The following is a 55,558-nucleotide window of genomic DNA, read 5'->3' as shown; positions in this document are numbered from 1 at the left end:
CCGCAGTTCATCAGTCCCGGCAAAGGCCATGTCCTGTCGCAGCTTCTGGTGCTCGGCGCCACGCAGATATCGATCAGCCTCAGCGTCAATGCCATCATCGCGGTGACGGCAGGCTCGATCGCTACCTTCCTCGCCGGACGGCCGCTGTGGCTGGTCATCCAGCGCTGGATGATGGGGACCGTGCTGACGGCGCTGGCGCTGAAGATGGCGACCGACGCGCAACGCTGAGGGCTTCCTGGTTTTCCGAAAAACGGCTCCCATTTTTCGGAATCATGCTCCAGCCTACATTGGCCGCCTTATCTGCTGTGCCCGCTCCGGTTCGACCACCCTGCGGTAGAGGTGCCAGGTGGCATGGCCGAGCACCGGCATGACCACGGCGAGCCCGGCAAACAGCGGGATCGAGCCGACCACCAGAAGCACGGCGACCAACAGCCCCCACAGCGCCATCGGCAGCGGGTTTGCCATCACCACGCGGGCCGAGGTCTCTATGGCCGAGACCGCGCCGACGTCGCGGTCGAGCAGCAACGGAAAGGCAACCACGGTGGTGGCCAGCACGACCACGGCAAAGACGAAGCCGGCGGCGTTGCCGGCTAGGATCAGGGTCCAGCCCTTGCCGGTCGTCAGCACCTCGCGGACAAAGCCGCCTATCGACGCCGGCGGCTGATTGCCGAACAGGCCGGTGTAGATCGACTGCGCGGTGTACAGCCACAACAGGAACAGCGCCACCAGCATGGCGCCGATCACCGCGATCGAGGGAACCGCCGGCGAGCGGCGCACGTCGAGTGCGTGCCGCCAGGAGGTATTCATGCCGAGCTCGCGCCGGCGACTGATCTCATAAAGACCGATCGCGGCAAACGGCCCGACCAGGGCGAAGCCCGACATCAAGGGATAGACAAGTTGGATGGTGTTAGAGCCCGACGTCCACTGCGTCAGGATCAGGCCGACAATCGGATAGATCAGGCACAGGAACACGTAGTGCGACGGTTTTGCCCAGAAGTCCTCGACGCCGAGCTTGAGCGCGTCCCAGAGATCCGTCGTGGTGATGCGACGCACCACGGGTTGCACATGTACCCCACGCGCGTCCGCCATGACATGAAAACCGGCCATAACCTTCCTCCCGTGTGTCGGGGCGGTCACCGCCTGGATGGCCGCCAGCAGCTGCCACTAGTAGATGTGGCACCATAGACGATTTGCCAGGGCTTGTCGCCGAATCGATGGTCTCGGACATGCCTTCACGGGATTGTCATCGCCATGTCGGCGAAAGCCCACGGCACGGATTCTATTGTGGCGCGTTGAAGACGGCCTCGATGCGATGACCATCCGAATCGACGACGAAGGCAGTATTTTCACCGCCTCGCCCGGCAAAAGCCATGATCGCGACTATGTCAGACAGGCATGACAGCTGAAAAAATCGAAATCCGTCAAGCAAGCCTGAACAGGCGCAGATGGCTCAAGATTGCCGGCCTCGCGGCTCTGGCCGGGCTCGCGGCCTGCAGCACCGTTTCGTTGCCAACCGGTGAAGGCGCCGGAGCCTCCTCCTCCGCCACCGGCACGCTGACCAGTATCCGCGCCTCGGCGGGCCTCGCGCCGCTGGCCCCTGATCCACGGCTCGAACAGGCAGCCCTGCAGCAGGCCGGCTACATGGCGCAGCGTGGCCGCATGACCCACACCACCGGCTGGGGCAAGGATTTCGCCTCGCGGGTCAAGGGCAACGGCATTGCGGGTGCGGCCGCCGAGAACATCGCCGAGGGCCGCTTCGACCTGCAGAAGCTGTTCGACATCTGGGTGCATTCACCCGGCCACCGCCGCAACATGCTCGACCCGCGCTTCACCCGCTTTGGCCTTGCCTATGTGCGCGACGGCCGCGACAGCAGCCTCCGCTACTGGAGCCTTGTGCTCGGGAAATAAAAGCAGGCGTGTCGCCGCCGGGTGCGGTCTTCGTCGAGCCGCGCGAGACCGCTTGCTGAGCAGCCCGTCAATCCTCGTGGTTGAGCAATTTCTCGATGTCCCGGGCAGAGACCGGTTTGCTGAAATGGTAGCCCTGCATTTCGTCGCAATTGTTCTTGAGCAAGAAAGCCACCTGATCGTCTGTTTCGACGCCCTCGGCAATGACCCTCATGTTCAGCTTTTGACCCAACGAAATCACGGCGCTGGCAACAGCCTGATCGTTTTCGTCGTCGGCGACGTCGTTGATGAAAGACTTGTCGATTTTCAGCCGCGCAACTGGAAAGGTCTTGAGCGCACTGAGGCTGGAATAGCCGGTTCCGAAATCGTCGATCGATATCTGAACGCCCAGGCCTTGCAGTGCGTTCATTGTTGCGACCGCCAATTCGATATCCTGCATGATAAGGCTTTCGGTCACCTCCAGCTCGAGATATCTGGCCTCCAGACCACTGTCCCTCAGCGCATTGACGACGCGACCGACCAGATTCTTTTCTCTGAACTGCCGTGCCGACACGTTCACACAGACAGTCATCGGCGGCAGACCCGCATCCTGCCAGCTCTTGTTCTGTCGACAGGCTTCATGCAGAACCCAGTCGCCGATCGGCACGATCAGACCTGTCTCCTCGGCCGTCGGGATGAAGTTGGCCGGCGCTATCACGCCCTGTGTCGGATGGTTCCAGCGGATCAACGCTTCCACCGCGAAGACGCGCCCCGAGCGAAGATCGACTTGCGGCTGATAGAGCAGCGCGAATTCTGAACGGGCTAGGGCGTTTCGCAACTCCTCCTGAAGCACGAATTTTTCATGCGCCCTGGTGTTGAATTCGGGAGCGTAGAACTGGAAATTGTCGCGGCCGATTTCTTTCGCGCGATACATGGCTGCATCGGCATTGGCCAAGAGCGTATCGGGGATCGCCCCATCCTTGGGATAGTTCGCGATACCGATGCTGGCTGTCGCCCTCAGCCAATGCTCTCCAAGATGAACTGGCTCGGCAATCGCTGTGCGGACTTTCTGCAAGGTCTCCGAGATGAGATCGACGTTCGTCGGTTGATCAAACAGGACGATGACAAATTCATCGCCGCCAAGTCGGACCACGGTGTCGGTCGCCCTTACGCATTCGACCATGCGGCGGGCGACAATCTTCAGGAGCTCGTCTCCGGCATTGTGACCGAGCGTGTCGTTGACGAGCTTGAAATTGTCCAGATCGATGAACACCACCGTCACCCAGCGATCGTATCGCTGCGCGTACAGGATCGCTTGAGAAAGCCGGTCCTCCAGCAAGGCGCGATTGGGAAGTCCGGTAAGCACATCATGGTTGGCCATGAAGTGGATCTGGTCTTCGGCCAGCTTGCGCTCGATCGCGATTCCGGCAATGCGGGTCGTGAAATCAATCAACCGGGTCTCGGCCTCGGCCGGTTTGCGCACCGTCATCGAATACATCGCGAACACGCCCAGGACGGTGCCCTGATGCGACAGGATCGGGGTCGACCAGCACGAACGATAGCCGAAGGCCGACGCCAGTTCGCGATAATCTTCCCAGAGGGGGTCCTGCATGATGTCGGCGACAATGACCGGCTCCCGCCGGTAGACTGCGGTCCCGCAGGACCCCACCTTCGGACCAATAGCGACCCCGTCTATGGCGTTCGTATAGTCTTTCGCCAGGCTCGGCGCGGCGCCGTGGCGCAAGTGGCTGCCGTCCTTGTCGAGCAGCAAGACGGAACCGAATATGCCCGTCAACTGGGATTCCACGAGGCGCATGAGACGGTCGAGCACATCTTCAAGCGGAGCGCTCATCGCGATCATTTCCAGGATATGCGCTTGCCCGTTCCTAAGGACGTCCGCTTGCTTGCGGGCAGTGATGTCATGGGCAATGCCAACCAGACCGAAGATTTCGTTTTGGGCATTGCGTAACGGCACCTTCGTCGACGAGAGCCATTTGCCGTCGCCTGACGCATCGACAACGAACTCCTCCTCGTCGATCATCGGTTGTCCGCTGTTGAGGACATTCTGCTCGATGAGGCGGAACTTCTGCGCAAGTTCCGGGGCATGGAGATCAAAATCGGTCAAGCCGATCATGTCGCTGGTCTTATCCCGGCCACTGTCGGCCGCAAGGGCGCTGTTGACCACGACAAAGCGGCTTTCCCTGTCCTTGACCCAGAGATAGTCGGGCACCCAGTCGATCAACGTTTGCAGCGAGATGCGCTCGTCGACGATCTGGCGATTGGCAGCGAGTTCCGTGACGTCCTCATGCGTGGCCACCCAACTGCCATCAGGCATCGGCTGATGGCAAATCTGGATAGTTCGACCATCGGCGAGTTTGGCGGTCCAGATTTTCGAAGCAATGCCCGAATTGACCGACCGGGCCAATGCGAGATAGGCGTCGGCTGCCATCGCGGATGTTCCGGCGGCAACGCGGCGTTCGACGATTTCGCTCAATGTCAGGCCCGATTTCAATCGACCGTGCGCGATGCGGTAGATCTCCGCATAGCGGCGGTTGGACAGGATCAGCCGTTCGTCGGCGCCGAAAAAGCAGATGCCTTGCGAGATGTTGTCGATCACGGTCTCGAATCGCAGCGCCTGTGCTTCAAGCGTTGCGATCGTCGCCCGAAGCTCGTGCTCAAGAGTCTCGTACGAGGCAGTCGCCAGCTTTGCCAGCACTGCCAGACTGGCCGACTCGGGCGCTTCGGCGACTTGCCTGGATGATTTCGTGACCAAACAGAGTTCCTCGGATTTTTGGACCTGGGAAAAAAATCGCCCATCGGCAGAATGAAAGTCGGCCCATAGTGTTACTGATGTACTAATGACAGATAAACCGGATCGAAATCGGGGCGTGGGGCTCGGATGCCTGAAACTCAATCGCAGTTCTAAACCACCTTTGAGCTTTCAGGCTCGGTGTTCTTCGACATCGGGATGGATTGGCTGAGCCGCGCTTCAGCCGCGTCGGCCTCGACTATGCGCGAAACGATCGCGACAGCGCCATCCGCCACTGGAGCCTCGCGCTTGGGAATAGGGTGTTCTCCCCTAACTGGTCGTCGCCTTGAACTTGGCCATCAGATAGGGGCCGGACAGCACCGGCTCGTATTTCGGCGCCTCACCGTCGGCGAGGCAGACGTCCAGCACGTTGATCTGCGCGTCCCAGTTCGGCTGGTGAAAGAAGGCCATGGACTGGCGCCGGTCCTTGCCGCCCTCATCGGCCGGCGGATTGACCACGCGATGCAAGGTGGAAACCCAGCGATCGTTGGTCCAGCGCGCCATCAGATCGCCGATGTTGATGACGAAGGCGCCCGGAATTGGCGGAACCGGCGTCCACTCCCCGTCCGGGGTGATGATCTCGAGGCCGCGCGACCCCGCCTGCGGCAGGAGGATGGTCAGGCTGCCATAGTCGGTGTGGGCGCCGGCGCGGATCTGGCCGGGTTTCGGTGCGACATGCTGTTCGGGGTAATTGAGGGCTCGTAGCGCACTGATTGGCGCATCGAGATAGCTGTCGAAATAGCTCTCGGGCAGGCCGAGCGCGGTGGCGAAAACCCGCATGATGCGCACGGCGAGGTCCTCGAGCGCGACGTAGTAGGCCTTCCATGCCTCGATGAAGCCGGCGGGTTCGGCCGGCCAGATCGTCTCGGCGTAACAGAAGGCCAACGCCTCCGGATCACGCATGCCCGACGGTACGCGCAGCGGACCACCGTTGAAGCTTTCCTTCAGGTCAGGCGGCGTGTCGACATTGCGCGATTTGGCAAGCGCTTCGAGTTCGGGGCCGAGGTAGCCGTAAGGATAACCCTTGTAGGGCGCCTTCGAACGCTGCTTTTCCTCCGGAAGGAGGTCGAAGAAAGCTCGCGCCTTCGACCAGGCGGCGTCGATCACCGGTTCCGGAATGCCGTGGTTCTTCACGGCCAGAAAGCCAGTGCCGCGGCAGATGCGGTCGACCTCGGCACCGAGCGCCTTTTTCTCCTCGTGGCCGGAGTTCTCGAACCGCCCGAGATCGAATACTGGGAATGCCGGATATTGCATCGCATCTCCTCCAGGCCGAAGCCAATGCCCGTCGAGCCACCCGCGATGCATGACGGCATCGTCGGGACGGAGGCGATATTTCTCGAGCCAACCTCGGTTGGCTAGTGCATGGGTGGCGGAAAACGCTGGCCAGCCTTCTAGTCCATATGCGCGGCGGGTGCCCCACCGGCCGCCGGCGCCCGCGCCGGCTTGCGCAGCAGGAAGACAAACGGGACCGCGATCAACGTCATCATCATCAGTATTTTGAAGTCATTGACGTAGGAGATCATCATCGCCTGGAGATTGACCATGCGATCCACCTGGGAAAGCGCCATCTGATTTCCGCTCGCCGCCGCCGGTGAGACCGCCCATAGATTGGGGTTGAACGGGTTGATGAAGGCCGAAAGCTCGGCGTGGTTGATCTGCGTGTTGCGCACCATCAAAACCGTCACGACCGACACGCCGATGGACGACCCGAGATTGCGCACCAGGCTGAACAAGGCCGTGGCATCGGTGCGGAAGCGTACGTCAAGCGTGGCGAAGGCCACGGTCGACAGCGGCACGAACACCATCCCCATTCCCAGACCCTGGATGACGCCGGAGCTGATGATCAGCCAGTTGTCCATCTGAGGCGTGAAGCTGGACATGGTGTAGAGCGACTGCGCGGTCAGGAGAAAGCCGATGACGACGAGGATCCTGGCGTCGATCTTGCTCATGAGCCGCCCGACGACGAGCATCGAAATCATCGTGCCGACACCGCGTGGCCCCATGACGATGCCGATGGTGACGGTCGGATAGCCGAAGATGGTCGACAGCATCGGCGGCAGCAGCGACATGGAGGCCAAAATCAGCACACCCATGACGAAGATGAACGCCAGGCCGGTCACGAAATTGCGGTCGAGGAAGATCTTCGGATCGATGAAGGGATGTTGTGACGTCACCGTGTGGATGATGAATACCCAGAACCCCGTGATCGAAAGGCCAAGCTCGATCCAGATCTCGACCGAGGAAAACCAGTCGACCTCGCCGCCGCGATCGAGCAGCAGTTGAAGCGCGCCGACGCCGAGCGATATCATGGCGAAGCCGAAGAAATCGAAGCTGCGCACCCGCCGAGCAACGGCCGGCAAATAGGCAGCCATGCCAAGGAAGGCGACGATGCCGACCGGCAGGTTGATGAAGAACACCCAGCGCCAGTTGAAATTCTCGGTTAGCCAGCCACCCAGGGTCGGGCCCAGAATTGGCCCCAGCATGATGCCCGCGCCCCAGATGGCCATCGCCTGGCCGTGGCGTTCCCTGGGGTTGATGTCGAGCAGGAAAGTCTGCGACAGCGGCACGATCGCGGCGCCGAACACGCCTTGCATCAGCCGGAAGAACACCATGGTCTCCAGGCTCCAGGCGATGCCGCACAGCATCGAAAACACGGTGAAGCCGACCACCGCCGTAAGGAACAGTTCCTTGCGGCCGAAGCGGTCGGCCAACCAGCCGGTTACCGGCGTCATGATCGCAGCGGCAACGATGTAGGAGGTCAGCACCCAGTTGATGTTGTCCGGGGAAGCACCGAGATCGCCGGTCATGGTCGGCAGCGCGACGTTGGCGATCGTCGTGTCGAGCGCCTGCATGATCGTCGCCAGCATCAGCGCGACCGTGATCAGGCCGCGATGCGGCACTTCGCGAAAGGGTTCTGGCGTGCTCATGATGCGGAACTTCCGGCAGGTAACAAAGTCGTGTACAGTAGGTTTCCGGGCGGCAGAGCCTTCCGTAAGGAGAGACTCTCATCGCGGTGGGACGCGAGTATCGATGTGGGGGTTACATCGACCGAGCGTCTCGACATGACGGACACCTGCCGCCCGGAAACCGAAGGACCAAAGGGTCCGGCGTCGAATGGTTCAGGGATCGAGCGAACCGCATCTTCGATGCAGCCCGGCCATCGGCCCCTTCTCCCTTCACACCCTCCCCTCGGACCAATCTTGCCATCTGTTTCACCCCAGCGCAGCGAGCGCCCTATTTGGCCTCGCCCGCAGTGGCGTGGCCGAATATGGCGGGAAACCCGCGCGAAACGCCGGTGTCTACGGTAACGGCGGTGCTCATGCCGGTGCGCAACGCCATCTTGGCGTCGGCATCGGTCAGCTCCAGGCGCACCGGAATACGCTGCGTGACCTTGACCCAGTTGCCCGTGGCATTCTGGGCAGGCAGCAGCGAGAATTCGGCTCCCGTGCCGGCACCGATCGCCTTGACCGTCGCCTCGAAGGTGCGTCCAGGATAGGTATCGACCACGATCTCGGCCTTCTGGCCGGGCTTCATATGGGTCAGCTGGGTTTCCTTGAAATTGGCTTCGATCCAGGTGTCGCCGGTCTCGACAAGCGAAAACAGCGGCGTGCCGGAGCCGACATACTGACCGACCTTGAAAGACGAGGCCTGGCTGATGACGCCATCCGCAGGCGCCTTGACCGTGGTCTGCGCCAGGTCGTAGGCCGCCTTGTCGCGCGCGGCGAGCGCGGCCATCACCGTCGGATGCCTGTCGGTCTCGATGTCGGGATTGCCGGCAAGTGCTGCCTTGGCGCTGATGATGCCCTGCTGGGCAACGGCCAATTGCTGCTTGGCCTTGTCGAGATCGTTTTTTGCCTGATCCAGCGCCGACTTGGTGTTGATGCCCTTCTGGGCGAGGTCGGCGGCGCGGTCATATTGCGACTGCGCATAGTCGACTTCGCTGGTGGCGGACTTTTCCTGCGCCGTCGCCTGGCTGTAGGCGGCGCGCAACTGCTCGATGCCAACCCGTGCGACAGCAACCGCCGCGTCGGCCTGGGCCAATGCGATCCGGTATGGCTCTGGGTCGATGGCAAACAGCACGTCGCCCTGCTTGACCAACTGGTTGTCGGCAATGTCGACCTGAACGATGCGGCCGGCCGTGTCAGAAGCGATCGACACCTTGGCCTGCTGCAGATTGGCGTTTTCCGTTTCCTGATAGCGGCCGCCGGTGACCCAGACATAGCCGCCGCCAACAACCAGTGCCGCAGGCAGCGCAATCATCAGCAAAGAGCGGCCCAGCCGGCGCTTATTCTTCACAGGCACCGAGGCCGGCTGGACCGGAGGTGCAATCGCCACGGGGGCAGCAGCAGGCTGTGCCGGCGCTTCCATTTCCAGCTTGGTCGCGTTCTCATCGATCTTGGCTACCGCGTTCATGCTGCTGCGCCTTCTGTATTCTTCATTTTTTCAATGGACGGCGTCTCGTCGTCCGCCAGGTTCTGGACCATCGCCTCAAGCCCCATGATCAGGACGCGGCGATCTTCCGGCGACACGCCGGTCAGCGATTCTTCGTAGACTTCGCCAGCAAGGCTCTTGATCAGGGCGTAGGCTTCGCTCGCCTTGGGTGTCAGGAAGATCATGCGGACGCGGCGATCGGCGGCGTCGGAACGACGCTCGATCCAGCCCCCCTCCTCCATGCGGTCGACCAGACGAGAAACGCTGATCGGCTCGATTTCGAGAAGTTCGGCCAGTCGCGCCTGCGCGACACCATCTTCCTTGGCAACGCGGACCAGAAGCCGCCATTGCGCCGAGGAAAGTCCCAAACCACTGGCTCTCGCCTCGAAGCGCTTGCGCATCAAGCGCTGCACGTCGTGGATCAAGAAGCCCAATCTGTCTATGCCATCGGAAACCATGAGCGGGATATATAATAAGCGTGCTCACTATTCAAGATGTCGCATTGCGCCAGAAGCCGGCAAATGCGGATGGCAGCCCTGCGATGCAGTCATGGTTAGCGATTGGTGAAAGTCTGGTCGGTGGCCATTCCGGTCGCAATAACCCGCATCCGCCACGTCAGGATCCCGCACCGGGAGGCGCCGTTTCGGCCTCAGCGACCTACTGGTCGCGTCTGACATATTGATGTACAGCCGCTGATCCGGATCGGGGGATCAACGAAATGCCGACGCTTTACGCTCTCAAGCCGGCTTTCCAGGGAAGACTGCGGCCGCTGGTCAATCGGCTGGCGGCAATCGGAGTTACCGCAAACAGCATAACCATCCTGGCGGCGCTGATGTCGATCACGGCCGGGGCTGCCATCGCGATCTGGCATGAATGGCGCTCGCTGCTGCTGCTGATTCCCGCGGTGATGTTCGTGCGCATGGCGCTCAATGCGGTGGATGGCATGCTGGCGCGGGAACACGGGCAAGCCTCGACGCTCGGGATGTACCTGAACGAATTTTGCGACGTCATCTCGGACCTGGCGCTGATCTTGCCGTTCGCCGCCTTTCCACAGTTCAGCCCATGGGGCGTCGTCGCCTTCGCCATGTCAGCCGTGCTGACCGAGTTCGCTGGCGTGCTCGGCATCGCCGCCAAGGTCGGACGAAACTATGCCGGGCCGTTCGGCAAAAGCGACAGGGCGCTGGCGCTGGGCGTGGTCGCCGTGCTGTGCGCCGCCGGGCTCTGGCCGGCATCCATCGCACCGCTTGTGTTTCCGGCCATGGCAACGCTTTCGCTGTTGACCGCCATAAACCGGATACGCGCCGGCCTTATTGGCAGCGCCAGCTGAGCATCGAGGCTCGCCATGCCGCCAGGGGGAAAGACCATGATGCACGAGCCAATCGCAGCCGCGGTTGCGGAAAACCTTGACCGGCAGGCGCAAGAGCGTGTCTTCTGCAGCCACGACGGTACCGAGATCTTCTACCGGTTCTGGCCGGCGGCTTCCGCCGATACCAGAGGCGCGGTGGTGCTCTTCCACCGCGGCCACGAGCATGGCGGTCGCATGGCCCATCTCGTCGACGAATTGCAAATGCCCGACCACGCCTTCTACGCCTGGGACGCTCGCGGCAATGGCCGCTCGTCCGGCGAGCGCGGGTATGCCCCTTCCTTCTCGGCCCTGGTGCGCGACATCGACTACTTCATGCGTGAGATCGCCGTCAAGGATGGCTTCGCCACGCAGGACATTGCGCTGATCGCGCAGTCCTTCGGCGCCGTGCTCGCTGCAGCCTGGGTGCACGACTATGCGCCCAAGCTGCGTGCCATGGTGCTTGCCTCGCCGGCCTTTTCGGTGAAACTCTACGTGCCCTTCGCCAAGGAAGGCATCGCGTTCTGGCAGAAGATCAAGGGGCGCTTCTTCGTCAATTCCTACGTCAAGGCGAAGTTCCTGACCCATGATCCCGTGCGTATCGCCTCTTTCGAGAGCGATCCGCTGATCACACGGCCGATCGCCTCCAACATCCTGGTCGAGCTCTACCAGCATGCGGCGCGCATCGTTGCTGACGCCCGCGCCATCACGGTGCCGACGCAGCTTCTGCTTTCGGGGAGTGACTGGGTGGTGCGCCACGGCCCGCAGCACGAATTCTTCGTCAATCTCGGCAGCCGGACCAAGGAACGCCATGTGTTGCCGGGTTTCTTCCATGACACGCTGGGCGAGCGCGACCGGGCGCAGGCCCTCGACCTGATCCGGCCCTTCCTTGCCAGGCAGTTCGCCACGCCGGACGCGCCGGTCGACCTCAAGCAGGCGGATATCGCCGGCTACACGCGCGACGAGGCCGACAGGCTTGCCTCGCCACTAGATCCGCTGTCGCTCAAGGGCCTTTATTGGGCATTCAGCCGTGCCTCCATCCGCACGGGCGCCTGGTTCTCGTCCGGGATGAAGGCGGGCGTCGCCACCGGCTTCGATTCGGGCTCGACGCTGGATTACGTCTACGAGAACGAAGCGCGGGGTCTTACACCCCTCGGCCGCGTCGTCGACCGCATCTTCCTGGAAGCGATCGGCTGGCGCGGCATCCGCCAGCGCAAGCTGCATCTCGAAGAGCTGATCGGTTCCTGCCTGGCGACACTGAAGGCCGCCGGCCGGCCAGTACACATTCTCGACATCGCCGCCGGTCACGGCCGCTATGTTCTCGATGCCATTGTGAAGTGCCCCGATCAGCCGGCGAGCGTGCGTCTGCAGGATTATTCCGACCTCAACGTCCAGCTTGGCCGCAAGCTGATCGCCGAGCGGCAATTGCCGGCGAGCGTCTCGTTCCAGCGCGCGGACGCTTTCGATGCCGACATGCTCGCTGCCGTCGATCCGGCGCCCGACCTCGCCATCGTGTCGGGTCTTTACGAACTGTTCTCCGACAATGCGATGATCACCCGCTCGCTCGGTGGATTGGCCCGCGCCATGCAGCCGGGAAGCCTGCTGCTCTACACCAACCAGCCCTGGCATCCGCAGTTGGAGATGATCGCGCGCAGCTTGACCTCGCATCGCGGCGGCCAGGCCTGGGTCATGCGCCGGCGCACGCAAGGCGAAATGGACCAGCTCGTCGAAGCCGCCGGTTTCGAGAAAGTCGACCAGCGCATCGACCAATGGGGCATCTTCACCGTCTCGGTCGCACGGCGGCGCTGAACAGGATGGTGTCATCGCATGCATCCACGGAGCGCGCCGAACCTTACGGCCGGGTGGTCTTCAGGGCAGCCCTTTGGCTGGCCTTCCTGACGCCTTTCTTCTACCTGACCTACGGTTTCGCCAACTGGTTGGCTTCACGGCGCGACGATGTCGGCAGCATCGTGTTCTCCTGGGAGCAAAGCATCCCGTTCATCGCCTGGACCATCGTACCCTACTGGTCGATCAACCTTTTCTACGGCCTGTCGCTGTTGCTCAACGACAGCAGGCAAGGGGTCGACCGCCTGGCCGGGCGTTATCTCACCGCGCAGATCGTGGCCGTGGCCTGCTTCGTTCTGTTCCCGCTGACCGCGACTTTCGTGCGACCGGAAACGACCGGAGTGCCGGGTTTCTTGTTTGCCGTGCTTGGCGGTTTCGACAAGCCTTTCAACCAGGCGCCCTCGCTGCACATCGCCCTGCTGGTGATCATCTGGGACCACTGGCGCCACCGGCTCGGCGGCCTTTTCCTGCCGCTCTGGCATGCCTGGTGCTTCCTGATCGGCGTCTCGGTGCTGACGACCTGGCAACATCATTTCATCGACATCCCCACCGGCGCGCTGCTCGGGTTTTTTGCGCTGTGGCTGTTTCCGCGCAGCGGCGACTTGCCGTTTTCGGGCGCCCGACTGACCGGCGATGCGAAAGCGCGTCGGCTGGCGCGGTTCTATGCGCTGGGTGCTGTCCTTGCGCTGGCCGGCGCCGCGTTCGGCGCCTTCTTTTCCGCTGTCGCGCTTTTCCTGCTTTGGCCGGCGCTGGCGCTGGCCATCGTCGCGTTTGTCTATGCCGGGGCCAGCGCCAAGGTGTTCCAGAAGACGGCGGAAGGCCATGTGTCCCTGGGAAGCCGCATCCTGCTTTCGCCCTATCGACTGGGCGCCAGGGTCAATATCGCGATATGGACGCGCAAGCTCCCGCCGCTCGTGGCCGTCACCGATGGCGTCTTTCTCGGCCGCTTTCCAACGGCGAGTGAAGCCAACAGCTTCGGCACGGTCATCGATCTCGCCGCAGAACTTGAAAAGCCGGCGGGAGCAAATTGCCGTTGGATCAGCTTGCCGATGATCGATTTGTTGCCGCCGCCAGTGACGATACAGCAGCAGATCGCCAGCGCGCTGGAGAGCGCGCGCCGCGACGGCACCGTGCTGGTGTGCTGCGCGCTCGGTTTCCAACGCAGCGCCGGCGTCGTCGCCGAATGGCTGGTGGCGACAGGCAGAGCCGGGACGCCGATGCTTGCCCGCGAGATGCTCATGGCGGCCGGCCGGCCGGTTCATCTTGCCAAGGCCGCGGAGCGAGCGGCGTCATGACGGACAATGCCTGCCGGGAACGCGCCAATCGCCTCGCCCGCATGCTGATGCAGCAGGCCGCATGGCCGGCTGCAGTTGTGGTGGCCGCAAATATCCTCACGCCCTTGGCTGCTTCGGCGCGCGGCGCCTTCGAGACCTTGCCCGCAGCCGTCGCCCTTTCGGTCGCCGCTGCGAGCGCTGTCGCCGTGCTGGCGCTTTCGACGCTGCTGGTATTCGATGCGCTGCTGTTCCGGTTGATGGCCAGCCATGACGACGAGGCTTCCAGCGGTGCCGCGGTGGATGACATGCTGGCGCGCATGCGCCTGAAGCCCATCCCGTCCGCCACACGCCAATTCGATGACCGCGTTGCCGGCACGCGTCGGTTGCTCACCCGGCAACGCGCCGCCCTCGGCCTGTTTGTGGTGATGCTTTTCGCGGCGGGATTTTGGGCGCCGCGATGAGCAAGCTTTCGCTCAGGACCTTCACCATGCTGCAGACGGCAACCTCCGTCGGCCTCTCGGCGCTGGCCTGGGTGGTGACCGGCGTGCGTCCGATCTGGAATGGCAGCTTGCCGTCGGACCGGCAGCGAATCTATTTCGCCAATCACACCAGCCATGGTGACTTCATCCTGCTGTCGGCCTGCCTGAGCGAAAAAGAGCGCGCTATCACCCATGCCGTGGCTGCCGGCGAATACTGGGGAAAGTCGCGGCTGCGCCGCTTCATCGCCGAAGACATGCTGTCGTCCGTGCTCATCAACCGGCAATGGACCAGGCCGGAGGAAAACCCGATCGAGATCATGCTGTCGGTTCTCGACCAGGGCCACTCGCTGATCCTGTTTCCCGAAGGCACCCGCAACATGACCGACCAGCCGCTGCTGGCCTTCCGCTCCGGACTGTACAATCTGTCGATGGCGCGGCCGGAGGTCGAACTGATCCCGTGCTGGATCGAGAATATGTCGCGTGTGTTGCCCAAGGGCCAGTTCCTCCCGGTGCCGCTGCTTTGCCGTGTCGTCTTCGGCGCACCCGTGACGGTGGCCCCTGGCGAAGAGCGCCGCGCCTTTCTCGACCGCGCCCACGCCACGCTTCTGGCGCTCAACCCGCGTCCCGAGCGAAACGATTGATGCGCCACGACATCTCCATTCTGATCATCGGCCTGCTCGCGGTGCTGACGACCGCCAGCATCGTCGCCGCCATACTTTGCGCGCGGGCGCCGAAGCCACTCAGTTCGACGCTGGTCAATCTCACCCAGCGCATCAACGCCTGGTGGGTGATGGTGGCGCTGATGACGGTCGCCTTCTTCTTCGGTCGCTACGGCATGACCATCCTGTTCGCGCTGATTTCCTTCGCCGCCCTACGCGAATTCGTGACTCTGACGCATACAAGCCGCAGCGACCATTGGGTGCTGCTTGGCATGTTCGGCATCATCATACCGTTTCAATACTGGCTGGTATGGACCGCCTGGTACGGGCTCTTCGTCATCTTCATTCCGGTCTACTGCTTCCTGCTGATGCCGGCCATCACCGCGCTGCATGGCGACACTGAACGCTTTCTCGAGCGAATCGCCGCGCAGCAATGGGCGGTGATGATCTCGGTCTATTGCGTCAGCCATGTTCCCGCGCTGTTGACGCTCGATGTGCCAGGCTTCGAAGGCCGCAACCTGTTGTTGATCGCGTTCCTGATCATCGTGGTACAAGGCAGCGACGTGCTGCAGTACATCTTCGGAAAGCTTTTCGGAAAACGCCGTTTTTCGCCAACCGTGTCGCCGTCGAAAACCTGGGAGGGCCTGATCGGCGGACTGGTGTCGGCGAGCTTGCTCGGCGCGCTGTTGTCGTTCGTGACGCCCTTCTCGCCACTGCAGGCGGCGTGTGTAGCCTTCGTCGCCTGCTCGATGGGATTTCTGGGGGGGCTGGTAGCCTCCGCCATCAAGCGCGACCAGGGGGTCAAGGATTGGGGCCATCTCATCGAAGGCCATGGCGGCATGATGGACCGTACCGACAGCCTGGTCTTCGCTGCCCCGATCTTCTTTCACATCGTGCGCTATTTCTGGACGGTCTGAGCCGGCGAACTCTTGCCCACCGCGATCAGAGACATTTGCGGATGAGCATGGTAACGCCGAAAATACCATTACGCGCTCAACATGCCGCTCGCTGCTGTCAGGCGAAAACCCGCTGGAACAGCGGCTTGCCATAACTGTCGACGGTGATGGGGAAAACGAAGTTGCCTGCATCTGGATGGTGACAAGCGGCTTTGATACCGGCATGGAACCGTTGTCGGTGGACGATTGCGCAAATGGGGCGAAAAATACTGTGTGCCGGCGTGGTTGACCTGCCGACTTTCATGGGAACACATAGCGGGTTGTTCGAGACCATAAGAAGCACCTGGGTCGAGCTTCATGACGAAAGGCTCGCGCGAAATGACTGATATTTGCGGTTTCCGGAGCTGGTCGGGTCGTTGAAACGGCAGGCGAGCAAGGGGCTGGTTTTCCGCGTCGGGCGTTGGATTGACGCCAGATCGTCATCGTCGGTCGCGCCGGCAGGCAGAGCCGTGTTCACCGCAACGGACATTTCCACCGCGGGTCTCGCGTTCGACCGTCCGCCCGCGCCCTGCGTTTCCATCATCATCAGCGCCTTCGGTGGCCTCGCCCAGACGCTGCACTGCCTGCGATCGATCGCAGCAAATCCTCCTTCGGTTCCAATCGAGATTATTGTCGTCGAGGACGCTTCCGGCGATCCCGAAATGGCAGTGATGGCCGGAATTCCCGGCTTGAGATTTCATGACACCGGAGAAAACCTCGGTTACCTCCGTGCCTGCAATCTCGGTGCGACGCTGGCGAGCGGAGAATTTCTGCATTTTCTCAACAATGATACAGCCGTTTCGCCAGGCTGGCTGGATGCAATGTTGGAGTTGTTCAACCGCTATCCGCAATGCGGTGCTGTCGGATCGAAGCTGCTCAATGCCGATGGCAGCCTGCAGGAAGCCGGGGGCGTCATCTGGCGCGACGGATCCGCCTGGAATTATGGTCGCTCAGACCATGCCATGCTCAGCGACTACAACTATGTTCGCGAGGTCGATTACTGCTCGGCCGCATCGTTGCTGATCCGACGCGGCACGTTTGCCGCGCTTCATGGTTTCGACGAAGTCTTTGCACCTGCCTATTACGAGGACACTGACCTTGCCTTCCGCCTGCGGGAGAAGGGACTGCGAACTTTCTACCAACCACGGTCGATCGTCTATCATCTGGAAGGGTTTTCGCATGGCAAGGATCCCAAGGTCGGCACCAAGTCCTTCCTGCGGGTCAACCAGCGAAAGTTCGTCGAGCGATGGGCGCATGTTCTGTCGCGCGAACATTTCATCGCAGGCGAATTCAGGCTGCTGGCGAGCCAGCAGGCGGCGCTGCGCAAGATTGTTCTTGTCGTCGCCCGGCCAGGAGCCCGCCTGATTGGGGGCTCTGATTCAGACCGGATCCTGCGGATCATCGAGGCTCTCGTCGATCGTGGGCTGGTGGTGAAATTCTGGCTTCAGGGCGCCGGGCTCGAGCAACATGTCGAGACGCTTGAGCAACAAGGTGTTGAAGTCTTCCAGGGCTGGCGCCATCGGACCCACCTTGCGAAGTGGCTACGCGTGAATGGGCGCTGTGTCGATTTCGCCCTGCTCTTCGGCGCGGCAGCGTCGCCATCGCTGGTGGCGACAATCAGGTCGACGAGTCCTGCGCGGATTCTTAGCCTCGGCGAGCAGACGGGCCAGAAATTGCATGGCGAGGGCAGCGGTGCCGAGGTCTTGGCGGCAGCCGACTGCTCGCTGGCGCAGCTTTGGCAGGTGCTCTCGCGCAGCATCAACGACCGACCGCACGGTTCGCTGGCCGAGCGTTTCGGCTCGGAACGGATGGGCAATCTTGGCGCGCAGCGGAATCCGGACATGGTGCATGCGCCGCCAGAGATGCCGGCTGCCATGCGTGGCGACCCGGCCAAATGAGCGAGCCGACGGCGGCAATTTGTATGCTTGCGGTGGGCAAGCCTGGCTATGCGCTGGCGGCACGCGAAGCGCTGACGTCCTTTCTCAAGCATACGGATTTTGAGATCTATATGACGGCCGATTCGGCCGTGGCGCCCTTCTTGCCCCAGTCGCCGCGCATCCATCTCAACCTGATCAGTCTCCCGGCACCGAAATACCCGTCCAGCCGCTTCCTCGCCAAGTTCGACGCACTGACCTGGTGCCTTGAACAGACCGGTGCCCAGATTATTCTCCAGGTCGATGTCGATGCGGTGCTATTGCGTCCGCTCCGAGCAGCAGAGATGGTGGCGGCGCTGGGCGATCGGCGGATCGGCATGGTCGAGCAGACCGGCATTGCCGGAACTGGAATGACGCGAGCCGATTTCCTTGAAAGCTATCGCCGCCACTCGCTGGCCTTTATCGATGCTTCAGCGGCGGCGCCGGCGGAACATCATTTTCGCCACTTCAACAGCGGCGTCGTGCTCGCTTATGCGGATGAGATGAGGCGCTTTCTCGATTGGGCCGATGGGCGGCGGCGTGTCTTGCCCGCCGACAATATGGCCGACAACTACATGATCGCCGACCAGGACTACTTCCAGGTGTGGGCGAACACGGTAGCGCCGCAACATTGCACATCGCTGCCCTGGCAGTGGAACCACTGCGGACACTGGGACGAACACTTTCCTCGACCAGGCGCGCTGATCGCGCATTTCAGCAATTTCTGCAATGGCCCCGAATTTGAATCCGTCATGGCCATGCATGCCCTTCTCGACGACGGTCCAGCCGGTTCTTCACCAGCGAAGAACACCCTGGTGGAGCAGCCTGCCGAACTGGCATTCATCATCATCACCTACAACTCGTCCAAGGTCATCGGTTACTGCCTCGACGCCCTGACGAACCGAAAGCATGAGGTCATCGTCATCGACAATGCCTCGACCGATGGGACGCTCGATCATGTGACGCGCGAGGGCGTGACAATCATCAGGAACACGCGCAATCAAGGTTTCGCCGCCGCAGCCAACCGAGCCGCGGCAGCCACCAGCGCCGTGCATTTGTGCTTTCTCAATCCCGACTGCCTTATGACACCGGCGGCGGTCGAGGCTGCTCTCTCCACACTTCGCCAAAGACCCGATGCGATGGTCGTGCCGGACTATGTCGACTGGCACGGCAATCCGACAGCCGGCCGTCAGCCCGGTTACTCCAGACTCAAGCTGACGGCCGACATTCTTGACAATAACGGCATGGCCAAACTTGCCAGGCGCCTGAGGCGCTTGCCCGGCTATGACCTCGAAAGCTGGAGCTGGCCACTCGCCGCTGCTCTGTTCGTGGGCCGCGACACGTTTCAAGCCATTGGTTGTTTCGACGATCGATATTTCTGCTACATGGAGGACGTCGCCATCGGCTTTGAAATGGCGCGACGCGGGCTCGATGTCATAAGGCTTGGTCATGTCTTGCCACATTTTGGCCAGCACGGCGCGGATATCCCGTCCTCCGGCAGGATCCGGTTAATCGACGCTGCGCGGCTCAAATTTGCTCGACTGCACTACGGTCGAACTCTTGCCGCGGCACTCGCGGTTATGCATTGGGTCCTGCTCCGCCGCCTCGCAATCAAGGGCGCCTGGCATCGCCGGCGGCGCCGCGGCATGGGGCGCAGATGAACTATTACGTTTTGCCCGGCATCGGCATCCATGGCGGCATCAAGGTCGGCTTCCAGTTCGCACAACTGTTGTCCGAGGCCGGCGCGCCGATTGCGGTCGCCACCCCTGGGGGCCTTGCGCCGTCGTGGTTCCGGTGCGGCCAACCCGTTGTCGACAGGCAAAATATTCTTGCCAATGCAGGTCCGAGCGACACGCTCGTCTTTTCGCTGCCGCACGACTACCCAATGCTGAAGGCAACCGGAGCGCGGCTGATCTTCCACTGCCAGGGCACCGACCCTCTGATAGATCCAGTTCTGCACGACCGGGATGTGACCATTCTATCTTGCTGGGAACAGGCCGCACGCTATGCGAGGACCGTGGCCGGGCGCGAAGCCATCGACGTCGGCATCTCCATCCCCGATATCTTTTTCTACGACGGCGCTGCCAAGGACCCATGCCTGGTGGCCTTCATGCCACGTCGGGGCGCCACGATCGCCGAAAGGGCGATGAAACATGTTCGCCATCTGCGCTACGTGCCAATCGACAACGACACCGAAGAGGTCTGCGCGGCAACTATGAAGCGTAGCGGCTTCTTCCTGGCGACGGCGGTGGGGGAATGGTTCGGATTGCCGGCACTGGAGGCAATGGCCGCCGGTTGCGTCGTGGTGTCGGTCCCGGTGGTCGCCATGGAACATCTCAGGGACGGCGACACCGCATGCGTTGTGGAGCCAGCACGATTACCGACGGTGCTTGACGATATCAGCGGGGAAGGCGCCGGCTTGCGGCGCGCCGCACTGCGTGATCGCGGCGCTGCAATGGCATCCCGCTATCGCACTGCCTTGCATAGGAGGAAATTGGAAAGCGCCATGCGGGCTGGTTTGAAAGACGCCTTGTCGTGGAACTGAGCAGCATGGAGCTGAGCGTCGTCATACCGTCTTACGGGCTGACCGCGCTGCTGCGAACCTGCGTCTTGCACGTCCAGTCAGGTCTGGCCGGAGCGTTGCCCGGACGCACGGCGATTGTCGTCGTCGACAACGGTTCCGCCATGCCCTACCAGGCAGACGATCTGGCAACGCCGGATGTCCGCATCCTGCGGCTCGACCGCCGGCATTCCTTCGCCGCGGCGTGCAATCGCGGCGCCAGTGCCGTGCCGGCGGCGCGCTACCTGTTCCTCAACAACGACGTCTTCCTGCATCCAAACGCAATGGCTGAGATGCTTGAGATAGCAAGGCATGAAACGGTCGGCATCCTGGGCACCAGGCTGGTCCTGCCCGATAACACGATTCAGCACTGCGGCGTGCGTTTCGATGCCGGTGAACGCGGCCCCTATCACCATGCCCATGGCAGGCCAAGCTCATCGGTCAGCCGCGCCACGACGTTTCCGCAGGCTGTAACGGGTGCGGCATTGATGATCGATCATGGAACCTTTGCCGCCCTGCGCGGGTTCGACGAGACCTTTCCCTTTGGCTATGAGGATGTGGATCTGTGCCTGCGCGCACGGCAGATGGGAGTGCGCATCGGCTGCGGCCAGAAATGGGATTCGCTGCACCTGGAATCGACCTCCGATCGACGGCCTGATCGCCACAAGGCATCGCGCAGACTGTTCTTTGAACGCTGGCGCGGGCGTTATTCCATCGACGGAGACGAAGGCGCATGAGGCAAGACATCGCCATCTCGCTGATCGTTCATACGCGCAATTCAGCCACGACTTTGCCACGGCTACTCGAAACCACAGGCTGGGCGGCCGAGCGCATCGTCATCGACATGCAAAGCAGCGATGCAACAGTCGAAATCGCGCGCGCGGCCGACTGCCGGGTGCTGTCTTGCGCCATCGTCGATGCCGTCGACGATATCCGCAACCAGTATCTTGCGGAAGCGCGGCATGACTGGGTCCTCGTTCTGGATGCCGACGAATACCTTGCCGACGATGCCTACGAAGCCATGCAGCGGCTTGTCGACGACCATGGCGACAAGATCGATGCCTTTGCCTTGCCAAGGTGGAATTCGGTAGCTGGCCAGATCATGCGTGGGTCGGGCTTTTACCCGGACCAGCAGATCAGGTTCTTTCGAAAGGCAACAGTGGCATGGCAGCCTGGCAATCACCGTGTGCCGCAAGTGCTGACTGGCGCCAGGCGCCTGCGCGTCCTCCAGCCACCGAATTGCATTCACATCCACCACGAAAATTACGCCGACATCGCATCCTTCATCACGCGCCAGCTGCGTTATGCACTGACCGATTCTTACGACACCAATCCGGACCATTTCGACTTCAGCGTCTACATTGCCGAGGCCTATGCCGAGTTCGCGCGGCGCCACGAGCCGACTGAAGACGGCGACTTGTCGACCGCCGTGGCGACAGTGCTGGCATGGGACCGTATCATGCGAGGCCTGATCCATTGGGAGCGGCTGGGGCGGCAACAGCCACTCAACGCCGCCTTCTCCTTGCCGATCGTTCCCATTCTGCCCGCGCCCGGCAAACCCGCGCGTGTTCCAGATTCGGGCAGCTGGCAAAAAACCTCAGTTCGCCATCTGCCGCGCGAGATCCGGCGCTGGTTTCGCCGGCTCTTCCAGCCCGGGCGGCGCTAAGCGGCGCCATTTTGCGCCATGCGCAATTTGGATCAAACTGGGTCGAGATGGTTTGCCGGTTCGTCAAGGCACTGGACCCCGGGTCCCGCACGATGGCTGGCGTTCGCCGCAGGATAGCGAGCCGATGGTGCGGCCCAGCAGCGGCAGCACGCCGGTCCTGGGAATCGCCCGCGAAAGGACCCAAAGCGGGGTTCGTGCGCCCCCGCTTTGGGTCCATAGGCTGCTGGGAGCCGGGACCTACTTGCCCATCAGCTGCTTTGCATTCTCGGCGGTAATTGCCGTGGTCTCGACGGTGACGACGGGCTCGACCGAAGAGGCACAATCGAGCAGGATCTTCTTCGACATCTCGATCGCTTCCTTGGCGCCGGTCGGATAGGTGAAGGTCGCCGCCCAGTCGCCCTTGGCGACCGCCTCGATGCCGCCGGCCGGGCCCGGCAGGCCGTCGGTGCCGATGATCTTGACCTGCTTGCCCGCTCCCTTTGCGGCGAGCAGCGCGCCAGCCGCCATCATGTCATTCGAGGCATAGAGCACCTTGATGTCGGGATGCGCCTGCAGCATCGCCGAGAACGCGGTCTGGGCTTTGTCCGGCACCCAGTCCGCCGCCTGCTCGGCGACGACCTGGATCTTGGCATTCTCCTTGACGCCGTCCTTGAAGCCGTTCAGCCGCTCGACTGCCGGCGTTGAGCTCGGCAGGCCTTCCAGCACCGCCGCCTCGCCGCCTTCAGGCAGCAAGGTCTTGGCGGTGTATTTGCCGGCCTCAAGCGCGATCTTGTAATTGTCGCCGCCGATGAAGGCGGTGTAGTCCTTGCCGGGATCGCCGACCGTCTTGCGGTCGAGTTCGATGACCGGAATGCCGGCATCCATGGCGCGCTTCACCGCCGGCGTCAGCGGTGCGGCCTCGAAGGGCGAGATCAAGAGCAGATCGACCTTCTGGGTGATGAAGTTGTCGACCTGCGACGTCTGCGTGTTGACGTTGCCGGCGCCGTCGGCGATCTGCAGCGTGAAGCCCGGCACTTCCTTGGCCGCCGCCGTCAGTTCGTCGTTGACGTGCTGGCGATAGGGCTCGGCATTGTTGGCTTGCGAAAAGCCGATGATGAACTGGCCGTCCTTCGCACAGGCCTTGACCATCGGGTCGGCGGCTTGCGCAACCCCTGCCATGCACATACACGTCCCGGCGAGCAGGCCAGCCTGCAAGCTTAGACGCCACGATCCTCTTTGAATGGTTTTCATAACTCACTCTCCTCCTTGTCGGGCCTCAGCAGCCAGACCTTGGTTTCACAGCCTTCCACTTGCGTGCCACCGACCTCCCTAACGACCCAAACCCTCGCGGCGGCGAACGAGGGATTGGAGTACTGCCGCCAGCACGATGATCGCGGCGGTCGCGAGCAGTTGCAGGGCTGGCGTGATATTGTTGAGCTGCAGAATGTTGGCTAGCGCACCCAGCATGATGGTGCCGGCGACGGTGCCGACCATCGAGCCGGAGCCGCCGAACAGGCTGGTGCCGCCGATGACCACGGCGGCGATCGCGGTCAGTTCGTAGCCCATGCCGTCATTGGCACTGCCGAAATTGAACTGCCCGGCGTGAACGATGCCGGCGAGCGCGGCGGCAAAGCCGGTGATCGCGTAGACGCTGACCTTGACCATCGACACCGGCACGCCCGAAATGCGCGCCGCCCGCTCGTTGCCGCCGACGGCAAAGACATAGCGGCCGAAGCGCGTGGTGTTGAGCACGATCGTTGCAATCGCGGCAAAGACGATGAAGACGATGGTGGCGACCGGTACGGTGTTGTTGAACAGCCGCTCGCCGAGGATCGCAAACACCGGCGGTGCCAGACCCGGCCCGTCTCCATAGGAAATGTTGATGTACTGGTTGCCCGAGACGACCAGCGCCAAGCCGCGCGCCGCTTGCAGGCCGGCCAGCGTGACGATGAACGGCTCCAGCCGGAAACGGCTGGAGATGGTGCCCTGGATCGTGCCGAAGACGATGCCCATGATGAGCACGGCAAGAATGGTGGGGATAAGCCCGAAGCCGCCGGAGATCATCATCGTCGCGGTGACGACGCTGGACAGCCCCAGCACCGCGCCAACGGAAAGGTCGATGCCGGCGGTGATGATGACGAAGGTCATGCCGATGGCGATGATGCCGGTCTCCGACACCGCGCGCACGATGTTGGCAATGTTGTCGGGGTCGAGGAAGAGGATCTCTCCGTGACGGCGCGGCGAGAAGATGACACCGCCGATCGCCACCAGCACCAGGCCGATCAGGCTCTGGAAGCGCACGATCAGCGCCAGTGGATCGCGATGCACCGGTGCGGCGGGCACCGGGCCGATTGCCTCCGAAATCTTCTGTTCAGACATCAGGCCTCCCTGCCATTTGCCGCGTCAAGCACCGTGTGCTCGTCGACGCCGCCGATGAATTCCGCAACATTGCGCCCCTGGCGCAGCACCACGATCCGGTCGCACAGGCCGATCAGCTCCGGCATCTCGCTGGAGGCGACCAGTATGCCGAGCCCCTGCGCCGCCAGTTGCCGCAGCCGGGCGTAGATCTCGCCCTTGGCACCGACATCGACGCCGCGCGTCGGCTCGTCGAGCAGCAGCAGCCGGGGATTGCCGAGGATCTCCTTTGCCAGCACCACCTTCTGCTGGTTGCCGCCCGAAAGGGCGCCGACGGCGATGTCTGGATTCTTCGGCCTGATGTCGAACTGGCCGAAGGACTGCTTGACCGCTTCCGCTTGCCGCCGCGCCGACATCAGCCCGAAGGGCGAGATGCGAGAGATGACCGACATGACCAGGTTGAGGCCAACCGCCATCCTCAGCATCAGGCCGCTGCCGCGCCGGTCGTCGGTGACGAAGGCAATGCCGGCGTTGCGCGCCGCCTTGATCGAATGCAGCTTGACCGGATGGCCGCCAACGGCGACTTCGCCCTGCCAATGTCCGGACAGGCCGGTGCCGTAAAGCGCGCTGAGCAGCTCGGTGCGCCCTGCCCCCATGATGCCTGCCAGGCCGACGATCTCGCCCTCATGCACATCGAGCGACACGCCTGTCGGGGCCTGCCAGCCGGCGCTTTCGCGCGACAGGTGGAAGGTGGCGTCACGCAAATGCAGCAGCGCCCGGCCGGTGGCTTTGGCGCGCGCTGGAAAGAGCTCGTCAAGCGGACGCCCGACCAGCAGCCTGACCAGTTCCGCCTGCGGCGCGTGCGGCTCGGTGATACCGGCCACCCGCCCATCGCGCATGACCGTCACCCGGTCGGCGATCTGCGGCACCTCCTCCAGGCGATGCGAGATATAGACAATGCCGACGCCGCTGGCGGCGAGCTTGCGCATGACGTCGAACAGCCTTTCGACTTCGGCCACCGTCAGCGCCGCCGTCGGCTCGTCCATGATCAGCACACGCGATGCGTAGGACAGCGCCTTGACTATCGCCACCACCTGGCGCTGGCCGATCGACAGGTCGGCTACCAGCCTGGCGGGATCGATGGCGAGTTCGATGGCTTCGAGCCGCTTGCGAGCCTCACTGCGCATCGCCGACACATCGAGGAAGCCGCCCGGCCGCATCAGCTCCCGGCCAAGGAAGAGGTTGGCCGCCACGTCGAGCTTCGGCACCAGGTCGAGCTCCTGGAAGATGGTGGCGATGCCGGCAGCTTGAGCCTCACGCGGATTGTTGAAGGTTACGTGCTTGCCGTCGATCTGGATGGTGCCTTCGTCGGGCGTGTAGACGCCCGACAAAAGGTTCATCAATGTCGACTTGCCGGCGCCGTTCTCGCCAAGCAGCGCGTGGATCTCGCCCGCCCTGAGGTCGAAATCGACGCCACGCAGCGCCTGTACGCCGCCGAAGCGCTTGACGGCGCCGGTGACCGACAGCAGCGGCGCGCTCATGCCGGTCTCCCGCAGGATTCACGGGCATGCAGCGTCGCCTGCAGCCGCACCGCTTGCGGCTTCAGACCACTGGAGGCGATGCGGGCAGACAGCAGTGCCGCGGCCTGCCGTCCGATCTCGGCGCAAGGTTGTGCGACAAGGGTCAGCCGCGGCTCGAAACAATCGGCCCATTCGAAGTCGTCGAAGCCGGCGAGCGAGATGTCTCCCGGTATCGAGAGGCCCCTTTCGCGGATCGCCCGCACCGCTCCGATCGTCGTCATGTTGTTGCCGGTGACCAATGCCGTGGGCGGCGAAGGCAATGACAGAATGGCATGGGTCGATGCCGTTGCGCTCGCCGTGTCGACGTTCTCGGGCGACACATAGTGCGGCAGCAAAGCAAGTCCATTGGCTGCCAGCGACGAGTGGAACGCCTCGATGCGTTCGCGCGTCGTCGCCAGCCCCGGCTGGCCGGCGATGTAGCCGATGCGTTTGTGGCCGAAGGAGGCGACGTGATCGATGAGGGCCCGCATCGAGGACTGGTTCTCGACGCCGATCTGGTCGAAGCGATCGTCGGCGAAGCGGTCGATCAGCACGCAGGGCAGCTTCTTCTCGGCCAGATAGTCGATGGCCCGCTGCGGCGCGCCCGACGGCGCCAGGATGACGCCGTCGACCCGCCGCTGATGGAAGGCGCGCACCACCGAAAGCTCGCGGTCCGGATCCTCCTGCGTGTCGGAGAGGAAAACCATGAGGCCGAGGCGCGCGCATTCGGCCTCCACCGCGCAGATGATGTCGGTGAAATAGGGATTGGAAATCGCCGAGATCGCCAGGCCGACGCTGTTGGTCGAAGCCACTTTCAGCGACCGCGCCAACTCATTGGGCTGATAGCCCATCGCGGCGATCGCATCATTGACCACTCTGGCCTTGGCGGGCGAGACAAAACGCGTTCGGTTGATGACGTGAGACACAGTCGACACCGACACTCCAGCGCGGCGTGCGACTTCAGCCATGGTTGCCATTACAACCCGATCGGAGCCCAACGCGCACGCGCTTCTCCCTGTCTTGAGTGTTTCCATTGCGCTCTGTTGATGGCGCATTGAGAGCCACCCTACGGCCATCGAAACGTTTGCGCAATCGCTTCGATGGCTATTTTTGACCAATTTCTTGTCTCAGGCGTCGGTGAGGAAATTCGGATGCGGGGCCCGTCAGCGGGGCGAACCGTAATCGTAGCGATGCAGCGAGATCGGTTGGCGACAGCTTCGTTTCGATTTGCGAGAGGCGCAATTTCGATCAAACTGACATCACAGAAAGACGGCACCATGGTCTCACCAAATGCGAGGAGATGCCGGTTCGAAAATTGGGCCAATCAAGAGGAGACGCATGAACCCGACCGAGAAAGCACTATGGTTCGTCGAGAGCCATCTGCCGGAAGCGGTCTCGCTCGACGATGTGGCGCAAAGCAGTGGCGTGTCGCGGTTTCATGTAACACGGGCTTTCGGTGCCGCCACCGGCCGCTCGGTGATGGGCTACATGCGCGCGCGCCGGCTGACCGAAGCGGCCCGCAAGCTGGCCGCCGGGGCGCCCGACATCCTCCGCGTCGCGCTCGATGCCGGCTACAACTCGCATGAGGCCTTCACCCGCGCCTTCCGCGATCAGTTCGGCACCACGCCGGAGCTGGTGCGCGCGCAAGGCACGCTCAACAATCTCGACCTCGTGGAGCCGATCCTGATGGACCAGTCCTTTCTTGCCAAGCTCGAACCGCCGCGCTTCGAGACCAGCCGGCCGTTCCTGATCGCCGGCCTCGGCGAACGCTACAGTTGCGAAACAAGCGCCGCCATTCCGATGCAATGGCAGCGCTTCGGCCCCTATATCGGCAACATACCCGGCGAGACCGGCGACGTCGCCTACGGCGTCTGCGTCAACGGCGACGATACCGGCAATTTCGACTACATCGCCGGCGTCGAGGTGACCGACTTTTCCGATCTTCCCAAGGAATTCAGCCGCGTGCGGGTGCCGGCGCAGAAATATGCCGTGTTCGCCCATCGCGAGCACATCTCGACCATCCGCCGCACGGTCAACACCATCTGGAACAAATGGCTGCCGACCTCCGGGCACGAGATATCAGACGCCCCTGAATTCGAACGCTACGGACCCGAATTCGATCCGCGCAGTGGCAATGGCGGGCTGGAGATCTGGATACCGGTCAAGTCATGATACCGGCGCAGATCATAGATACCGGAGCGGATCATGGATACCGGAACAGACCGTGCTTTGGCATGAGGCCAAGGCACGGTCCGTCACATTACCTACTCCACGGTGAGAGCGACCTCGTAGAGCCCAGGATGGGCTTGCCCCAACGCCTTGTTGCGATCGAGAAAGCCGTTCGCCTGCAGATGCTCGAAGACGCGCCGCATGGCCGCCTGATCCCGCGCCTGCGCGTAGTTGACGACACGCGTGCCGTCGAGACTTCGGTGCAGGCTGGCGGACATCCACCCGGGAATGCCACGGCAACTCGTCGCTGCTTCCCCCAGCATATCAATCAACGCCTGCTGACCGCCCCCAGGCACGGTGAAGATATTGATCTGGGTGATGACGCCGATGTCGGCGCGAATGATGGGCATTTTTCTTCTCCTTCGTTGGCACCTGGCGAACGAAGGGACGCCGAATGGCGAAGACCCCGCACGCCAAGCCGGGCGTGAAGCACACCCTGCGCTTGCCGTGGGTTCCCATATTGGATGAGAACGGAGCTTCCATCCGGTGGAAGGGAGCGGGCTTACCGTTTGCCGCACCAAGGTCCTTTTCGACCCTTGTTTCATAGCATCGCTGGGGATGGCTAACAATCACCGCTCATCACGCGCCGATGCCTGATGGCGGCTGACCTGTCGATCACGCCATCGGCAGTGCCGGCCAGCGATCGACGATGCTGCCGCCGGAGAACACGGCGATCGATCCGAACTGCTGCAGCACGGCCTCGCTCTGTGTCGGCCGCAGGAATGCGTAGTCGCCCGGCCTTGCGGTCGCATCCGCCGGCAGGCCCATGAATTGCTGGTTGGAGGACAGGCCGAGCAGGCTGTTCGTCTTCATGCCTGCGGGAAACACCGGCTCGGCCATCCATTTGCCGCCGTAGAGGTAGCAGCCCTTGCGCGGAAACCGGCCGAGCGCCTGCAGCAGGCGGGAGACGGCGGGCGGACCAGGCAGCATTGGCTCGACCACTTTCAGGATCGGCGTGGCGATGAAGGCCGCCGGCACAAAGCCTTCGAGGCCAAGCGTATCGAAATCGCCGGGCAGCACGAAGGCCGATCCCATCGACACCTCGTTGGCAACGCCGCCGTGGTGAAGCAGGGCGGTCTTGCTGCCGCCGATGTTCAAGATTCGGCGCTGGTCGGCACCGAGGCAGGCAACGAAGGCGGCGGCACGTTTGGACGCTTCAGCCAACGCCTTGGCTGACCCGCCGAACAGGCCGGGAATATGCGGCGCATGCGCCTCATATGCCATGACGCCTTCGCAATGCAGGCCTTTGTAGGCTGTCGGCGCGCTTAACGCTTTCGACAAGGCCTCCGGGCTGGCGAAGCCGCCGCGATGCAGCCCGACATCGATCTCCAAGGCGATGCGCAACTCGATGTCGAGTTCGGCCGCCAGAGCGTCATATTCCGCCAGCCTCTCCTCGCTGTCGATCAGCCAGCAGACGCGCGACCAGTCGGCCGCGCTGTTTGAAAGCACGGCTCTCGCCGCGCCGACAGGCATCGGCTTGCCGTACAGAATGTCCGCGTCGGGAAACGCCTTCAACACGGCTTGCGTGACGGGTGGATGGAAAGTCATGAAGCGGACGGTGCCAAGGGCTTCGCCGATATGCGAAAGCAGCGGCAGGCAGGGGAGCGACTTGTCGACCAGCCGCACGACAAGTCCGGGATCAAGTCTCTCCTTCACCAGAGCGATGTTGCTGTCCAGCCGGTCGAGATCGAGCAGCAGGCAAGGTTGGAAGATGCCGGCATCCTTCAGCGCATGCGAAAGAGTGGCGAAATAGGCGCTCATGGTTCGATGCCGAACAGGCCGGCCATGTAGGGCGAGACGAAGCGGTTCTGTGGATCGATGTCGCGGCGCACCGCCATGGCGTCATCCCAGCGCGGATAGAGCTTTTTCAGATCCGCCGCCTTGAGGCTGTGCATCTTGCCCCAGTGCGGCCTGCCGCCGTACTTGCGGAAGATCGGCTCGGCCGCGCGCATGAACGGCTGCGGGTCGCTCGCCGCATCGTGGTGGATGGCGATCGAACAGGTGAGTCTTTTGTAGAACGGCGAGAGCCAGAAATCGTCGGGCGCGACGGTGCGCACCTCCATCGGGAAATAGACCTCGGGGAAGTGCCTCTCGGTCAGCGCGATGATTTCGGCCAAGACCTTCGGCCCTTCCTCGTAGGGCAAGTGATATTCCATCTCGTTGAATTTGGTCTGCCGGTCGCTGGCATAGACGTTGAGCCAGTCCTGCACATAATCCTCGGCCGGCAATTTGGCTATGGCGCCCAGGATCAGCCGGCGGCGCAGCGACGGTAGCCAGGCAAGCGCGGTGCGCAGCCGGCGCAGCGTCCTCAGGCCCGCCTCGTCTTCCTCCGGCGGCCGCGCGGTGGGTGCGGCGTCGCTCAAATCGCTGGCGATGAACTGGGCATATCCGGAGAACGGAATGTAGTAGAATTCGGCCGAACGATGCGCGGCCATCATCGTTTCGAAATCGCGCAGCATGTCGGCGATCGGCAGCACCCATTTGCGGCGGCGCAGCCGGTAGGTCGCAATGTTGTTCAGCGTCACTTCGCTCAGGATGCCGAATGCCCCTAAGGCGACGCCGATGGCATGGATCATGTCCTGATCGCCTGCCCGCTTGAATTCGCGGACCTTGCCAAGCCCATCGACGACCTCGACCGTTTCCAGCTGCGTATGATAGGCGCCGAGCGTCGGTCCCGAGCCGTGCGTGGCGGTGCCCAGCGCGCCGCCGATCGCCTGGCGGTCGATATCACCCATATTGGGCAGGCCCTGGCCAAGGCCTTGCAGGATGTGCATGAGCGGGCCAAGCCGCGTCCCTGCCCGCACGCGCGCTTGATGCCGCCCGCTATCGTGCGACACCAGACCCTCGAATTTCTCCAGCGACAGGATCGTGCCTTCGGATTTCACCAGCGGCGTGAAGGAATGGCCGGCACCGACGACGCGCACCGGGCCGGGTGCATTACGAATGAGATCACCGAGCTCGCCGGCGTCATTGGGGCTGGCGACCAGCCAGGGCTCGGCAGTGACATAGCCGGACCAGTTGCTCCAGTTGTTCGACATGCTGCCTCGCTCAGGCAACGGCGCGGCGACGCCGCGACACGAGGATGAACAGGCCGAGCAGCGCCACGCTGGCGACGGCGCTGGCAGCGGCGAATTCCGGCACTGGCCGAAAATCCTTGCCGTCGATGAGCAGCGACGCAGCGATCGGCCCGATCGCCAAGCCAAAAAGCTGCGCGGCCGGCACCAAAAGCACGGCGGTGCGAGTCTCATCGGCGGTGATCGCCAGTCGGATCTGGTAGGGCACGATGAACAAGAGAATGAAGCCCATGACCAAGGCGGCGACCCAGAATGTCGTGAGGCCAGGTCCGCTGGCGAGAACCAGGGAGCATGCAAGTGCCACGGCACCGATCGCGGTGATGGCCAGACGATAATCGATGCGCGCCTCGAATACGGTCGCCGTCGTCGCGCCCAGAACCTGTACCGCGAGGCTGGCCGAGACGATCAGGCCGACGGTGCGGCCATCGATACCGAATTGCGCGCCGAGCGGCTCCAGAAACGCCCAGACCGCGCCAAAGAACATGAAGTAGCAGAAGACCGACAACAAAGCGGTGATCGAAGGAACCGTCAGCATATTGGCGAGATTCTCGTCCTTCGGCAGGTCGGCATAGTCAGCGGGAACGATGAAGGCGACCACCAGCGACGCGACGCAGACGATGGCGAGAACGATGAAGCCACCCGCCGATCCGGCGGCGGGGATAACATAGAGTGCCAGCAACAGGGCAAGAGCGCATTGCGCCAGCGTCTGCATGGTGACGAAATAACCGCCGATGCGTTCGGCGCGCCGCGAACGAGCAATCAGTTCGGTGGCGACCGCGACAAGGCCACCCTCGGCAAGGCCGGCCAGGGCGCGTGCCGCCATCAGCGTATTGGCGCCGGCAGCATAGGCCGTCCAGACGTTCGCCAGTGCCAGCAGAAGCAGCAGGGCCGCACTTTTCCAGCGGATCTTGTGGGCCGAGAGCAGCATCGCGACAATCGCAGAGCCGATCGCGATGGCGATCATTTCGGCGGTGGCGACCAACGCCAACCCATCGCCGCTGATATGGCCCTCGGTGTAAAGGGCGCCGAGCAAGACGGGTTGCAGACCGAGAATGAGCAGGCCGACCGACCCGATCCACAGGGCCGAGGCAAGCTGCCCGCTGGTCGGGTTGCCGACCAGCCAATCGCCATCGCCGGTGTATCCGGCATTTGTCGAAGTCAAAGGCGCCTCCCAACGTCCTTGCCGCGCGGCAAAAAAACTGACAGTCTGTCAGCATTCTAGAAGCTGATACTTGATCATATTTTTTGTCAATCGGAATTTGCAATCTCGCGAGAGAACGGGCGCATGGAAGAAGCAAGGCGAACGGCCACCGAACCCCGACGCAGGCCCAAGCAGGAGCGCAGCCGCGAGCGCATCGACGCCATCCTGTCGACGACCATGCGGCTGATCGGCGAGAAGGGCATCGACGCCGTCACCATGAAGGAAGTCGGCATGCTGGCCGGTGGGCCGATCGCCACCGTCTATCACTACTTCCCCAACAAGTCGGCGATCCTGGCAATGCTCTATGAGCGGTTTTCAGAGGTCAGCCGCGCGCGATTGACAGCGATTATCGCCGACGTTCGCGAAGCGAAGGACGTGATCGCCGCTGCCGACCGGTTGCTTGACGACTACCACAGCCGCGTCGCCGGCGATCCGGCCATCCAGGATCTGCAGAACGCCATCCAGGCCGACAAGGCCCTCAAGAATCTCGATATCGCCGAAACCCGGTATCAAGCCAAGATGTTCTGCGACCATGTCATCGCCTTGCTGGAGCCCGAGAAGCACGAGCAGTTCGAACGCATGGTTCTGCTGATCTTCCAGCTCGCCGGTGCAGTGGTGCGCCTGGCGCTTGCGGAGGGCGAAGCGGCAAGCCGCCGGACCATCGAGGATTACCGGTCGATCATCCACACCCAGTTACGGCTGTTTCTTTAGTCTCCGTCTATCCGGCCCGACGGATCAGGGCTTCGAAACCGTCTGCAAGGTTGGCGGTGCCGGCTGCAACGATCTTCGACAGGTTCCTGGCGCGTCCGGGCGTCTTGTTGGCATCGAGCAATACCGCCCTGCCCCCATGCATGACAAAATCGAACTTGCCGTAGTCGAAGCCAAGCCGATGGCGCAAGGCGCGCAATTCTTCGGGTACGGGAACAGCCTCTCGGAGGATCGTATCGTCGCCTTTTACGAGGCGCTGCGGTGAGACATAACGGGTGCAGCGCTCACGATCGCCGCAGAATATCCAAAACCGCGCCGCAAAACCGTCAGGCGCCGGTTCGGGAATGAACTTCTCCACCACCAGGTCGGTACGCACAAGCATCTCCGGCGGAACTTCAGCCAGCGAAGCGTGGACTTGGTATTGATCGAATATCCGCACGCCAGGAAAAGGCACGGCCTTGCCGGCGCGCTCGGCTTGCCGATTGATTTGCTGCTCGGGTGTCCCCCAATGGTTGAGATTGCTCTTGACGATGATGGGGCCGTCCCAATGGTCACCGTCCTTGAGGACCGCGCCGCTGATCCGACGCTTGGAAATGTCGGCCGCGCCAAGATTGAGGCAGAACGGAAATCCGCGCGCATACTCGACATAGTCGGCCGGTGTCACCGTCGCATCGACATGCAGCACCGCGATATCGGCATCATGCCTTGACGAAGGCCCGCGCAGAATCTGTGTCGAGTGGCCACGCCTCTTCAACTCGGCCAGAAGGTCGAACAGCATGTAGGGGCTGTCCTGGCGCAATAGAACGCCGCGCCGGCTCTGGAACCGATCATACTCATGCGTTATCACGGCAATGCGAGCCATGGCCTCTCCATGCCCATCAGGCAACCAACAGTCTCGAAGGAACCATGCCCCCACATCCTCCAAGCCGTTTTGCATGACAAATCATTGGGATGCAATTCGCCGCCATTGGCAGCTTCTCGGATCGCCGCTCTGCCCGCCGCCGGAAGCGGTCGCTACCTATGAGCACGAACTCAGTCTGCAATCGCTCGACGTGGTGCTGCTCGGGGTCACTCCGGAACTTGCCGGTCTCGGCAGGACGATGCTGGCGCTCGATGAATCCCCCGCCATGATCTCCGGCATCTGGCCAGGCGACACCGCCACACGCAAGGCAGTGGCCGGCAACTGGTTGGAGATGCCGGTTGCCGGAGCAAGCATAGATGCGATGATCGGCGACGGCTGCCTGTCGGCACTTGGCCTTTCGGTCGCGCGGCGGGCGTTGTTCGCGGAGATCGCGCGCGTGCTCGGGCCCAACGGCCGCGCAGGTCTCCGGCTCTATGCCAGCCCGGGAACGCCGGATGATCCGCAGGCGGTGCGGACGCTTGCCCTTTCAGGCGGCGTCTCGACCTTCCACGCACTCAAATGGCTTGTCGCAATGACAGCCACGGGGGTAGCGCCCGATCACGCCATTCCGGTGCAGGCAATCCTCGAGAGGTTCGACGAATTGTTCCCCGACCGCGACGAGCTTTGCGCGCGCACGGGCTGGGACATGCCGGTCATCGGCACCATCGACGTCTACAGGAATTCGCCGGCCATCTACAGCTTCGCTCCGGTCCCGACGCTGGTGCATGAAGCAGAGGCCTTCTTCGGCGACATTCGCATCGTGGCGACCGGCACCTATGGACTCGCCGAGCGATGCCCAATGCTGGTGCTGCGGTCACCCCGGCACCGATAGAATCCGAATGATGGACAAAATTCCTCCTCGCTCCCAGGCGGCAACCGACGCATTCTGCTATCCGTCACCTGCGCGAACGAAATTTCGCGCGATTGCGCCCTCTCGCGCGCCTTGACTCTCGCAGGCCAGCGGCCTATCTCAGCGCCACGTTAGCACTCGCCCTCGGTGAGTGCTAACCATATGTCCGGCGCCGCCGGACGGAGGAACTGTTCTCACCGTTCTCATCGAGGAAGAAAAAATGGCTAAGTCGAAGTTCCGCCCGCTTCATGACCGCGTGGTCGTTCGCCGGGTCGAATCCGAATCCAAGACCGCCGGCGGGATCATCATCCCGGATACGGCAAAGGAAAAGCCGCAGGAAGGCGAGATCATCGCTGTCGGCTCCGGCGCTCGTGACGAAGCTGGCAAGCTCGTTCCGCTGGACGTCAAGGCTGGCGACCGCATCCTGTTCGGCAAGTGGTCGGGCACCGAAGTCAAGCTCAATGGCGAAGACCTTCTGATCATGAAGGAATCCGACATCATGGGCATCATCGGCTGATAATCGGCCTCACCGTCAACTGAATTCCGGGCTTACCCCAAGCCCCTGCCAGGAGCTAAAAATGGCTGCTAAAGACGTAAAATTCTCCCGCGACGCCCGTGAGCGCATGCTGCGCGGTGTCAACATCCTTGCCGACGCGGTGAAGGTCACGCTCGGTCCCAAGGGCCGTAACGTCGTCATCGACAAGTCGTTCGGCGCCCCGCGCATCACCAAGGACGGCGTCACCGTCGCCAAGGAAATCGAACTTGAGGATAAGTTCGAGAACATGGGCGCGCAGATGGTCCGCGAAGTTGCTTCGAAGACCAACGACATTGCCGGCGACGGCACCACGACCGCGACCGTTCTGGCGCAGTCGATCGTCCAGGAAGGCCACAAGGCGGTTGCCGCCGGCATGAACCCGATGGACCTGAAGCGCGGTATCGATCTGGCCGTCACCGAAGTCGTCGCGGCGCTCGGCAAGGCTGCCAAGAAGATCAAGACCTCCGAGGAAGTTGCCCAGGTCGGCACCATCTCGGCCAATGGCGACGAGTCGGTCGGCAAGATGATCGCGGAAGCGATGCAGAAGGTCGGCAACGAAGGCGTCATCACGGTTGAGGAAGCCAAGACCGCCGAGACCGAACTCGAAGTCGTCGAAGGCATGCAGTTCGACCGCGGCTACCTCTCGCCCTACTTCGTCACCAACGCCGACAAGATGGTTGCCGAGCTCGAGGACGTCTACATCCTCCTGCACGAGAAGAAGCTCTCCAACCTGCAGGCCATGCTGCCGGTCCTCGAAGCCGTCGTGCAGACCTCGAAGCCGCTGCTCATCATCTCGGAAGACGTCGAAGGCGAGGCCCTGGCCACGCTGGTCGTCAACAAGCTGCGTGGCGGCCTGAAGATCGCCGCCGTCAAGGCGCCGGGCTTCGGTGATCGCCGCAAGGCCATGCTGGAAGACATCGCCATCCTGACCGGTGGCCAGGTCATCTCCGAAGACCTCGGCATCAAGCTCGAGAACGTCGGCCTCAACATGCTCGGCCGCGCCAAGAAGGTGTCGATCTCCAAGGAGAACACCACCATCGTCGACGGCGCCGGCAAGAAGGCCGAGATCCAGGGCCGCGTTGCCCAGATCAAGCAGCAGATCGAAGAGACCACCTCGGACTACGACAAGGAGAAGCTGCAGGAACGTCTCGCCAAGCTGGCGGGCGGCGTTGCGGTGATCCGCGTCGGCGGTGCGACGGAAGTCGAAGTCAAGGAAAAGAAGGACCGCGTCGATGACGCCCTCAACGCGACCCGCGCGGCCGTCGAAGAAGGCATCGTTGCTGGCGGCGGCGTCGCGCTGCTGCGCGCTTCGGCCAACATCAAGGCCACCGGCGCCAATGCCGACCAGGCTGCTGGCATCAACATCGTGCGTCGCGCGCTGCAGGCTCCGGCCCGCCAGATCGCGTCGAACGCCGGTGCGGAAGCATCGATCGTTGCCGGCAAGATCCTTGAGAACAAGGGCGCGACCTTCGGCTACAACGCCCAGACCGGCGAATATGGTGACATGATCGCCATGGGTATCGTCGATCCGGTCAAGGTCGTTCGCACGGCTCTCCAGGACGCGGCCTCGGTTGCCGGCCTGCTGGTCACCACCGAAGCCATGATCGCGGAGGCTCCGAAGAAGGAGTCGGCTGGCGGCGGCATGCCTGGCGGCATGGGCGGCGGCGGCATGGGCGGCATGGGCGGCATGGATTTCTAATCCAGCCACTCTGGCATATAAAGGGGCGGCAGAAATGCCGCCCTTTTTCATTGATCAGACGCCGAACGACTCAACGATCACATCGCGCACCTGCATCACCGTTGGAGTGCGGACGGTGTCGAAACGCCAACTCACCCCGAATGCGTAACGCGGAAACTGCAAGGGACAGGCTCCCATCTCAAATGGGCCCTGGCCGCACAGTGCGCGCGCGGCATGGCTCGGGATCGTCGCCAGTGCATCGCTATTCCACAAGAGAAAAGACAGGGCGGAGAAATGCGTGGTCGCCGCAAGGACCTTGCGCCGCAGTCCATGTTCGGCAAGCACGTCGTCGGTGACGCCGCTCAGGCCGGAATAGGAAACCAGGATATGATCTCGTGAGAGGTATTCTTCGACCGTGAACGGTTCTCGCCCGGGTCTGGAGCGAGGATCATAGACGATCATGTAGTCCGAGCTCCCAACCGAGATGTGTTTCAGCCGGCTGTCGGTGACGCCACCCGAGGTGATGGCGAGGTCGATTTCCTTGTCGTTCAGCGCTTGCGCCGCCACGAAGCTGTTGGTCTGGCGCAGGATGACCCTGACATTGGGCACTCTCTGCTTGGTCAGTTTGATGATGCCGGCGCCGAACGCCATTTCGAAATCGTCGGAAAGGCCAACCCTGACAACAACGACCTTCGCCCGATCTTCCGCCTGCGGGCTCGTGCTATCCAGCGTTCCACTGATGATCCCTAGCGCCTCCTCGATCAGTGGTCGCAGGATCACAGCGCGCGGCGTCGGCAGCAGGCCGCGCTGCGTACGCGTGAACAGCGGATCGCCATAGAGCGCTCGCAGCCGCCTCAGCGATGCGCTGACCGCGGCCTGACTAAGCCCGAGCCGTGCGGCGGCTCTCGTCGCGCTCAACTCGCTCATGAGCATCTGGAACACCACAAGCAGATTGAGATCAACAGGCCTGTTTTCCATTCTGTGTATATCGGCATTCCAGTTACGTTGTTTCAGTTATGTCATGTAGCGCGATATTCTCCCGGGATGGAAGACGAATAATCGTCACCGGCATCCTGTGCTTGGGACCGCGAAATCATGAGATCTCGGCATATGCTTCTGGCGCTGTTGGTGGCGGCGATCTGGGGAATAAACTTCACCGTCATCAGCATTGGTCTCGGCAGCTTCCCGCCGCTGCTGCTCGCAGCGCTGCGATTTGTCGTCGCCTCGCTGCCGGCGCTGGTCCTGCCCCGCCCAAATGTGTCGTGGCCCCGCTTGTTCTGGATTGGCGCAACCTTGTTCCTTGGCCAGTTCGCCCTGCTTTTCACTGGAATGGCACTTGGTCTGCCCGCAGGGCTCGCATCCGTGACGCTGCAGTCGCAGGCTTTTCTGACCATCCTCATCGCCTCAATCGTGCTGCGGGAAAGGCCGACGGCCCGTCAGGTCGCCGGGTCCCTGATTGCATTTGTCGGGCTGGGCGTGATCGGGCTCACTGTCGGAGGCGATTTCTCCACCGCCGGCCTTGGTCTGTGCCTCGCTTCGGCGCTGTGCTGGGCATTCGGTAATGTGTTGCTGCGTGGCGCCGGCAAGGTCGACATGCTTGCAATGGTGGTCTGGCTGAGCCTGATCCCACCCGTTCCACTCTTCGCGCTGTCAATGCTGCTCGACGGACCGGCGACGATCGCCCACGCCCTGACGGCAATGCGCTGGAGCGGTGCGGGCGCGGTCATCTACATATCGGTGCTCTCGACCATTCTAAGCTATGCCATCTGGGGCCATTTGCTGAAGCTATATCCGGCCGGAACCGTCGCGCCATTTTCGCTTCTGGTACCGATCTTCGGAGCGCTTTCTGCCAGGATAGTGCTGGGCGAGCAGTTTGAAGTGACCCGCGTGGTAGGAATGATGCTGATCCTTGCCGGTTTGGTGGTCGTTGTGGCGCCGCTGAGGCAGACAATGCTGGTGCAGAAGCACGCCTGATCCAGTCGGGCGCATCGCCATATATCAGGATCCTTGCGACGGTATTTCGGCCGCGGAAATCGCCGCGTCGCGGTTGCGGCCTGATCCAGCCAGCACGGCACCTTCGATCAACGCCGCGACTTCATCGGCCACCGCCCATAGCGGGGCGCGATCGCGGGTGGCACGGGCGATCACCATCAATCCTTCCAGTGACGATTCGACCAGCAGCGCCAAAGCGTGGGCGCGACGCTCGGGCACCCCTGCCCTGACGAAGGCCTCCCGCAGCAAGCCTATCCACTGCTCGAAAGCCGAGCGGCACAAGTCCGCCAGTTCCGGTACGTCTGTCGGCGAGTCCAGCACGACAGGCGCGATCGGACAGCCGAGCGAAAACTGGTTGTCCTCCAACATGCGCGCCACCGACTGGTAAATATGATGGACGGCCACGGCCGGATCCTTTTCGGCGGCCAGCGCCTCGCCCAGCCTCTCTGTCACCCTGGCGACGCTATCGCGCGTCACCTCGATGACCAGTTGGTCCTTGCCGCCGGGAAAATGGAAATAGAGCGAGCCACGCGGCGCGCCGCTGGCGCTCAGAATGTCGTTGAGCGAGGTGCCATGGTAGCCGCGCTGCCTGAGCAGCAGTCCAGTGGTCTCGAGTATGCGGGTGCGGGTGTCGTTCGCCATGTCAACCTCTGTCAGCAGCCATCACTATAGACTTGCGCTGAATATGACAATCGGTCTACATAATATGTAGATCAGTCTACATATTCGGGGAAACCGGCATGCAAACCTATCGTCTTGAAGGGTCCGGCGGGGCCGAGTGCCTAGTGATGCGCGACGAGGCGCAGCCGCAGCCTAAACCACACGAGATCATGGTGCGCGTTCGCGCCACCTCCCTCAACCGGCGCGACACGATGATCCTCAACGGCACCTATCCACTAACGCCGCGCCTGGGCGTCGTTCCACTGAGCGATGGGGCGGGCGAAATTGTCGCCATCGGCGATGCCGTCACGCGCTTCGCGGTAGGCGATCGCGTGACTGGCAACTATTTCGCGCGCTGGATCGACGGGCGCATCAATGCCGGGCTCATCGACCAGCTCGGCTGCACGCTGGACGGCATGCTGGCCGAATACGCCGTTCTCGACGAGCAATGGGCGGTTCGCTTGCCCGATCATCTCGACTGGCATGAAGCGGCAACGCTGACCTGCGCCGGCCTGACCGCCTGGAATGCGGTAACGGGGGCCGGAATTCCCAAGCCCGGCCAATGGGTTCTGGTCATCGGCTCGGGCGGCGTCGCGCTCTTTGCACTGCAGTTCGCCAAGCTGCTCGGCTGCCGCGTCGTCGCCGTCACCTCACGTGGCGAGAAGGCCGACAGGCTACGGTTGCTAGGCGCCGACCTTGTGATTTCGACATCGGAGATGCCCGAATGGGGGGCGACCGTCCGCGACCAGACAGACGGCGTCGATCTCGTCGTCGAGACCGGTGGCCCTGCGACCTTCGCGCAGTCGCTGATCGCCAGCACGCTTTACGGGCACATCGTGCTGCTCACACTTCAGGATGCGAAGGGCGGATCGATCCAGATGCCGGCAGCGCTCTACCAGCGCAGCCTCGCCACCATCAGCCGCCTCTTCGTCGGCAACCGAACCAATCTCGAAGCCATGCTGCGCGCTGTCTCGCAGCACCGCCTGCGGCCCGTCATCGACAAGGTCTTTGCCTTCACCGAGGCCGGCGATGCCTACCGCTATTTCCAGCAGGGCGACGTCTTCGGCAAAGTGGTCGTCGACGGCCCCTGACCCATCGATTTCTCAAAACCAAAGGAGAACGGACAATGACAATTCGTGAAGCCTCGGCCGAGTGGCAAGGCACACTGCGGGAAGGTTCAGGTCGGCTACGGCTCGGCAGCGGCGTTTTCGAAGGCGCCTATTCCTTCCCGTCGCGTTTCGAGAACGGTCCGGGCACGAATCCGGAGGAACTGATCGCAGCAGCGCATGCCGGCTGCTTCTCGATGGCTCTGAGCGCCATACTGGGCAGGGATGGACATGTGCCCGTACGCATTCGCACCGTCGCCAAAGTGCATCTCGGTGCAACCGCTGCCGGGCCGACGATCACCCGCATCGAGCTTGAGACGCAAGCCGAGATCCCGGGCCTTGCCCCGGATGAGTTCCAGGATCTCGCAGAGACGGCAAAAGCGTCATGCCTTGTCTCCCGCGCCCTCGCTGGCGTGGCAACCATCACGCTCAAAGCCGAACTCACCGCGACCGCCAGCACGGAACAATGAAACCAGGAGACGAGATGAAACAGGACAGTGTCATTGCCCTCCATCCGGATGACCGTTCCACGCATACGGCCGAAATCATGCGGCGCTTCAACGACGTGTTCCAGCTACACGATCCGTCGGCACTCCCCGCATTGGTCGCCGAGCAGTGCGTGATCGAAAACACCGGCCCGGCACCGGATGGCGCCCGTCACGCCGGCCGGGAGGCCTGCGTCCAGCTGTGGTCGGCGATCGCCACGCAGCCGGGCACGCGTTTCGACCTCGAGGAGACATTCGTTGCCGGTGAACGGGCGACGATCCGTTGGCGCTACTGGCTCGCCGACGGCAACTCCGTCCGCGGCGTCAATCTGATGCGCGTCGAGAACGGGCTGATCGTCGAGGCGATGGGATACGTCAAGGGATAGTCGCCCTCGCCCGGTGCCGCTACCGGTCCGCCAGGGCCAGCTTGGCGCCAAGCATGACGAAGGCGCCGGCGAAGGTACGGCGCATCCAGGTCAGCACCATTGGCCGCGACACGACATGGGTGCGGATCGAGGCAGCGAAGATGCCGTAGCCGACAAAAACGACGAAGGTCAAAAGCATGAAGACGCCGCTCAGCTCCAGCATCTTTGATAGCGCGTGCGGCTCGGTGGTGCTGACGAACTGCGGCAGGAAGGCAAAGAAGAAGATCGACAGTTTCGGATTGAGCACGTTGACGAGCACGCCGGTGGCAATCACCTTGCCAGCCGAACGCGGCGCGACATTGTCCTCGACGCTCAGGCCGCCCTTCTCCTTCAGCGTGTTCCAGGCCATGTAGAGCAGATAGGCGACGCCGATATATTTCAGCGTCTCGAAGGCGACCGCGCTGGTGTGCAGCAGCGCCGCCAGGCCGGTGATGGCGGCCGCCATATGCGGGATGATGCCGAGGGTGCAGCCGAAGGCTGCAATGATGCTGGCGCGGGCGCCGCGCGAAAGGCCGGCGCTCAGCGTGTAGAGAACGCCGGTGCCCGGCGAGGCCACGACGATCAGCGACGTCAACAGGAATTCGATGCTCAAGGGATGATCCTCCACGGCCCTGCCCTCTCGCAGCGTAGCCAGCAAGGGCTGCGAGCACAACCATTGGCAGTCTTTGCTAATGCATGTCGCCCAAAAGTGCGCAGCGTTTTTTGGGGACAGCGACATGCACAAAACAAGGGCTTGAACCGCGTCGACTGTTAAACGCGATGCGACTTAAGTCGTCGGCAATCCATGCGCGTGGCGCGCCATCAGGCAATCATCGTCGCCCGGCATGCAGGCGCGGCAGACATCCGGGCGGACCTCGTAAATGCCGCAAGCGGTCGACTTGCCGACTTCGCCGGACAGCGCCGAGCAGCGCACGCCCTCGCAGCGCATGCCGGATTCGTTGGCTGCTACGTATTTCGCCGGGATGCGGTCGAGCTGCGCGTCATCCTCGGTGGAAAAACGCGGCCACTCCGCCGAATAGGAACAGCAGGCGCCGCAGCTCTGGCAGTCGAAGAGAGCAGCGGTGCTCAGTTGCGACGACGAAAGGCTTGCGGCGGCCACCAGGGCGAACAACCCCGGCGCGGCGGGATTACGATCAGCGTCTTGCGGCAAGGCGCTATTTCTTCTTGCCCGTCTTGCCCTTCGGCGAATCCACCGGCGACTTGAACAGATCGGTCGCGGTCTCGGCGGTATCAGCGGTTTTCGGTGCGGCAACCGGCTTGGCCGGCTTTGCAGCGACAGCGGGAGTTGCCGGCTGGTGCTTGGCGGAGAATTTTATGGCCATGTCAGTCCTCGTCGACGAAACGCGATGATGGCGCGCGCGGATTGCGCAAGCGGCCGATCAGCGCCGAAACCGCGGTGATGTTCATTTCCTCGGGCGACCAGTTCTTTACCGCCTCGATGTGGTGAGGCGCCAGTTCGCGATGCGTGCTGCCGCTGTAGGCGGCGTCCTGGTGGGTCACCCGCTCATGGGTCTTGGCATCTTCGCGGACATATTCGATCAGATAGTTCGGGCATTCGGCGCGACCGCGTACACCGAGCCGCACCTGTGCATCGCCATGGGCGCGTTTGCAGCGCTCCAGCTTTTCCAGCACCCGGCGTACATATTCGACTGGCTTGTTGAGGCCTTCGACCACGTCGGCAATCGTCGAGTCGGCGGCGATCATCTTTGGAGGCACGCGCTTGGTGGCCATCAGCGTCTTCCGGCTCGCTTTGGCAAGGCCGCAAGCGCCGCGGCCGCGGCCATCTCGTCAGCCTCCTTCTCCAGGCGCTGTTCACGCAGGCGCGCGGTCTTGGCTTCCCGTGCCTCGCTGACGGCATCGCGTTCGGAAATGATGCGGTTGAGCGACATCGACTGGGTTCGCGTCTTGCTGAACAGGGACACGGGCTGATCGACGGCTGGCTTTGAACTGGTGGTCAAAATCTTTCTCCTGTCAGGAGTCTGGTGCCGATAGGACGAGACCGGGTCGTCGGTGAGACCACGCACAAAGAAATACGGCAGCGGATTCAAGTTGCTGGAGCGTTCCCTTAGCACGTTCCGGCCAAGGTGCAGCGCACTTTCGGCGGCAAGAAACACAAAATGAAAAAGGCCAGGCACCGCCTGACCTTCCGTGGGAGCTCCGCGCACCCAGATGGATGCAGACGGCACGCTCCTCTCATGCGCATGACATGCCGTGGAAACTCAGGTCTCCGCGGCCATGCGCCCGAATTCGCCATTCACCAGTGCCAGTACATCCGTGGTCACCGGGAAGGCTGAATTCTTTCTTTAGGCCGCCTTCAACTGGTCGGCGGACATTTTGCCCGACTTGTTGTCGCGGACCATCTCGTAGCCGAGCTTCTGGCCCTCGACGATGTCGCGCATGCCGGCGCGCTCTACGGCCGAGATGTGAACGAAAACGTCGGCCGAGCCGTCGTCAGGCTGAATAAAACCAAAACCTTTGGTGGCGTTGAACCATTTAACTGTGCCGGTGCTCATGACGAACCCTTTCCATGGCAAATATTCGTTCGCCGTCATGCGGATGCACAACGTCGTTTGTCTCGATTTTTGATGTGGGAAGTTCGTCAAAGGCGCGCTGCAAAGCGCGGATAACAAAAGTCAGTCAAACAAATATCGACAGAGGTCTTTTATGCTCCTAATGCCGCCTTGTCAATTCTTAGTTTGATCCGCGCTTTGCACTCACATTATCGAAGGCGCAGCATGAAGCGCAGGCTTTTAAAAAAATTTCGACATGCCGGGGAACCATTTCGGAACACGCGCATTTTATGATTGTCGTCAGCAGTTCACGAGAGCAATCGAAGGAAAGGCTAACGGCAAAGACGCCCCCGCACTATAATAGGTGCGAGGGCGTTTTCTTTTGGTGCTCCGAACCTCACATCACAGCCGTCATCATCGGCAGGATTTCGTAGCGAAAGCCCAACCCTGAACGAACCGTCGGGTCCGCGTCGGTCAGCGCCCGGACGGCGGCCTCATCGTTGGCGCGCACGATGCCAAGCCCCCAGGGGCCGGCAGGATCGGCAACCGGCCCGAACAGGATGACACCTCCCTCGCCCAACTTACCGCGCAGATAGTCCGAATGCTGTTTCATCAGCGCCTTTTCCGCATCGGTCAAGGTGAAAGCAAAGTCTGGCCGCGGCGGGATCAACCGGCAGTGGAACACTCTCTGCGGCTTGCTGCCTACCCCATCGGACAGGAAGGTGGCCAGCCAACCGAGCACACGCTCCCAGCCGAAGCCGTGATCGCGGCAGGCGCCTTCGCGAGCGCCGAAGCCCTCGTGGCGTAGTGTCAGCCGCGTTCCGGCCTCGACCGCCTCGAGGGTATAGGTGACGGTGGTGACGTTGTCGCCGTCCCATGGTGCTTTCCATGTCAGTACCAGAAGGTGCGGCGGCTCGACCTTGAGATACTCCCCCTGGACATGAAACTCCCGGCCGTCGACGCCCTTGCCTTCCGATCGCCACGCCCCGCCCGGCCGCACGTCGGCAGTATGTTTCGTCGTCCGGTAAAGTTCGTCCGATCCCCACCAGAGCGGTATCTGGTCATCCGCCGTCAACGCACGAAACACCCGCTCGGGAGGCACCGCGATCGTCACCGTGGCGAGAATCGTGCCCACCGACACGTCAGCGATAGCGCGAGGTCCATCATTGATCGCCATCATTCGTTCTCCAGGTAGGATTTCAGATTGCCGAGGCTCGCTTGCCAGAAATCGCGATAGGGCAAGATCCAGTCGGCCACGTCCTTCAATTCCGCCGGTTCCAGACGATAGAGCCGCTCGCGGCCATGCCTCTGTTCGGACACGACCCGCAACTCACGCAGAATCCTGAGATGCTTGGAGATAGCGGGCCGGCTCTGTGAAAAGGCCGAGGCCAGTTCGTTGACCGGCGCCGGCCCCTGCCGCAAGCGGTCGAGAATGGCGCGACGGGTCGGATCGGCAATGGCGCGGAAGACGGAATGGTCGGATTGAGCTTGCGGCATAATACGTATCCATTTGGTTACGTATTATGCCTGTCCTTGGCTTTCGTCAACTCCGGGACAGTTGGAGCTAGCGCTCCTGGTCGGTCGGCCTGATGACGATCTCGTTGACGTTGACGCGAGCCGGCTGACTGACCGCGTACAGGATGGAGGCGGCAATATCCTCGGCGGTCAGCGCTTCCATGGTGGCGAGGCGCTGATCGAGCCCCGCTTTCGAGGCAGCGTTGGTGATGTGATCGCCAAGCTCGGTGCGTACCAGTCCGGGTTCGATGACGGTGACGCGGACCTTGTCGGCATAGACTTCACGGCGCAGCGACTCGGAAAAGCCGACGACGCCGAACTTGGTCGCCGCATAACCACTGGCACCGGGATTGGCAACGCGGCCGGCAACCGACGAGACGTTGACGATATGACCCTTTGCGGCCCTGAGATGCGGCAGCGCCGCCTTGGTGACGCCCATCAGCGCCAGCAGGTTGAGTTCCACCATCTGGCGCCAGTCGTCGAGCGTCGCCTCGGCGGCCGGCGACAGAAGCATCACCCCGGCATTGTTGACGAGAATGTCGAGCCGGTCCCATTCGGCCACCACCTTGCCGATCATGGCGGTGACATCGTCATTGTTGGTGACGTCGGCCTCGATTCGCAGCGCCATGCCGCCGGCCGTTTCAATGCGCGCCGCCAGCGCCTCGAGTCGATCGGCACGGCGGGCGGCGATCGCCACCTTTGCCCCGGCAGCGGCCAGCGCCGCAGCCGTGGCCTCGCCGATACCAGACGAAGCGCCCGTGACGAGGGCGATCTTGCCGGCAAGTGTAGAAGAAACAGCCATTGCGACATCTCCAAAAGACGCTGCCCCGATGCCCTTAGATAGGCCGCCCGCGACCTCCTGGAAGCCCGCTTCGCAGTCAGACCTTATTCGTCGGGGCCTGGCTCGGGCCAGGTTTCCTTGGCAGCTTCGGCATACCAAAGCCGCATCGCGGGTGTTGAAAGCACGGCATCGACATAAGCACGGGTATCGGGCGCCAGCGTGCCGCCATAGGTGTCGAACCGAGTGACGACCGGCGCATACATGGCATCGGCCGCGGTGAAATGACCGAACAGGAACGGACCGCCCTTGCCGTATTTTTCGCGACACTCGCGCCACAGCGCCTCGATGCGCGCCCGCTGCGCCTCGCCTTCGACGTCGAGCGGCTTGTGGCCCTTCGGTCGCCGCAAATTCATCGGCCAGCCATAACGCACCTCGCGGAAGCCGGAATGCATCTCGGTCGCCGCCGAACGCGCCAGCGCGCGGGCGCCGATATCAGCCGGCCAGAGATTTTTGTCGGGAAACAGATCGGCAAGATATTCAAGGATGGCAAGGGTTTCCCAAACGATCCTTCCATTGTGATTCAACACAGGCACCTGGCCGGTCGGCGACACCTTTGCCAGGTTGGCGGCCGTCTCAGGCGTACGCAGCCGTACAAGACTTTCCTCGAACGGTATCTCCAGATGTCTCATCGCCACCCATGGCCGGAGCGACCATGACGAAAAGCATTTGTTGCCGATGTAGAGCTTGAATTCCGCCAAGATGGCCTCCCCAAGATTTCGTCACATCAATCATTTGCGGCCTGGCAGCGGCCCTTGCGCCGCCGCCGGAGAAGGCGAGGCCAACGACGGTCGAGCCATCGTCGCCCGGATCGGGAATGAAGGTCGGCGAAGGGTGGCCTGCTCCAGATGTCAAAACATTGATCGGCCCGACATCGTCGGCGACACAGCCGGCCGCCAGCAGAGTGACCGCGATCACAAAGGCAAGACGAAGACGCATCGAATACCCCGGGCAGCCCTCACATCCGGCCCGCGCGGAACCTAGCCGCATTGCTCTGCCTTAGGCAACCAGTCGCGCGGCGGCAAATTGCGAGTGTTCGGAACCTAACAGGGTCAGGCCCGTTCTTGTCGGCGAATGAAAATCCCGGGAGATGCGCAAATGGTGAACAAGGATCAGGTCGCGGGCGTGGCCAAGCAGGTCAAGGGCTCGGTCAAGCAGGCCGCCGGCAAGGCGACCGGCAACAGACAGACCCAGGTGGAAGGCGCGGCCGACAAGATCGCCGGCAAGGTGCAGAAGGCCTATGGCGACGTGAAGGAAAAGGTCAAGAAGGCGCTCTGAACCCCAGCGAGGACTGCTTTCTTCCAAAGGGAAAAGCGGCCGCCAAGGTCGCCTTTTTCATGTGCTCCAGCCCTTGCTGAAAGCATTGGTGAAGACGATCTCGCCGTGGTCGCCCGTCGCCTCGCCCAGCGCCACGTCCATGCCGTCGCTGGTCACCCTGACCACGGCGAATCCACCCATATAGGCAGCCTTCGGCTTGAACAGGTCGAGCCCGTCACGGCGGTAGATCAGCGGCGTGTCGTGCTGGTGGCCGTGGAAGATGCCGGCGATGTTGTAACCCTTCAGCGCCGCCAGCAGCGCCTGCCGATCGGCCTCGCTCCACCAGTGCGGCGCGCCGGCGCCGTCATCGTCGTAGACCCTTTTGGCGGCATCCCACCGTTCTATCGAGAACTTGTCCCAGCCATAGTGCTGGAACAGTATCACCGGGCGCCCATCCGCCGCATAGGTCGCCAGATCCTGTTTCAGCCAGGGCAGGCTCGAGTCGGCGCCATGGCCGGTATCCCCGGCGAAACGATGCGTCTGGACGAGATGCAGGCCGCCCCAGTCCCATGAATAGCAATCGGTGTCGACGTCGTAGTCGGTGGCAGGGACCGGCGGCTTGAAGAACACACCGGCGCGGTGATTGACCTCGACATAGTCGCGCAGTTCGCGCCGGTACCAGTCGACATGATGGGGCGGTCCGTTCTGGTCGAGATCATGATTGCCAAGCCCGATATAGACCGGCATGTGCACGCGATCGGGGCCGACGCCTTGCTGATAGCGCTGACTGAACTGGAGAAGCTGCGTGCCCTCGCTCGGCTGGGTGATCTGGCCGCCACCGTCGTCGGTCATGTCGCCGCCGACGACAAGGCCGAGCGGCGCGCCGATCCGGCTGCCGGCCGAACGCAGGCCGGTGGCGACGCCGCCAATCTCGACCGGCCAATCCTTGTCGCCGATGCCGTTGAGCGCCGCAACATTGCGCAGCAATGCGGCGTCGGTCTTGCCTTCCTGCTGGCAGTTGGGACTCAAGCCGCTTGCCATGCGGCAGGCATGGACATCGGCGATAAACAGGAAGGTGGCGTCGATGGGCTGAACGCGCTGCCCTGTCTGGCTGAGTGCCGGGCGCGAAAGCGCGCCAGTGACGGCGAAACCCGCAGCCTGCGCCAGGAAGCTGCGTCGGGAAAACAATCGAGGCGAACGGCAATCCATCATGACTTGAATTTCAGCATGGAGACCGGCCAGCCGTCCAGCGCGTCTCATCGCCGCCGTCATCGACATGGTCCCACGGGTCTGGCATGTTCCCCCCTCAACTTGTGCGAGCATTGAGAGGACAAGATGAGAACGGCCTTTACCGGCATGATGTTGACCGCGATGCTGACCTCGAGCGCCGCGCATGCCGCTGGTTGCATCGACGCGAAGTCCGCCAAGAATGGTTTCGTTCTGGCGAGGCCCGGAATTCAGAGCGAGTTCCGGCCTGTGGCCGGCGGAATGGTTTCCGTCGTCAACACATACGAGTCGCAATCGCCGCAGACCCAGTTCCTCTTTGCCGGCCTGATCGAGGTGTTTCGCGACAGCGACACCGGCCGGCTGGCGATGATCCCGTTTTCCGATCTCAGAAAACTGTTTCCGCTGAAGACAGGCGCCAAGAGCACAATAGAGTTCGTCGAGCTGTCGCCGGACAAACAGCCGAAAAGCACCAAGACGCTGACCCTTGTCGTCAAGGGCAAGGAGACGTTCAGCCTGGGCGACTGCAAATACAATGTGCTGGCCGTCAACGAGACCTTCAAGAACGGGTCCGGCGAGACGCTGGATGCGTTCACCGCGCTCTATGCGCCGGACCTGCAAGCTGCGCTGGCCAGACGCTACGATGAAGGCACTAGCGCGCAATCGGTGAACGGCTACGAGACGATCAAGCCACTGGCTGAGTAGAGACACTAAAGCGGCTTGGACGGAAGTTCGCAAGCAGCGGATTCTCAGTGCCGCTGGCGATCTCGCCGGCAAGCAGTTCGCCCGCGATCAGGCCAAGCGTTGCGCCACTGTGGCTGAAGGCGACGTAGTATCCCTCGATGTCCTTCAGCTGGCCGAATACCGGCTCGCCGTCTCCGGGAATCGGCTTGGGGCCAACACCGTAGCTTTCCAATTCCAGCTTCGGATGGCCATCGAGAACCTTCGAGGCTTCGTCGAGAAGCCCCTGAACGGTCGAATCCTTCACGCCATAAGTACCGTCCGAATTGACGACCACCTCTTCTTCCGACCAGGCGGAATCGAGCGCGAGGGCTCCGTCCGGTGTCGGGCGGATGGCGACGCGCGGCGTGTTGAGCACGGCCCGAAGAGGCAAGCTCACCTGCTTGGTCCTGACCAGCAGCGCGATCGGCGTCCCATCGGCGATATACTGGCCGGAGTCCGCAACCATTCGCGGCACATCACCGCCGGTCGCCAGCAGTACCGCGTCGGCAGCAAAGCTGATGCCGCTTGTCGTGGTGACGCCAGTGGCACGACCGTTGACGACCGTGACCGCGGCGCTTCCGGCATCGGTGACCAGTTGTCCGCCACGCTCCACGAATTCCGCAATCAATATCTCGATCAGCCGCGGCAGGTCGACCCAGCCTTCGCCCGGATTGAAGATCGCGCCCTGATGCGTGACAGCGCTTGCAGCGATACCCGGCGTGGCTGAAGCTATCGCGGCTGCGGACAGATGTTGCGCATCGTAGCCAAGGGCTTTTTCATGGGCGAAGACGTCCGCGATCTCATTCGAGGCGTCGTCCGCATCCCATGTCAGGCCGCCGTCGAAACGCAGCCAGTCGGCATCCGGATATCGCGCCGACAGCGTCCGGTAGCGGTCGATGCCGATCATGCGCAGGCGATGATACTCAGCCGACCGCCTGCGCGCGGAATTGAGCCAGGCGAGCGAGCGCCCGGAAGCTCCCTTGGCGAGCGGTCCATCATTGACCAGGACGGTTTCGATACCGAGCCTTGCAAGATGAACGGCCGAGGAGACACCGAAAATGCCGCCTCCGACAACAACGACCTTTGAGACCGAAGGGAATGTAGCCATGGGATATTCTTTCACTGTGTGGAGGTTGGATTGGACGGCCGGGGCGAAGGCGTCTTGGTTTCCATGCGTCTCGGGGGCCGTGCGATGGTGATCAAAGCACTTCGGCAAGGAAGTGCTTCAGACGCGGGCTTTTCGGAGTGTCGAAGATCGCAGCAGGCGTGCCGACCTCGATGACGCGGCCTTCGTCCATGAAGACGACCTGATCGGCGACCTTGCGGGCAAAGCCCATTTCATGGGTCACGACGACCATCGTCATGCCGCGCCGGCCGAGGTCCGCCATCAGGTTGAGAACGCCCTTCACCAGTTCTGGATCGAGAGCGCTCGTCACCTCGTCGAAGAGGATAACCTCCGGGTCCATTGCAAGCGCACGGGCGATTGCCACACGCTGCTGCTGGCCACCAGAAAGACTGCCGGGACGATGGTGTTTGCGGGCGGCAAGGCCAACATCGGCGAGGCGCGCCTCGCCGATGCGCTCGGCCTCCTGCACCGGCATGCCCTTGACCTTGGTCAGCGACAGCATGACGTTTTCCAGGGCTGTATGGTCCGGAAACAGGTTGAAATGCTGGAATACCATGCCGACACGGCGGCGCAGTTTTTCAGGCTTCATCGCCAGGATACTCGCGCCATCGAGCAGCACGTCGCCGCCTTTGGGCTCGACCAGCCGGTTGAGGCAGCGCAACAGGGTCGACTTGCCCGAACCTGACGGACCAATGACGCATGTGACCGTGCCCGGATTGACCGTCAGGCTGACGCCCTTGAGGACATCGAGATCGCCGTAGGCCATGTCGAGATCGGTGATGGCGAGACTGCCGCCCTTGAACCGGTGAAGTGCCGAGTTGCCTTCAGGACTGGTCTCCGAAGGTGGACTGCCGACGGCGCTTTCCAATTCGCTCACCTCGGCAAGGCCGCTGGCGACGAGGCCGGCCTTTTGCTTTCCGACCCGCAGCGAGTTGTCGATGTAATTGACCACATGGGTCAACGGCACGGTGATGACGAGATAGAACACGCCGGCCAGAAGCAATGGCGAGAGGTTTCCGGTGACCACCGCCTGGTCCTGACCGACGCGGAAAATCTCGCGCTCCGACGCGAGCAGACCGAGGAAATAGACAAGGCTCGAATCCTTGACGTTGCCGATGAACTGGTTGACCAGAGCCGGCAAGACGCGGCGGATGCCTTGCGGTATCACGATCAGGCGCATCCCCTGCCCGTAGCTCATGCTGAGCGCCCTGCAGGCTTCCATCTGCCCGCGCTCGACGCTCTGGATTCCCGAACGGAAGATTTCGCCGATGTAGGCGCCGGCGATCAGGCTGAGGGCGAGAATGCCGAGCGGATAGGGCGAAGGCCCGAAGATTTCACGGCCGATGCGGGCGAAGCCCTGGCCAATCAGCAGAATCGTGACGATCGCCGGAAGGCCACGAAAAACATCGGTGTAGATCCGGGCCGGAATGCGCAGCCAACGCGATTGCGAGATACCCATGACCGCAAGGATCATGCCGAGAATAACGCCAAGCACCGTGGAAGTGGCGGCGAGGATCAAGGTGTTCTTCAATCCGATGGTGATCATGCTCGGCAGCACGTCGGCCATGGCCTGCCAGTCGAGGAAACTGCGGCGCAAGTTTTCAAGCCAGTTCATTCGATCCCCTTTTCCATCGCGCTATTCGTGCCATCCGGAAATCAGGCGCAACAGCGTGTAGTTCTGCCGCCGGCCATCAAGGCCAGCGGCAGGCGCGGTTACTTCTTGGGGAGATACTGGTCAGGCATCGGCGAACCGGGGAACCACTTCTCGTAGAGCGTCTTCCAGGTGCCGTCCTGCATCGCCGCATGCAGGGCAGTGTTCAGCGCGTCGCGAAGCTTGTCGTTGCCCTTGCGCACGACGAAGCCTGCTGGCGCGTCGAAGGAAGGGATGTTAACTGCGATCTTCAAGTCCGGATAACGAACCCCATAGTCCTTGGCTGCCTCATAGTCGAGGAAATGAGCATCCACCGTGCCATTGTTGAGCGCCGAGACGGCCGAATTGTTGTCAGGAAATTTGACGAGATCCGTCCCGACAAAATTCTTCGCTGCATAGATTTCCTGCAGCGTACCCTGCACGACGCCAAGACGCTTGCCCTTGAGCCCGTCCGCCGAAGTTATCGCCTTGTCTGCGGTAAGCACCGACAGGTAGCCTGCGAGATAGCCGTCGGAAAAGTCGACGGTCTTCTTGCGCGCATCTGTCGTACCGATCGCCGCGACCGCCACGTCGAAACGCTCATTGGCAACCGAAGGCATCAGGGCCGAGAACTCCTGACCGGTGAAGATCACCTGATCCGGTTTGAATCCAAGGCGGCTCGCGACGTTCCGAAAGAGTTCAATATCGAACCCCGTGAACGTGCCATCCGCCTGAGTGAAAGCGTAGGGCTTCGCGTCTCCCATGGTCCCGACACTGATAACCTTCGCATCGATAAGGCCATAGGGATTGTCATCCGCCGCGGCAGCCTGTGAAATCAAACCTGCTCCGATGCACACAACCATAAGAGCCATTGCGCCGGCCTGGACCGGCGACATCAACGACTTGAGAATTCCAATCTTGCTCATGTCTTCTCTCCACTCTGAAGGTTTGTTCTTCTTTGGCATTTGCGTTGAGCCCGTAATTTCACGCCTCACATCGTTCGTCGCCGCTACAGCGGCTTGTACGGCAGGCTCCCATCACGCCTCTTGGCTCACGCATTTTTTAAAAGAGACCGGTCTCTTATTGCGTGAGACCGGTCTCTTTGATAATCGTTATCGCCAGATTGACCTTCCGTCAACAACTCTTGTAGTCGTTCGTCCAATGAAAAAAACCGCGCCCAAAACCCGGTCAATAACGGTCAGCGACGTCGCCCGCGCAGCAAACGTGTCGAAAGCGACAGCCGCGCGCGTGCTCGGCGGATACGGCGTCGTCAGCGATATGATCCGCACGGACGTCATGGCGGCGGCCAAAGCACTGGACTACCGTCCGAACGAACTGGCCCGCAGCATGACGACCGGCCGGTCCGGCATCATCGGGGTGGTTGTCGGTGACATCGAGAACCCGTTCTTCAGCCTCGCGGTGCGCGGCATCAGCGACGCGGCAAGAGCAGCCGGTTTCAACGTCATTCTGGCCAACTCCGGCGAGAGGATCGAGGTTGAAAAGGCAGCCGTGCGGCTGTTGATCGGCAAGCGCGTCGACGGGCTGATCGTCACGCCATCGGAATCGCGTGACATCTCCCACCTGCGCGACATCCATCGTTCAGGCCGGCCGCTTGCCCTGCTTGACCGGGCGCTGCCCGATCTGGATGTCGATACGGTCACGGTTGACGATCGCGGCATCGCCATGCGGGCGACCCGCATTCTTGCGGATGCCGGCCACCGCAACATCGCCTATGTGACCGCGGTCGACGCCGCAGGGCATGAATACCGCGATCTCGGGCAAATCTACACCTCGTCGGTTCGCGAGCGTATCGACGGTTTCCTCACCGTGTGCCGAGATGCCGGAATTGATCGGCCGGAAAATCATGTTCGCCTTGGTGCAACAAGCCCCGCCGAAACACGCAGGGTTGCCGACAAATTGCTGTCCGGACCAAATCGGCCGACGGCAATCCTCGCCTCCGACAGCGTCATAGCGTTGGAGATCTTCAAGGTGATCCGCCAGCGCGGCCTGCGGATTCCCGAGGACATTTCGCTGATCACCTTCCATGATGCGGACTGGACGAGCGTGACAACCCCGCCCATTACCGTCATCGACCAGCCCGTCTATGCGCTTGGCAAGAGTGTCGCGGAATTGCTCATCCGACGGTTGAAGGGAGATCCGCGCCCGGCAGAAAGGCTCATTCTGCCAACATCGATCGTCGAGCGCGGGTCTGTCGGCCCGCCCACGAACAGGGAGTTGTAGATGCCATTGTCAAGCGCGAGCAGCGCGGCCGCGATCTAGGTTTAACCCAGCGCCGCCAGGCAGTCGCGCAGCACCGTGGCGTCCTGCGCCGTCTTGGCCATCGACATGGCGCCGGAATAAGTGGCCACGGCGAGTGCTGCGAAGCGCTGCGGGTCGGTGCCTTGCTCCCTGCCCGCCCGCTGGTCGGCGCTGATCTTGTCTGCAATGGCCTGGCGCCACGCCGAGAAGATACCGGCAAGGGCGGCACGAAGATCCGGATCGGCCAGCGACAGTTCATGTGCCAGGTTGTTGAGCGGGCAGCCGCGCACGAAGCCCTGCTGCTCCAGTTGCGCCGCCACGGCCTCGAACACCGCTCGCACGCCCTCGCGCGCCGAAGCCGCCGCCAGCACCGGCGCGATCCAAGTCTCCTCGACCGCCGCCGCCACGCGCTCGTCGATCACCGCCAGCGCCAGCGCCTTCTTGGTCGGGAAATGGTGATGCAGCGCGCCACCGCTGACACCCGCCGCCGCCATCAGATCGCCGAGGCTGGAAGCATGATAGCCGCGTGCCTGAAACGACTCCTCGGCGACATCGAGCACTTTCCTGCGCATGCCTTCGGGGTCGTTGATGCGTTTACGTGCCGGAAGTTTTGGTTGAGCGGCAATCTCTGCTGACATCGCCGAACAATAGCATGTTGACAAAACAGGACAACCGGTCTGTTTATAAACAGGATGATCATCCTGATCTGGAGACTGTCGATGGACCTGCCTCGGAAAGCCACGCCGGAACCCGCAGTGTGCGCCTCACCCGTGGTCGAACTGAGGCAGTACACACTGAAGCCCGGCATGCGCGAGACACTCATCAACATCTTCGACGGCAAGCTGATCGAAGGCCAGGAAGAGGCCGGGATGACCATCATCGGCCAGTTCCGGGATCTCGATCGCCCGCACATGTTCGTCTGGCTGCGAGGCTTCGACGGCA

58 protein-coding genes and 1 pseudogene (2 of these 59 cut by a window edge) are annotated in these 55,558 nt (G+C 62.4%); 26 read left to right on the top strand and 33 right to left on the bottom strand.

Annotated features, from left to right (window positions below; all coding sequences use genetic code 11):
- Positions 1 to 228, top strand: partial view of a LysE family translocator gene (locus tag BLS48_RS10700; RefSeq protein ID WP_091577412.1) — the 3' portion only. Its footprint begins 405 nt before the window's first position; only the last 228 of its 633 coding nucleotides appear in the window; the start codon falls outside the window, past its left edge; its stop codon occupies positions 226 to 228.
- Between the two features lie 54 nt (positions 229 to 282).
- On the opposite strand, the gene BLS48_RS10695 is transcribed toward BLS48_RS10700, so the two are convergent.
- Entirely contained in the window at positions 283 to 1,107 is an 825-nt protein-coding gene (locus tag BLS48_RS10695; RefSeq protein ID WP_091577410.1) for a DUF2189 domain-containing protein, read from the bottom strand.
- Positions 1,108 to 1,395: 288 nt separating this feature from the next.
- On the opposite strand from BLS48_RS10695, the gene BLS48_RS10690 reads away from it, so the two are divergent.
- Positions 1,396 to 1,908: a CAP domain-containing protein gene (locus tag BLS48_RS10690; protein WP_091577409.1), complete on the top strand. Its 513-nt coding sequence runs from the start codon at positions 1,396 to 1,398 to the stop codon at positions 1,906 to 1,908.
- A 67-nt stretch (positions 1,909 to 1,975) separates the two neighbouring features.
- On the opposite strand, the gene BLS48_RS10685 is transcribed toward BLS48_RS10690, so the two are convergent.
- The 5 genes from BLS48_RS10685 to BLS48_RS10665 all read right to left on the bottom strand — a co-directional run bounded on the left by BLS48_RS10685 (position 1,976) and on the right by BLS48_RS10665 (position 9,582).
- On the bottom strand, positions 1,976 to 4,657 hold the full coding sequence (locus BLS48_RS10685) for an EAL domain-containing protein (protein ID WP_091577407.1): 2,682 nt from the start codon (positions 4,655 to 4,657) through the stop codon (positions 1,976 to 1,978).
- 306 nt (positions 4,658 to 4,963) lie between these two features.
- Entirely contained in the window at positions 4,964 to 5,947 is a 984-nt protein-coding gene (locus BLS48_RS10680) for an isopenicillin N synthase family dioxygenase (protein WP_091577405.1), read from the bottom strand.
- 137 nt (positions 5,948 to 6,084) lie between these two features.
- Entirely contained in the window at positions 6,085 to 7,620 is a 1,536-nt protein-coding gene (locus BLS48_RS10675; protein WP_091577404.1) for a DHA2 family efflux MFS transporter permease subunit, read from the bottom strand.
- Between the two features lie 307 nt (positions 7,621 to 7,927).
- The gene (locus tag BLS48_RS10670) at positions 7,928 to 9,106 is read right to left on the bottom strand and encodes an HlyD family secretion protein (protein WP_091577402.1); all 1,179 of its coding nucleotides are present in this window, start codon (positions 9,104 to 9,106) and stop codon (positions 7,928 to 7,930) included.
- Positions 9,103 to 9,582 carry a MarR family winged helix-turn-helix transcriptional regulator gene (locus tag BLS48_RS10665; RefSeq protein WP_091577400.1) on the bottom strand — a complete coding sequence of 160 codons (480 nt, stop codon included), beginning with the start codon at positions 9,580 to 9,582 and terminating at the stop codon, positions 9,103 to 9,105. The genes BLS48_RS10670 and BLS48_RS10665 overlap by 4 nt, the downstream gene beginning before the upstream one ends.
- A 260-nt stretch (positions 9,583 to 9,842) precedes the next feature.
- Here BLS48_RS10665 and BLS48_RS10660 point away from each other — a divergent pair, with 260 nt between their 5' ends.
- The 11 genes from BLS48_RS10660 to BLS48_RS10610 all read left to right on the top strand — a co-directional run bounded on the left by BLS48_RS10660 (position 9,843) and on the right by BLS48_RS10610 (position 21,797).
- Positions 9,843 to 10,451 (top strand): CDP-alcohol phosphatidyltransferase family protein, encoded by a 609-nt coding sequence (locus BLS48_RS10660; protein WP_091577399.1) that lies wholly within the window; start codon positions 9,843 to 9,845, stop codon positions 10,449 to 10,451.
- A gap of 39 nt (positions 10,452 to 10,490) precedes the next feature.
- Entirely contained in the window at positions 10,491 to 12,275 is a 1,785-nt protein-coding gene (locus BLS48_RS10655; RefSeq protein ID WP_167365034.1) for a bifunctional alpha/beta hydrolase/class I SAM-dependent methyltransferase, read from the top strand.
- A gap of 5 nt (positions 12,276 to 12,280) precedes the next feature.
- Entirely contained in the window at positions 12,281 to 13,606 is a 1,326-nt protein-coding gene (locus BLS48_RS10650) for a phosphatase PAP2/dual specificity phosphatase family protein (RefSeq protein WP_091577605.1), read from the top strand.
- On the top strand, positions 13,603 to 14,046 hold the full coding sequence (locus BLS48_RS10645) for a hypothetical protein (RefSeq protein ID WP_091577395.1): 444 nt from the start codon (positions 13,603 to 13,605) through the stop codon (positions 14,044 to 14,046). Before BLS48_RS10650 ends, BLS48_RS10645 begins: the two co-directional genes overlap by 4 nt.
- On the top strand, positions 14,043 to 14,705 hold the full coding sequence (locus BLS48_RS10640) for a lysophospholipid acyltransferase family protein (protein WP_091577393.1): 663 nt from the start codon (positions 14,043 to 14,045) through the stop codon (positions 14,703 to 14,705). Before BLS48_RS10645 ends, BLS48_RS10640 begins: the two co-directional genes overlap by 4 nt.
- A complete protein-coding gene (locus BLS48_RS10635; RefSeq protein ID WP_091577392.1) occupies positions 14,705 to 15,640 on the top strand; it encodes a phosphatidate cytidylyltransferase in 936 nt (311 codons plus the stop codon). Before BLS48_RS10640 ends, BLS48_RS10635 begins: the two co-directional genes overlap by 1 nt.
- Positions 15,641 to 16,128: 488 nt before the next feature.
- Positions 16,129 to 17,556 carry a glycosyltransferase family 2 protein gene (locus BLS48_RS10630; RefSeq protein ID WP_167365025.1) on the top strand — a complete coding sequence of 476 codons (1,428 nt, stop codon included), beginning with the start codon at positions 16,129 to 16,131 and terminating at the stop codon, positions 17,554 to 17,556.
- Between the two features lie 320 nt (positions 17,557 to 17,876).
- On the top strand, positions 17,877 to 19,232 hold the full coding sequence (locus BLS48_RS10625) for a glycosyltransferase (RefSeq protein WP_208604605.1): 1,356 nt from the start codon (positions 17,877 to 17,879) through the stop codon (positions 19,230 to 19,232).
- Positions 19,233 to 19,243: 11 nt separating this feature from the next.
- Positions 19,244 to 20,116 (top strand): glycosyltransferase, encoded by an 873-nt coding sequence (locus tag BLS48_RS10620; protein ID WP_143019405.1) that lies wholly within the window; start codon positions 19,244 to 19,246, stop codon positions 20,114 to 20,116.
- Positions 20,107 to 20,868 carry a glycosyltransferase family 2 protein gene (locus tag BLS48_RS10615; RefSeq protein WP_091577384.1) on the top strand — a complete coding sequence of 254 codons (762 nt, stop codon included), beginning with the start codon at positions 20,107 to 20,109 and terminating at the stop codon, positions 20,866 to 20,868. The genes BLS48_RS10620 and BLS48_RS10615 overlap by 10 nt, the downstream gene beginning before the upstream one ends.
- A complete protein-coding gene (locus BLS48_RS10610; protein WP_091577382.1) occupies positions 20,865 to 21,797 on the top strand; it encodes a glycosyltransferase family 2 protein in 933 nt (310 codons plus the stop codon). Before BLS48_RS10615 ends, BLS48_RS10610 begins: the two co-directional genes overlap by 4 nt.
- 237 nt (positions 21,798 to 22,034) lie before the next feature.
- Here the strand turns inward: BLS48_RS10610 and BLS48_RS10605 are convergent, their stop codons facing one another.
- The 4 genes from BLS48_RS10605 to BLS48_RS10590 all read right to left on the bottom strand — a co-directional run bounded on the left by BLS48_RS10605 (position 22,035) and on the right by BLS48_RS10590 (position 26,667).
- On the bottom strand, positions 22,035 to 23,027 hold the full coding sequence (locus BLS48_RS10605; RefSeq protein ID WP_425284671.1) for a substrate-binding domain-containing protein: 993 nt from the start codon (positions 23,025 to 23,027) through the stop codon (positions 22,035 to 22,037).
- Between the two features lie 78 nt (positions 23,028 to 23,105).
- On the bottom strand, positions 23,106 to 24,155 hold the full coding sequence (locus tag BLS48_RS10600; RefSeq protein WP_091577381.1) for an ABC transporter permease: 1,050 nt from the start codon (positions 24,153 to 24,155) through the stop codon (positions 23,106 to 23,108).
- Positions 24,155 to 25,672, bottom strand: coding sequence for a sugar ABC transporter ATP-binding protein (locus tag BLS48_RS10595; protein ID WP_091577379.1), 1,518 nt, complete (start codon positions 25,670 to 25,672; stop codon positions 24,155 to 24,157). The genes BLS48_RS10600 and BLS48_RS10595 overlap by 1 nt, the downstream gene beginning before the upstream one ends.
- Entirely contained in the window at positions 25,669 to 26,667 is a 999-nt protein-coding gene (locus tag BLS48_RS10590) for a LacI family DNA-binding transcriptional regulator (protein WP_091577377.1), read from the bottom strand. The genes BLS48_RS10595 and BLS48_RS10590 overlap by 4 nt, the downstream gene beginning before the upstream one ends.
- 361 nt (positions 26,668 to 27,028) lie before the next feature.
- On the opposite strand from BLS48_RS10590, the gene BLS48_RS10585 reads away from it, so the two are divergent.
- Positions 27,029 to 27,862 carry an AraC family transcriptional regulator gene (locus tag BLS48_RS10585; RefSeq protein WP_091577376.1) on the top strand — a complete coding sequence of 278 codons (834 nt, stop codon included), beginning with the start codon at positions 27,029 to 27,031 and terminating at the stop codon, positions 27,860 to 27,862.
- A gap of 92 nt (positions 27,863 to 27,954) precedes the next feature.
- Here the strand turns inward: BLS48_RS10585 and BLS48_RS10580 are convergent, their stop codons facing one another.
- The 4 genes from BLS48_RS10580 to BLS48_RS10565 form a co-directional block, all read right to left on the bottom strand.
- Positions 27,955 to 28,269 (bottom strand): antibiotic biosynthesis monooxygenase family protein, encoded by a 315-nt coding sequence (locus BLS48_RS10580; protein ID WP_091577374.1) that lies wholly within the window; start codon positions 28,267 to 28,269, stop codon positions 27,955 to 27,957.
- A 265-nt stretch (positions 28,270 to 28,534) separates the two neighbouring features.
- A complete protein-coding gene (locus BLS48_RS10575) occupies positions 28,535 to 29,680 on the bottom strand; it encodes an alanine racemase (protein ID WP_091577373.1) in 1,146 nt (381 codons plus the stop codon).
- Positions 29,677 to 30,957, bottom strand: coding sequence for a D-arabinono-1,4-lactone oxidase (locus BLS48_RS10570; RefSeq protein ID WP_091577371.1), 1,281 nt, complete (start codon positions 30,955 to 30,957; stop codon positions 29,677 to 29,679). The genes BLS48_RS10575 and BLS48_RS10570 overlap by 4 nt, the downstream gene beginning before the upstream one ends.
- 10 nt (positions 30,958 to 30,967) lie before the next feature.
- Complete coding sequence (locus tag BLS48_RS10565) at positions 30,968 to 32,155, bottom strand: MFS transporter (RefSeq protein WP_091577369.1); 1,188 nt, start codon at positions 32,153 to 32,155, stop codon at positions 30,968 to 30,970.
- A gap of 123 nt (positions 32,156 to 32,278) precedes the next feature.
- Here BLS48_RS10565 and BLS48_RS10560 point away from each other — a divergent pair, with 123 nt between their 5' ends.
- Positions 32,279 to 32,905: a TetR/AcrR family transcriptional regulator gene (locus BLS48_RS10560; RefSeq protein ID WP_091577368.1), complete on the top strand. Its 627-nt coding sequence runs from the start codon at positions 32,279 to 32,281 to the stop codon at positions 32,903 to 32,905.
- Between the two features lie 7 nt (positions 32,906 to 32,912).
- Here the strand turns inward: BLS48_RS10560 and BLS48_RS10555 are convergent, their stop codons facing one another.
- The gene (locus BLS48_RS10555; RefSeq protein WP_091577366.1) at positions 32,913 to 33,764 is read right to left on the bottom strand and encodes an ATP-grasp domain-containing protein; all 852 of its coding nucleotides are present in this window, start codon (positions 33,762 to 33,764) and stop codon (positions 32,913 to 32,915) included.
- A 73-nt stretch (positions 33,765 to 33,837) separates the two neighbouring features.
- On the opposite strand from BLS48_RS10555, the gene BLS48_RS10550 reads away from it, so the two are divergent.
- The 3 genes from BLS48_RS10550 to groL all read left to right on the top strand — a co-directional run bounded on the left by BLS48_RS10550 (position 33,838) and on the right by groL (position 36,887).
- A complete protein-coding gene (locus BLS48_RS10550) occupies positions 33,838 to 34,635 on the top strand; it encodes a class I SAM-dependent methyltransferase (RefSeq protein ID WP_091577364.1) in 798 nt (265 codons plus the stop codon).
- Positions 34,636 to 34,873: 238 nt separating this feature from the next.
- Positions 34,874 to 35,170 (top strand): co-chaperone GroES, encoded by a 297-nt coding sequence (gene groES, locus BLS48_RS10545; protein WP_006203049.1) that lies wholly within the window; start codon positions 34,874 to 34,876, stop codon positions 35,168 to 35,170.
- A gap of 61 nt (positions 35,171 to 35,231) precedes the next feature.
- On the top strand, positions 35,232 to 36,887 hold the full coding sequence (gene groL / locus BLS48_RS10540) for a chaperonin GroEL (protein ID WP_091577362.1): 1,656 nt from the start codon (positions 35,232 to 35,234) through the stop codon (positions 36,885 to 36,887).
- 54 nt (positions 36,888 to 36,941) lie between these two features.
- Here the strand turns inward: groL and BLS48_RS10535 are convergent, their stop codons facing one another.
- Positions 36,942 to 37,844, bottom strand: coding sequence for a LysR family transcriptional regulator (locus BLS48_RS10535; protein ID WP_091577361.1), 903 nt, complete (start codon positions 37,842 to 37,844; stop codon positions 36,942 to 36,944).
- Between the two features lie 117 nt (positions 37,845 to 37,961).
- Between BLS48_RS10535 and BLS48_RS10530 the strand changes: the two genes are divergently transcribed.
- Positions 37,962 to 38,840: an EamA family transporter gene (locus BLS48_RS10530; RefSeq protein ID WP_091577359.1), complete on the top strand. Its 879-nt coding sequence runs from the start codon at positions 37,962 to 37,964 to the stop codon at positions 38,838 to 38,840.
- Positions 38,841 to 38,864: 24 nt separating this feature from the next.
- Here BLS48_RS10530 and BLS48_RS10525 read toward each other — a convergent pair whose 3' ends face one another.
- Complete coding sequence (locus tag BLS48_RS10525) at positions 38,865 to 39,500, bottom strand: TetR/AcrR family transcriptional regulator (RefSeq protein ID WP_091577357.1); 636 nt, start codon at positions 39,498 to 39,500, stop codon at positions 38,865 to 38,867.
- Between the two features lie 98 nt (positions 39,501 to 39,598).
- Here BLS48_RS10525 and BLS48_RS10520 point away from each other — a divergent pair, with 98 nt between their 5' ends.
- The 3 genes from BLS48_RS10520 to BLS48_RS10510 are packed head-to-tail and all read left to right on the top strand — an operon-like array spanning position 39,599 to position 41,495.
- On the top strand, positions 39,599 to 40,609 hold the full coding sequence (locus tag BLS48_RS10520; RefSeq protein WP_091577356.1) for a zinc-dependent alcohol dehydrogenase family protein: 1,011 nt from the start codon (positions 39,599 to 39,601) through the stop codon (positions 40,607 to 40,609).
- A 35-nt stretch (positions 40,610 to 40,644) separates the two neighbouring features.
- Positions 40,645 to 41,094 carry an OsmC family protein gene (locus tag BLS48_RS10515; protein WP_091577354.1) on the top strand — a complete coding sequence of 150 codons (450 nt, stop codon included), beginning with the start codon at positions 40,645 to 40,647 and terminating at the stop codon, positions 41,092 to 41,094.
- 14 nt (positions 41,095 to 41,108) lie between these two features.
- Positions 41,109 to 41,495 carry a nuclear transport factor 2 family protein gene (locus BLS48_RS10510; RefSeq protein WP_091577353.1) on the top strand — a complete coding sequence of 129 codons (387 nt, stop codon included), beginning with the start codon at positions 41,109 to 41,111 and terminating at the stop codon, positions 41,493 to 41,495.
- A gap of 19 nt (positions 41,496 to 41,514) precedes the next feature.
- Here the strand turns inward: BLS48_RS10510 and BLS48_RS10505 are convergent, their stop codons facing one another.
- From BLS48_RS10505 to BLS48_RS36160, 11 genes and pseudogenes are all read right to left on the bottom strand, one after another.
- Positions 41,515 to 42,126 carry a LysE family translocator gene (locus tag BLS48_RS10505; RefSeq protein WP_091577351.1) on the bottom strand — a complete coding sequence of 204 codons (612 nt, stop codon included), beginning with the start codon at positions 42,124 to 42,126 and terminating at the stop codon, positions 41,515 to 41,517.
- A gap of 174 nt (positions 42,127 to 42,300) precedes the next feature.
- Entirely contained in the window at positions 42,301 to 42,633 is a 333-nt protein-coding gene (locus BLS48_RS10500; protein WP_425284675.1) for a YkgJ family cysteine cluster protein, read from the bottom strand.
- A 55-nt stretch (positions 42,634 to 42,688) separates the two neighbouring features.
- Entirely contained in the window at positions 42,689 to 42,856 is a 168-nt protein-coding gene (locus BLS48_RS10495) for a hypothetical protein (RefSeq protein WP_091577348.1), read from the bottom strand.
- A 1-nt stretch (position 42,857) separates the two neighbouring features.
- A complete protein-coding gene (locus BLS48_RS10490) occupies positions 42,858 to 43,265 on the bottom strand; it encodes a hypothetical protein (RefSeq protein ID WP_091577347.1) in 408 nt (135 codons plus the stop codon).
- Positions 43,265 to 43,492 carry a hypothetical protein gene (locus tag BLS48_RS10485; protein ID WP_091577602.1) on the bottom strand — a complete coding sequence of 76 codons (228 nt, stop codon included), beginning with the start codon at positions 43,490 to 43,492 and terminating at the stop codon, positions 43,265 to 43,267. Before BLS48_RS10485 ends, BLS48_RS10490 begins: the two co-directional genes overlap by 1 nt.
- Positions 43,493 to 43,837: 345 nt before the next feature.
- Entirely contained in the window at positions 43,838 to 44,047 is a 210-nt protein-coding gene (locus BLS48_RS10480; RefSeq protein WP_010915421.1) for a cold-shock protein, read from the bottom strand.
- Between the two features lie 394 nt (positions 44,048 to 44,441).
- On the bottom strand, positions 44,442 to 45,221 hold the full coding sequence (locus BLS48_RS10475; protein WP_091577600.1) for an SRPBCC domain-containing protein: 780 nt from the start codon (positions 45,219 to 45,221) through the stop codon (positions 44,442 to 44,444).
- The gene (locus tag BLS48_RS10470; RefSeq protein ID WP_091577345.1) at positions 45,221 to 45,541 is read right to left on the bottom strand and encodes an ArsR/SmtB family transcription factor; all 321 of its coding nucleotides are present in this window, start codon (positions 45,539 to 45,541) and stop codon (positions 45,221 to 45,223) included. Before BLS48_RS10470 ends, BLS48_RS10475 begins: the two co-directional genes overlap by 1 nt.
- 67 nt (positions 45,542 to 45,608) lie before the next feature.
- On the bottom strand, positions 45,609 to 46,361 hold the full coding sequence (locus BLS48_RS10465; protein ID WP_091577343.1) for an SDR family NAD(P)-dependent oxidoreductase: 753 nt from the start codon (positions 46,359 to 46,361) through the stop codon (positions 45,609 to 45,611).
- 83 nt (positions 46,362 to 46,444) lie between these two features.
- Entirely contained in the window at positions 46,445 to 47,098 is a 654-nt protein-coding gene (locus BLS48_RS10460) for a glutathione S-transferase family protein (protein WP_091577342.1), read from the bottom strand.
- A gap of 43 nt (positions 47,099 to 47,141) precedes the next feature.
- A pseudogene (locus BLS48_RS36160) lies at positions 47,142 to 47,336 on the bottom strand (patatin-like phospholipase family protein); the annotation flags it as partial.
- A 159-nt stretch (positions 47,337 to 47,495) separates the two neighbouring features.
- Here BLS48_RS36160 and BLS48_RS10450 point away from each other — a divergent pair.
- Positions 47,496 to 47,675: a CsbD family protein gene (locus BLS48_RS10450; RefSeq protein WP_091577340.1), complete on the top strand. Its 180-nt coding sequence runs from the start codon at positions 47,496 to 47,498 to the stop codon at positions 47,673 to 47,675.
- A 57-nt stretch (positions 47,676 to 47,732) separates the two neighbouring features.
- Here BLS48_RS10450 and BLS48_RS10445 read toward each other — a convergent pair whose 3' ends face one another.
- Positions 47,733 to 48,866, bottom strand: coding sequence for a metallophosphoesterase (locus BLS48_RS10445; RefSeq protein WP_091577339.1), 1,134 nt, complete (start codon positions 48,864 to 48,866; stop codon positions 47,733 to 47,735).
- Positions 48,867 to 48,989: 123 nt separating this feature from the next.
- Here BLS48_RS10445 and BLS48_RS10440 point away from each other — a divergent pair, with 123 nt between their 5' ends.
- Positions 48,990 to 49,583, top strand: coding sequence for a hypothetical protein (locus tag BLS48_RS10440; protein WP_091577337.1), 594 nt, complete (start codon positions 48,990 to 48,992; stop codon positions 49,581 to 49,583).
- Here BLS48_RS10440 and BLS48_RS10435 read toward each other — a convergent pair.
- The 3 genes from BLS48_RS10435 to BLS48_RS10425 all read right to left on the bottom strand — a co-directional run bounded on the left by BLS48_RS10435 (position 49,564) and on the right by BLS48_RS10425 (position 53,283).
- Positions 49,564 to 50,709, bottom strand: a complete 1,146-nt coding sequence (locus tag BLS48_RS10435; RefSeq protein WP_091577335.1) for an NAD(P)/FAD-dependent oxidoreductase — start codon at positions 50,707 to 50,709, stop codon at positions 49,564 to 49,566. The two genes, BLS48_RS10440 and BLS48_RS10435, sit on opposite strands and share 20 nt — an antisense overlap.
- Positions 50,710 to 50,800: 91 nt before the next feature.
- Positions 50,801 to 52,342, bottom strand: a complete 1,542-nt coding sequence (locus BLS48_RS10430; RefSeq protein WP_091577334.1) for an amino acid ABC transporter permease/ATP-binding protein — start codon at positions 52,340 to 52,342, stop codon at positions 50,801 to 50,803.
- A gap of 98 nt (positions 52,343 to 52,440) precedes the next feature.
- The gene (locus tag BLS48_RS10425; protein WP_091577332.1) at positions 52,441 to 53,283 is read right to left on the bottom strand and encodes an ABC transporter substrate-binding protein; all 843 of its coding nucleotides are present in this window, start codon (positions 53,281 to 53,283) and stop codon (positions 52,441 to 52,443) included.
- Between the two features lie 235 nt (positions 53,284 to 53,518).
- On the opposite strand from BLS48_RS10425, the gene BLS48_RS10420 reads away from it, so the two are divergent.
- On the top strand, positions 53,519 to 54,598 hold the full coding sequence (locus BLS48_RS10420) for a LacI family DNA-binding transcriptional regulator (RefSeq protein ID WP_091577330.1): 1,080 nt from the start codon (positions 53,519 to 53,521) through the stop codon (positions 54,596 to 54,598).
- A 41-nt stretch (positions 54,599 to 54,639) separates the two neighbouring features.
- Here BLS48_RS10420 and BLS48_RS10415 read toward each other — a convergent pair whose 3' ends face one another.
- A complete protein-coding gene (locus BLS48_RS10415) occupies positions 54,640 to 55,188 on the bottom strand; it encodes a TetR/AcrR family transcriptional regulator (protein ID WP_167365024.1) in 549 nt (182 codons plus the stop codon).
- 147 nt (positions 55,189 to 55,335) lie between these two features.
- On the opposite strand from BLS48_RS10415, the gene BLS48_RS10410 reads away from it, so the two are divergent.
- Positions 55,336 to 55,558: the start of an NIPSNAP family protein gene (locus tag BLS48_RS10410; RefSeq protein WP_091577597.1), read on the top strand. The gene runs 566 nt beyond the window's last position; the window shows 223 of its 789 coding nt (coding positions 1-223); the start codon lies at positions 55,336 to 55,338; its stop codon lies beyond the right edge, outside the window.

It is taken from the genome of Mesorhizobium qingshengii (assembly GCF_900103325.1).
GTDB lineage: Bacteria > Pseudomonadota > Alphaproteobacteria > Rhizobiales > Rhizobiaceae > Mesorhizobium > Mesorhizobium qingshengii.
This window is presented reverse-complemented; position numbering and strand designations above follow the sequence as displayed.

Coding starts and splice junctions, on each gene's coding strand:
- BLS48_RS10695 (WP_091577410.1), bottom strand. CDS start 1,107: ATGGCCGGTTTTCATGTCATGGCGGACGCGCGTGGGGTACATGTGCAA.
- BLS48_RS10690 (WP_091577409.1), top strand. CDS start 1,396: ATGACAGCTGAAAAAATCGAAATCCGTCAAGCAAGCCTGAACAGGCGC.
- BLS48_RS10680 (WP_091577405.1), bottom strand. CDS start 5,947: ATGCAATATCCGGCATTCCCAGTATTCGATCTCGGGCGGTTCGAGAAC.
- BLS48_RS10675 (WP_091577404.1), bottom strand. CDS start 7,620: ATGAGCACGCCAGAACCCTTTCGCGAAGTGCCGCATCGCGGCCTGATC.
- BLS48_RS10670 (WP_091577402.1), bottom strand. CDS start 9,106: ATGAACGCGGTAGCCAAGATCGATGAGAACGCGACCAAGCTGGAAATG.
- BLS48_RS10665 (WP_091577400.1), bottom strand. CDS start 9,582: ATGGTTTCCGATGGCATAGACAGATTGGGCTTCTTGATCCACGACGTG.
- BLS48_RS10660 (WP_091577399.1), top strand. CDS start 9,843: ATGCCGACGCTTTACGCTCTCAAGCCGGCTTTCCAGGGAAGACTGCGG.
- BLS48_RS10655 (WP_167365034.1), top strand. CDS start 10,491: ATGCACGAGCCAATCGCAGCCGCGGTTGCGGAAAACCTTGACCGGCAG.
- BLS48_RS10650 (WP_091577605.1), top strand. CDS start 12,281: ATGGTGTCATCGCATGCATCCACGGAGCGCGCCGAACCTTACGGCCGG.
- BLS48_RS10645 (WP_091577395.1), top strand. CDS start 13,603: ATGACGGACAATGCCTGCCGGGAACGCGCCAATCGCCTCGCCCGCATG.
- BLS48_RS10640 (WP_091577393.1), top strand. CDS start 14,043: ATGAGCAAGCTTTCGCTCAGGACCTTCACCATGCTGCAGACGGCAACC.
- BLS48_RS10635 (WP_091577392.1), top strand. CDS start 14,705: ATGCGCCACGACATCTCCATTCTGATCATCGGCCTGCTCGCGGTGCTG.
- BLS48_RS10625 (WP_208604605.1), top strand. CDS start 17,877: ATGGTGGCGGCGCTGGGCGATCGGCGGATCGGCATGGTCGAGCAGACC.
- BLS48_RS10610 (WP_091577382.1), top strand. CDS start 20,865: ATGAGGCAAGACATCGCCATCTCGCTGATCGTTCATACGCGCAATTCA.
- BLS48_RS10605 (WP_425284671.1), bottom strand. CDS start 23,027: ATGAAAACCATTCAAAGAGGATCGTGGCGTCTAAGCTTGCAGGCTGGC.
- BLS48_RS10600 (WP_091577381.1), bottom strand. CDS start 24,155: ATGTCTGAACAGAAGATTTCGGAGGCAATCGGCCCGGTGCCCGCCGCA.
- BLS48_RS10595 (WP_091577379.1), bottom strand. CDS start 25,672: ATGAGCGCGCCGCTGCTGTCGGTCACCGGCGCCGTCAAGCGCTTCGGC.
- BLS48_RS10590 (WP_091577377.1), bottom strand. CDS start 26,667: ATGGCAACCATGGCTGAAGTCGCACGCCGCGCTGGAGTGTCGGTGTCG.
- BLS48_RS10585 (WP_091577376.1), top strand. CDS start 27,029: ATGAACCCGACCGAGAAAGCACTATGGTTCGTCGAGAGCCATCTGCCG.
- BLS48_RS10580 (WP_091577374.1), bottom strand. CDS start 28,269: ATGCCCATCATTCGCGCCGACATCGGCGTCATCACCCAGATCAATATC.
- BLS48_RS10575 (WP_091577373.1), bottom strand. CDS start 29,680: ATGAGCGCCTATTTCGCCACTCTTTCGCATGCGCTGAAGGATGCCGGC.
- BLS48_RS10570 (WP_091577371.1), bottom strand. CDS start 30,957: ATGTCGAACAACTGGAGCAACTGGTCCGGCTATGTCACTGCCGAGCCC.
- BLS48_RS10560 (WP_091577368.1), top strand. CDS start 32,279: ATGGAAGAAGCAAGGCGAACGGCCACCGAACCCCGACGCAGGCCCAAG.
- BLS48_RS10555 (WP_091577366.1), bottom strand. CDS start 33,764: ATGGCTCGCATTGCCGTGATAACGCATGAGTATGATCGGTTCCAGAGC.
- BLS48_RS10550 (WP_091577364.1), top strand. CDS start 33,838: ATGACAAATCATTGGGATGCAATTCGCCGCCATTGGCAGCTTCTCGGA.
- groES (WP_006203049.1), top strand. CDS start 34,874: ATGGCTAAGTCGAAGTTCCGCCCGCTTCATGACCGCGTGGTCGTTCGC.
- groL (WP_091577362.1), top strand. CDS start 35,232: ATGGCTGCTAAAGACGTAAAATTCTCCCGCGACGCCCGTGAGCGCATG.
- BLS48_RS10535 (WP_091577361.1), bottom strand. CDS start 37,844: ATGGAAAACAGGCCTGTTGATCTCAATCTGCTTGTGGTGTTCCAGATG.
- BLS48_RS10530 (WP_091577359.1), top strand. CDS start 37,962: ATGAGATCTCGGCATATGCTTCTGGCGCTGTTGGTGGCGGCGATCTGG.
- BLS48_RS10525 (WP_091577357.1), bottom strand. CDS start 39,500: ATGGCGAACGACACCCGCACCCGCATACTCGAGACCACTGGACTGCTG.
- BLS48_RS10520 (WP_091577356.1), top strand. CDS start 39,599: ATGCAAACCTATCGTCTTGAAGGGTCCGGCGGGGCCGAGTGCCTAGTG.
- BLS48_RS10515 (WP_091577354.1), top strand. CDS start 40,645: ATGACAATTCGTGAAGCCTCGGCCGAGTGGCAAGGCACACTGCGGGAA.
- BLS48_RS10510 (WP_091577353.1), top strand. CDS start 41,109: ATGAAACAGGACAGTGTCATTGCCCTCCATCCGGATGACCGTTCCACG.
- BLS48_RS10495 (WP_091577348.1), bottom strand. CDS start 42,856: ATGGCCATAAAATTCTCCGCCAAGCACCAGCCGGCAACTCCCGCTGTC.
- BLS48_RS10490 (WP_091577347.1), bottom strand. CDS start 43,265: ATGGCCACCAAGCGCGTGCCTCCAAAGATGATCGCCGCCGACTCGACG.
- BLS48_RS10480 (WP_010915421.1), bottom strand. CDS start 44,047: ATGAGCACCGGCACAGTTAAATGGTTCAACGCCACCAAAGGTTTTGGT.
- BLS48_RS10475 (WP_091577600.1), bottom strand. CDS start 45,221: ATGGCGATCAATGATGGACCTCGCGCTATCGCTGACGTGTCGGTGGGC.
- BLS48_RS10470 (WP_091577345.1), bottom strand. CDS start 45,541: ATGCCGCAAGCTCAATCCGACCATTCCGTCTTCCGCGCCATTGCCGAT.
- BLS48_RS10465 (WP_091577343.1), bottom strand. CDS start 46,361: ATGGCTGTTTCTTCTACACTTGCCGGCAAGATCGCCCTCGTCACGGGC.
- BLS48_RS10450 (WP_091577340.1), top strand. CDS start 47,496: ATGGTGAACAAGGATCAGGTCGCGGGCGTGGCCAAGCAGGTCAAGGGC.
- BLS48_RS10445 (WP_091577339.1), bottom strand. CDS start 48,866: ATGATGGATTGCCGTTCGCCTCGATTGTTTTCCCGACGCAGCTTCCTG.
- BLS48_RS10440 (WP_091577337.1), top strand. CDS start 48,990: ATGAGAACGGCCTTTACCGGCATGATGTTGACCGCGATGCTGACCTCG.
- BLS48_RS10435 (WP_091577335.1), bottom strand. CDS start 50,709: ATGGCTACATTCCCTTCGGTCTCAAAGGTCGTTGTTGTCGGAGGCGGC.
- BLS48_RS10430 (WP_091577334.1), bottom strand. CDS start 52,342: ATGAACTGGCTTGAAAACTTGCGCCGCAGTTTCCTCGACTGGCAGGCC.
- BLS48_RS10425 (WP_091577332.1), bottom strand. CDS start 53,283: ATGAGCAAGATTGGAATTCTCAAGTCGTTGATGTCGCCGGTCCAGGCC.
- BLS48_RS10420 (WP_091577330.1), top strand. CDS start 53,519: ATGAAAAAAACCGCGCCCAAAACCCGGTCAATAACGGTCAGCGACGTC.
- BLS48_RS10415 (WP_167365024.1), bottom strand. CDS start 55,188: ATGCGCAGGAAAGTGCTCGATGTCGCCGAGGAGTCGTTTCAGGCACGC.